54 protein-coding genes and 3 pseudogenes (2 of these 57 cut by a window edge) are annotated in these 57671 nt (G+C 31.1%); 23 read left to right on the top strand and 34 right to left on the bottom strand.

The window, feature by feature from the left end; translation table 11 throughout:
• The 13 genes from MOV50_RS10450 to MOV50_RS10390 form a co-directional block, all read right to left on the bottom strand.
• Nucleotides 1-80: the start of an Hpt domain-containing protein gene (locus MOV50_RS10450; RefSeq protein ID WP_321777851.1), read on the bottom strand. It extends 1369 nt beyond the left edge of the window; only the first 80 of its 1449 coding nucleotides appear in the window; its start codon is at nt 78-80; its stop codon lies beyond the left edge, outside the window.
• Between the two features lie 13 nt (nt 81-93).
• Nucleotides 94-459 (bottom strand): response regulator, encoded by a 366-nt coding sequence (locus MOV50_RS10445; RefSeq protein WP_321777850.1) that lies wholly within the window; start codon nt 457-459, stop codon nt 94-96.
• Nucleotides 460-468: 9 nt separating this feature from the next.
• Complete coding sequence (locus MOV50_RS10440) at nt 469-861, bottom strand: hypothetical protein (protein WP_321777849.1); 393 nt, start codon at nt 859-861, stop codon at nt 469-471.
• 11 nt (nt 862-872) lie between these two features.
• Nucleotides 873-1244 (bottom strand): response regulator, encoded by a 372-nt coding sequence (locus MOV50_RS10435; protein ID WP_321777848.1) that lies wholly within the window; start codon nt 1242-1244, stop codon nt 873-875.
• Between the two features lie 95 nt (nt 1245-1339).
• Nucleotides 1340-1567, bottom strand: a complete 228-nt coding sequence (locus MOV50_RS10430; protein ID WP_321779662.1) for a CheR family methyltransferase — start codon at nt 1565-1567, stop codon at nt 1340-1342.
• A 41-nt stretch (nt 1568-1608) separates the two neighbouring features.
• A complete protein-coding gene (locus MOV50_RS10425) occupies nt 1609-2169 on the bottom strand; it encodes a CheR family methyltransferase (protein WP_321777847.1) in 561 nt (186 codons plus the stop codon).
• A 2-nt stretch (nt 2170-2171) separates the two neighbouring features.
• Nucleotides 2172-2798, bottom strand: a complete 627-nt coding sequence (locus tag MOV50_RS10420) for a HEAT repeat domain-containing protein (protein ID WP_321777846.1) — start codon at nt 2796-2798, stop codon at nt 2172-2174.
• A 16-nt stretch (nt 2799-2814) separates the two neighbouring features.
• Entirely contained in the window at nt 2815-3870 is a 1056-nt protein-coding gene (gene cheB, locus MOV50_RS10415) for a chemotaxis-specific protein-glutamate methyltransferase CheB (protein WP_321777845.1), read from the bottom strand.
• Entirely contained in the window at nt 3870-5234 is a 1365-nt protein-coding gene (locus tag MOV50_RS10410) for a chemotaxis protein CheW (protein ID WP_321777844.1), read from the bottom strand. Before MOV50_RS10410 ends, cheB begins: the two co-directional genes overlap by 1 nt.
• Before the next feature lie 5 nt (nt 5235-5239).
• A complete protein-coding gene (locus MOV50_RS10405; RefSeq protein WP_321777843.1) occupies nt 5240-7132 on the bottom strand; it encodes a methyl-accepting chemotaxis protein in 1893 nt (630 codons plus the stop codon).
• A gap of 18 nt (nt 7133-7150) precedes the next feature.
• Entirely contained in the window at nt 7151-7579 is a 429-nt protein-coding gene (locus MOV50_RS10400) for a PAS domain-containing protein (RefSeq protein ID WP_321777842.1), read from the bottom strand.
• 149 nt (nt 7580-7728) lie between these two features.
• On the bottom strand, nt 7729-8004 hold the full coding sequence (gene rpsO, locus MOV50_RS10395; RefSeq protein WP_321777841.1) for a 30S ribosomal protein S15: 276 nt from the start codon (nt 8002-8004) through the stop codon (nt 7729-7731).
• A gap of 75 nt (nt 8005-8079) precedes the next feature.
• Nucleotides 8080-10035 (bottom strand): EAL domain-containing protein, encoded by a 1956-nt coding sequence (locus tag MOV50_RS10390; RefSeq protein WP_321777840.1) that lies wholly within the window; start codon nt 10033-10035, stop codon nt 8080-8082.
• Nucleotides 10036-10117: 82 nt separating this feature from the next.
• Here MOV50_RS10390 and MOV50_RS10385 point away from each other — a divergent pair, with 82 nt between their 5' ends.
• The 4 genes from MOV50_RS10385 (at nt 10118) to MOV50_RS10370 (ending at nt 15148) form a co-directional block, all read left to right on the top strand.
• Nucleotides 10118-11368, top strand: a complete 1251-nt coding sequence (locus MOV50_RS10385; RefSeq protein WP_321777839.1) for a diguanylate cyclase — start codon at nt 10118-10120, stop codon at nt 11366-11368.
• A 51-nt stretch (nt 11369-11419) separates the two neighbouring features.
• The gene (locus MOV50_RS10380) at nt 11420-11821 is read left to right on the top strand and encodes an Rrf2 family transcriptional regulator (protein ID WP_321777838.1); all 402 of its coding nucleotides are present in this window, start codon (nt 11420-11422) and stop codon (nt 11819-11821) included.
• 2 nt (nt 11822-11823) lie between these two features.
• Complete coding sequence (flhA, locus tag MOV50_RS10375) at nt 11824-13995, top strand: flagellar biosynthesis protein FlhA (RefSeq protein WP_321777837.1); 2172 nt, start codon at nt 11824-11826, stop codon at nt 13993-13995.
• A gap of 70 nt (nt 13996-14065) precedes the next feature.
• Nucleotides 14066-15148, top strand: a complete 1083-nt coding sequence (locus MOV50_RS10370) for a phosphoesterase (protein WP_321777836.1) — start codon at nt 14066-14068, stop codon at nt 15146-15148.
• Here MOV50_RS10370 and MOV50_RS13525 read toward each other — a convergent pair.
• From MOV50_RS13525 to pyrH, 6 genes and pseudogenes are all read right to left on the bottom strand, one after another.
• A pseudogene (locus tag MOV50_RS13525) lies at nt 15145-15929 on the bottom strand (N-acetylmuramoyl-L-alanine amidase family protein). The gene MOV50_RS10370 and the pseudogene MOV50_RS13525 sit on opposite strands and share 4 nt — an antisense overlap.
• A gap of 592 nt (nt 15930-16521) precedes the next feature.
• The gene (locus MOV50_RS10360) at nt 16522-17613 is read right to left on the bottom strand and encodes a nitronate monooxygenase family protein (protein ID WP_321777835.1); all 1092 of its coding nucleotides are present in this window, start codon (nt 17611-17613) and stop codon (nt 16522-16524) included.
• Nucleotides 17614-18812 (bottom strand): annotated as a pseudogene (gene tyrS / locus MOV50_RS10355) (tyrosine--tRNA ligase). It abuts the gene before it with no gap.
• A gap of 21 nt (nt 18813-18833) precedes the next feature.
• Nucleotides 18834-20987: a RelA/SpoT family protein gene (locus MOV50_RS10350; protein ID WP_321777834.1), complete on the bottom strand. Its 2154-nt coding sequence runs from the start codon at nt 20985-20987 to the stop codon at nt 18834-18836.
• 12 nt (nt 20988-20999) lie between these two features.
• Complete coding sequence (locus tag MOV50_RS10345) at nt 21000-21221, bottom strand: DNA-directed RNA polymerase subunit omega (protein ID WP_321777833.1); 222 nt, start codon at nt 21219-21221, stop codon at nt 21000-21002.
• Nucleotide 21222: 1 nt separating this feature from the next.
• The gene (gene pyrH, locus MOV50_RS10340) at nt 21223-21948 is read right to left on the bottom strand and encodes a UMP kinase (protein ID WP_321777832.1); all 726 of its coding nucleotides are present in this window, start codon (nt 21946-21948) and stop codon (nt 21223-21225) included.
• A 322-nt stretch (nt 21949-22270) separates the two neighbouring features.
• Between pyrH and MOV50_RS10335 the strand changes: the two are divergent.
• The 3 genes and pseudogenes from MOV50_RS10335 to MOV50_RS10325 all read left to right on the top strand — a co-directional run.
• A pseudogene (locus tag MOV50_RS10335) lies at nt 22271-23983 on the top strand (methyl-accepting chemotaxis protein); the annotation flags it as partial.
• Between the two features lie 161 nt (nt 23984-24144).
• Complete coding sequence (locus tag MOV50_RS10330) at nt 24145-24381, top strand: chemotaxis protein CheB (RefSeq protein WP_321777830.1); 237 nt, start codon at nt 24145-24147, stop codon at nt 24379-24381.
• Nucleotides 24382-25221, top strand: coding sequence for a CheR family methyltransferase (locus tag MOV50_RS10325; RefSeq protein WP_321777829.1), 840 nt, complete (start codon nt 24382-24384; stop codon nt 25219-25221). It begins immediately after the preceding gene.
• On the opposite strand, the gene MOV50_RS10320 is transcribed toward MOV50_RS10325, so the two are convergent.
• From MOV50_RS10320 to MOV50_RS10295, 6 genes are all read right to left on the bottom strand, one after another.
• Nucleotides 25216-27120 carry a ferredoxin--nitrite reductase gene (locus tag MOV50_RS10320; RefSeq protein ID WP_321777828.1) on the bottom strand — a complete coding sequence of 635 codons (1905 nt, stop codon included), beginning with the start codon at nt 27118-27120 and terminating at the stop codon, nt 25216-25218. The two genes, MOV50_RS10325 and MOV50_RS10320, sit on opposite strands and share 6 nt — an antisense overlap.
• Nucleotides 27121-27197: 77 nt before the next feature.
• Nucleotides 27198-29486, bottom strand: a complete 2289-nt coding sequence (locus MOV50_RS10315; RefSeq protein WP_321777827.1) for a nitrate reductase — start codon at nt 29484-29486, stop codon at nt 27198-27200.
• 89 nt (nt 29487-29575) lie between these two features.
• Nucleotides 29576-30193: a 3'-5' exonuclease gene (locus MOV50_RS10310; protein WP_321777826.1), complete on the bottom strand. Its 618-nt coding sequence runs from the start codon at nt 30191-30193 to the stop codon at nt 29576-29578.
• Nucleotides 30186-32021, bottom strand: coding sequence for a putative nucleotidyltransferase substrate binding domain-containing protein (locus tag MOV50_RS10305; protein ID WP_321777825.1), 1836 nt, complete (start codon nt 32019-32021; stop codon nt 30186-30188). Before MOV50_RS10305 ends, MOV50_RS10310 begins: the two co-directional genes overlap by 8 nt.
• Before the next feature lie 89 nt (nt 32022-32110).
• Nucleotides 32111-33748, bottom strand: a complete 1638-nt coding sequence (locus MOV50_RS10300) for a cation acetate symporter (protein ID WP_415846383.1) — start codon at nt 33746-33748, stop codon at nt 32111-32113.
• A 23-nt stretch (nt 33749-33771) separates the two neighbouring features.
• Nucleotides 33772-34089: a DUF485 domain-containing protein gene (locus tag MOV50_RS10295; RefSeq protein WP_321777823.1), complete on the bottom strand. Its 318-nt coding sequence runs from the start codon at nt 34087-34089 to the stop codon at nt 33772-33774.
• 373 nt (nt 34090-34462) lie between these two features.
• Between MOV50_RS10295 and MOV50_RS10290 the strand changes: the two genes are divergently transcribed.
• The 4 genes from MOV50_RS10290 (at nt 34463) to MOV50_RS10275 (ending at nt 39184) form a co-directional block, all read left to right on the top strand.
• The gene (locus MOV50_RS10290; protein WP_321777822.1) at nt 34463-34717 is read left to right on the top strand and encodes a DUF4212 domain-containing protein; all 255 of its coding nucleotides are present in this window, start codon (nt 34463-34465) and stop codon (nt 34715-34717) included.
• A gap of 13 nt (nt 34718-34730) precedes the next feature.
• A complete protein-coding gene (locus MOV50_RS10285; RefSeq protein WP_321777821.1) occupies nt 34731-36629 on the top strand; it encodes a sodium:solute symporter family protein in 1899 nt (632 codons plus the stop codon).
• Between the two features lie 129 nt (nt 36630-36758).
• On the top strand, nt 36759-38573 hold the full coding sequence (locus tag MOV50_RS10280) for a putative nucleotidyltransferase substrate binding domain-containing protein (RefSeq protein WP_321777820.1): 1815 nt from the start codon (nt 36759-36761) through the stop codon (nt 38571-38573).
• The gene (locus tag MOV50_RS10275; protein ID WP_321777819.1) at nt 38573-39184 is read left to right on the top strand and encodes a 3'-5' exonuclease; all 612 of its coding nucleotides are present in this window, start codon (nt 38573-38575) and stop codon (nt 39182-39184) included. The genes MOV50_RS10280 and MOV50_RS10275 overlap by 1 nt, the downstream gene beginning before the upstream one ends.
• Before the next feature lie 7 nt (nt 39185-39191).
• Here MOV50_RS10275 and MOV50_RS10270 read toward each other — a convergent pair whose 3' ends face one another.
• The 3 genes from MOV50_RS10270 to MOV50_RS10260 form a co-directional block, all read right to left on the bottom strand.
• Nucleotides 39192-40757: a DmsC/YnfH family molybdoenzyme membrane anchor subunit gene (locus MOV50_RS10270; RefSeq protein WP_321777818.1), complete on the bottom strand. Its 1566-nt coding sequence runs from the start codon at nt 40755-40757 to the stop codon at nt 39192-39194.
• Between the two features lie 79 nt (nt 40758-40836).
• The gene (locus MOV50_RS10265; protein WP_321777817.1) at nt 40837-41610 is read right to left on the bottom strand and encodes a CheR family methyltransferase; all 774 of its coding nucleotides are present in this window, start codon (nt 41608-41610) and stop codon (nt 40837-40839) included.
• Nucleotides 41610-42185: a chemotaxis protein CheB gene (locus MOV50_RS10260; RefSeq protein WP_321777816.1), complete on the bottom strand. Its 576-nt coding sequence runs from the start codon at nt 42183-42185 to the stop codon at nt 41610-41612. Before MOV50_RS10260 ends, MOV50_RS10265 begins: the two co-directional genes overlap by 1 nt.
• 153 nt (nt 42186-42338) lie before the next feature.
• Here MOV50_RS10260 and MOV50_RS10255 point away from each other — a divergent pair, with 153 nt between their 5' ends.
• A complete protein-coding gene (locus MOV50_RS10255; protein WP_321777815.1) occupies nt 42339-43619 on the top strand; it encodes an MFS transporter in 1281 nt (426 codons plus the stop codon).
• A gap of 64 nt (nt 43620-43683) precedes the next feature.
• Nucleotides 43684-44397: an FKBP-type peptidyl-prolyl cis-trans isomerase gene (locus tag MOV50_RS10250; RefSeq protein WP_321777814.1), complete on the top strand. Its 714-nt coding sequence runs from the start codon at nt 43684-43686 to the stop codon at nt 44395-44397.
• Here the strand turns inward: MOV50_RS10250 and MOV50_RS10245 are convergent.
• Nucleotides 44390-45589: a class I SAM-dependent rRNA methyltransferase gene (locus MOV50_RS10245; RefSeq protein WP_321777813.1), complete on the bottom strand. Its 1200-nt coding sequence runs from the start codon at nt 45587-45589 to the stop codon at nt 44390-44392. The genes MOV50_RS10250 and MOV50_RS10245 overlap by 8 nt on opposite strands.
• Before the next feature lie 72 nt (nt 45590-45661).
• On the opposite strand from MOV50_RS10245, the gene MOV50_RS10240 reads away from it, so the two are divergent.
• The 5 genes from MOV50_RS10240 to MOV50_RS10220 are packed head-to-tail and all read left to right on the top strand — an operon-like array spanning nt 45662 to nt 52647.
• Nucleotides 45662-47299 (top strand): protein kinase domain-containing protein, encoded by a 1638-nt coding sequence (locus tag MOV50_RS10240; protein WP_321777812.1) that lies wholly within the window; start codon nt 45662-45664, stop codon nt 47297-47299.
• Nucleotides 47284-48621, top strand: a complete 1338-nt coding sequence (locus MOV50_RS10235) for a hypothetical protein (RefSeq protein WP_321777811.1) — start codon at nt 47284-47286, stop codon at nt 48619-48621. The genes MOV50_RS10240 and MOV50_RS10235 overlap by 16 nt, the downstream gene beginning before the upstream one ends.
• A 2-nt stretch (nt 48622-48623) precedes the next feature.
• Nucleotides 48624-49715, top strand: a complete 1092-nt coding sequence (locus MOV50_RS10230) for a trypsin-like peptidase domain-containing protein (protein WP_321777810.1) — start codon at nt 48624-48626, stop codon at nt 49713-49715.
• Complete coding sequence (locus tag MOV50_RS10225; RefSeq protein WP_321777809.1) at nt 49712-51664, top strand: M3 family metallopeptidase; 1953 nt, start codon at nt 49712-49714, stop codon at nt 51662-51664. Before MOV50_RS10230 ends, MOV50_RS10225 begins: the two co-directional genes overlap by 4 nt.
• 56 nt (nt 51665-51720) lie before the next feature.
• Nucleotides 51721-52647 carry an endonuclease/exonuclease/phosphatase family protein gene (locus MOV50_RS10220; protein ID WP_321777808.1) on the top strand — a complete coding sequence of 309 codons (927 nt, stop codon included), beginning with the start codon at nt 51721-51723 and terminating at the stop codon, nt 52645-52647.
• Here the strand turns inward: MOV50_RS10220 and MOV50_RS10215 are convergent.
• The 5 genes from MOV50_RS10215 to MOV50_RS10195 all read right to left on the bottom strand — a co-directional run bounded on the left by MOV50_RS10215 (nt 52628) and on the right by MOV50_RS10195 (nt 55650).
• Nucleotides 52628-53290 (bottom strand): uracil-DNA glycosylase, encoded by a 663-nt coding sequence (locus tag MOV50_RS10215; RefSeq protein WP_321777807.1) that lies wholly within the window; start codon nt 53288-53290, stop codon nt 52628-52630. The two genes, MOV50_RS10220 and MOV50_RS10215, sit on opposite strands and share 20 nt — an antisense overlap.
• A complete protein-coding gene (locus tag MOV50_RS10210) occupies nt 53290-53688 on the bottom strand; it encodes a hypothetical protein (RefSeq protein WP_321777806.1) in 399 nt (132 codons plus the stop codon). Before MOV50_RS10210 ends, MOV50_RS10215 begins: the two co-directional genes overlap by 1 nt.
• A gap of 356 nt (nt 53689-54044) precedes the next feature.
• Nucleotides 54045-54785 carry a TonB family protein gene (locus tag MOV50_RS10205; RefSeq protein ID WP_321777805.1) on the bottom strand — a complete coding sequence of 247 codons (741 nt, stop codon included), beginning with the start codon at nt 54783-54785 and terminating at the stop codon, nt 54045-54047.
• Between the two features lie 21 nt (nt 54786-54806).
• Complete coding sequence (locus MOV50_RS10200) at nt 54807-55388, bottom strand: restriction endonuclease (protein WP_321777804.1); 582 nt, start codon at nt 55386-55388, stop codon at nt 54807-54809.
• Between the two features lies 1 nt (nt 55389).
• Nucleotides 55390-55650, bottom strand: coding sequence for a hypothetical protein (locus MOV50_RS10195; protein WP_321777803.1), 261 nt, complete (start codon nt 55648-55650; stop codon nt 55390-55392).
• A 120-nt stretch (nt 55651-55770) separates the two neighbouring features.
• Here MOV50_RS10195 and MOV50_RS10190 point away from each other — a divergent pair, with 120 nt between their 5' ends.
• The 5 genes from MOV50_RS10190 to MOV50_RS10170 all read left to right on the top strand — a co-directional run.
• On the top strand, nt 55771-56010 hold the full coding sequence (locus tag MOV50_RS10190; protein WP_321777802.1) for a hypothetical protein: 240 nt from the start codon (nt 55771-55773) through the stop codon (nt 56008-56010).
• Nucleotides 56007-56138, top strand: a complete 132-nt coding sequence (locus MOV50_RS10185; protein ID WP_321777801.1) for a hypothetical protein — start codon at nt 56007-56009, stop codon at nt 56136-56138. The genes MOV50_RS10190 and MOV50_RS10185 overlap by 4 nt, the downstream gene beginning before the upstream one ends.
• Nucleotides 56139-56483: 345 nt before the next feature.
• Entirely contained in the window at nt 56484-56828 is a 345-nt protein-coding gene (locus tag MOV50_RS10180) for a hypothetical protein (RefSeq protein WP_321777800.1), read from the top strand.
• Between the two features lie 3 nt (nt 56829-56831).
• Entirely contained in the window at nt 56832-57062 is a 231-nt protein-coding gene (locus MOV50_RS10175) for a hypothetical protein (protein ID WP_321777799.1), read from the top strand.
• Nucleotides 57059-57671: the 5' portion of a hypothetical protein gene (locus tag MOV50_RS10170; protein WP_321777798.1), read on the top strand. It continues 23 nt past the right edge of the window; 613 of the gene's 636 nt are visible here — the first part of the coding sequence; the start codon lies at nt 57059-57061; its stop codon lies beyond the right edge, outside the window. Before MOV50_RS10175 ends, MOV50_RS10170 begins: the two co-directional genes overlap by 4 nt.

Here is a 57671-nt window from a genome sequence, read left to right as displayed (position 1 = left end):
CCAATATCTTCAATATTTTGGTCAATAAATGCTAGATTTTCTCTTGCTTCACTTAAAAATTGTTCTAATAATTGATCCATAATTAACTGCCTCCTAACTTTTAACTAAAATATCTACATATGCTTGAAGCACATCAGGTTTTATAGGTTTAGTTTCAAAAATATTTGCTCCAACTTTAAAAGCATTTATCTTGTCTTCTTCTTTGGCTTGAGTTGTAACCATAATAACTGGCACAGTTTTATGAGCATCTTGTTTTCTCAAATCACTTATAAAAGAGTAACCGTCCATTATTGGCATATTTACATCCACTAAGTACAAATCAACAGATGCACCAAGAGATTTTTCCAATGCTTCCATACCATTTTCTGCTTCTAAAATCTCAAAACCTTGAGATTTTAATATCGATCCATGATAATTCCTAACTGTTTTTGAATCGTCTACTACCATTATAATTGCCATAATATCTCCCTAAAAAAACTCTATCTCATCAGATGCATTTTCATTTTTAAGTTTACCTGAAAATGAATCTTTTCTATCTTTTGCTGTTTGAAGTGTTTTTGCTAACTTTTTGTGAAGTTTTTCTATACTATCACTAGCTATTTGTTCATCTGAATTTTGAGCATTTTCAAAAATATTTATACTTTTTTGAACACTCTCTATCGCCTCTATTGTCGCACTTAATTGTTGAGAAATAATATCTTGATATTGTAAACCTTTTATAGCATTATCATCTAATTCTATCGAGTTTTTTTCAAAAAACTTACTTATCATTAACATTGATTCTTTGGACATTTCAATAACATTTTGCTCTACTTCTGTTATATGAGAAAGCAAATCATTAATCGAGGACAACATATTCATTTTATTCACCATTACGCTAGTCTTAGCACTCTTGAAATTGCTTGTTTTAACTGTGCTGGATTAAATGGTTTGACAATCCAACCAGTAAGTCCTAATGCCTTACCTTTTTGTTTTAGTTCTGGTTTAGTTTCTGTTGTTAACATCAAACATGGTGTTCTGCCAGTTGCTGGTACTTTTCTTAAAGCTTCTAAAAATTCAAAACCATTCATTACAGGCATATTGAGGTCTGTAATGATTAAATCAGGTGTCATACCAGCTTTAATCTCTGCTAAAGCGGTTTGTGCTTGGGTGTATTGTTTTACTTCTATTGGCATTGAGTTTGTTACCATTCTAGTTGACGCTAAAGCTGTTTCACTATCATCCACAAATATTACTAATGGCATATTATAATTCCTTAAATTTATTTAGTTCTATTAATTTTGAACTTGAGTGAAAATTCACTTTAAATTATCACTCAAGTTCACAACAAATAGTTAATCTACTTTTGATAAATCAATGTAGAGTCAATCTTTTTTGCTTTAAAAACAGAAACTATACGACTCATATACTCAGCATGTCCTAAAAGAACATAACCCCCTGGATTTAGCATGTCATAAAATGTCATAGCTACCTCTTTCCTAGATGCGTCATCAAAGTAGATAAGCATATTTCTGGAAAAAATAACATCAAATTTACCAAGATTACGCATCTGTGTTTTATCAAATATATTTGCTACTTGAAAATCAACACTTCCTAGTAAATCATCTCCTAGTTGATACCAAGAGCTTTTTTCTTAAACCATTTTGCTAATATACCCTTTGGTATGGCATGAACTGAACGGTCTGTATATTTTGCTTTTTTTGCCTTTTCTATTACTGTTGAGTCTATATCTATACCCACAACTTCTATATCTCTTTGTTCTACAACAGTTCCCTCTTCAACAATATGCAGTATCATAGAATATGGTTCTTCTCCTGTTGAACATGGAGAAGATAGTATCCTTAAAGTTTTTGAAGCAGGTAACTTTTCATGTAACTCTGGCAAAATTTTATTTACCAAAACTTCAAACTGATCTTTTTCTCTAAAAAAGTATGTTTCATTTACGGTTACACCATTCATAAGTGCTTGAAACTCTTCGCCAGATTTATCTTCAAAACGAAGCTTATAAAAATATTTTCTAAAGTTATCTACTTCAAGTTCAGCAGCTCTGGCATCTACATACTTTGCTAACTTATCAAAATGCTTATCTTCTTCTAAAAAAATACCACTTTTTCTATAAACATATTCGCTCATTTTTGCAAAGTTTTCTTTTGATAACAGGTATGCCATCACTACCCCTTAATCATCTTGATTGCACCATCTACTGCAAATTCTACATAAAATTCACCATCAAATCGTGCTTTTAAAGATTCAAGAAGTTCTATATCTTGCTCTTCTCCAATTTCACCCATATAATCAACTGCAGTCATTGCTACATTTATATCTTGTTCATCTTCTAAAAGTTCAACAAGCATATCTCTTGATTCAGCAAAATCAACATCACCTAAAACATTTATAGCAAAGATTCTTAAATCTCTATCATCACCTATAAGAAATTTAACTATATAGTACCTAATAGCATTACCAAAATCTCTTAATATCGAGATACCTAGGTTTCTTATGTAAGCATTATTTAGCTTAAGTAAATCCATAATATCTTCAATAGGTGCAACTTCAGGGTCCATATTTGAGATTACTGCGGCTATTTTTGTTAAAGAACTTTTTTCAATATGATCTTCTTTTGTTATACTAGTAACAAGATACTTACCACCACCATCAAACTTTACAATCTCTTCAATAGCGTAGTCTTTATTATCGTTGTTATTTTCTGATTCAAAATAGCTTATAGCATCTTCAAGTGTTTTAAATCTTGGTAATTCTTCAACTTCTTGCTTAACATGTTTTTTTATTAAAGCCATTTTATCTCCTATTTTTTTATTTTAATGTCACTATTTTTTTCAAAATATCTGAAAAATTTAACTGTTCACAAACACCACCTCTATCAAAGGCAACTTTTGGCATTCCATAAACTGTTGCACTCTCTTCACTCTCACCAAGAGTATATGCACCAGCTTTTTTAAGCTCCACCATAGCATCTGCACCATCATCACCAATACCTGTCAAAAGAACGCCTATAAGGTTTTCTCCCTTAAAAATATTAAGCGAACTCTTCATCATATCATTTACGCTTGGTTGAAAAAAATTATCACCTTTTTCTTTATCTTCTTTTATTACAATTTTTCCAGATGTTTTTTTAGCAAAATTCATATGAACTCCACCTCTTGCAACATAAATATTTCCAGGAAGTAGCTCCATTCCATTAGTTGTTTCGTGCACATTTAACATACTTGAACGATTAAGTCTTTGTGCAAAAGCCTCTGTAAACTGTTCTGGCATATGCTGAACTATACAAACTGGATATTTATAAGCAGAAGGTAAACTCGCACAAATCTGCTCTATCAACCCAGGTCCACCAGTAGAAGAACCAATAAGAATAACTTTTTGGATATCTCTTGAATCTCCTACTTGCTCTACTTTTTGCGTAACTACTTTTCTCTCTTTTTGAGGTGCTTTTTGAACTCTTCTTTGAAGTCTTCTTTTTGGAATTCTACTAAGAGATTTTACTAAATCTACTATATTTTGAGCATTTTGAACTTTTCCAACATTCATAGTCCCTGGTTTAGTTATATAGTCAATTGCACCAGCGTCTAGTGCATCCATTGTAACTTCAGCATCATTAAAAGTCAGTGAACTAACCATAAGTATGGCAGTTGGTTGAGCCTTCATTATTCTTTTGACAGCTTCTACGCCGTCCATGACAGGCATATTTATATCCATAGTGATTACATCGTATTGAAGAGAAGTTGCTTTGTCAACTGCTTCTTTACCATTTTTTGCAACATCTATCTCAAAATCAAGTGTTTGTATAATCTCTGTTAATTGTTTTCTAACTAAGGCGGAATCATCAACTATAAGTACTTTTTTTGCCACTATTTCGCTCCACTTGTGATAATTTTTTCTATATCCATACTCAAGACTAATCTTTTTCCATTTTCTAGATGCAAGACATGAGCAAACAATTCATCATCTTGAGTTTTTTGTTCATCAATTTTTATATCTAAAATATCACTGATACTATCTACGACAAAGCCTATCTTATTTTCGTCTATATCACATATTATGATTTTTGAATCTTCATCTATTTTTGTAGATATTCCTAACTTTTTAAAGAGTGATACTATTGTAACTATTTGACCTCTTATATTGATGATACCATCTACATTCTCATCACTATAAGCTACCTTTGTAAAATCAACTATATCTATTATCTCTGCAACATGTTCTACATCAAAAGCATACTCTTTACCAAGAAGCTTAAATATAATAACTTCTTGAATTACTTCAGAATCATTTTTATGCAAAACTTTTTGAGATTTAGAGTCTATATAAGAACTATTCTTAGAAAAAATAACCTTTAAAACATCTTCATCAAAAAAAGATATTAAAGAGTCATTATCATGAATTACACCAGATATTTTATTATCTTGGAAACTATCTCTCATATACTCAATATCGCTATTTAAAATATTTTTTATATCTATAATATCATCAACTAAAAGACCTACTATTTCATCATTATATGAAGTAATTAATATACGATTTGAATCATCTCGTTTATTTGAAAAGCCATAATAAGAGCGCAAATCAATAACAGCAATCAAGTCATCTCTTAAAGTTATAAGACCAAGTAAATCTTCGCTACTACCGGCTATATCTGTAAAGTTCAAATCTGCTAATATTATCTCTCTTAAATAGTCTATACTTAAAGCAAATTTTTCATTTGACATCGCAAATATTAAAAACTTACTAACATCTTCTTCTTTAGTTTCAATCTCTTTTATCTTACCGTTTTTAATCTCTTTGGATTTTATATCAACCCTTGATATACTTTGAATTAAAATCTCAAGAGATAAAATCTGAATTAGAGAATCTTCATGTTTATAAATAGCTATAACAGGGTCATCTTCTTTATCTATATATTCTATATTTGATTCATCTATATTTAAAGTATTGTAAACCTTACTTACTAAAAGTGCATTTGATGATAGTTCTTCATTTAAACTCAAAAGTCTGCTATCTTCACTAGTTAAATCAACCTCTGGCATACCTAGTAAAAGGTTTAGGTCAAGTAAACTCACAATATTCCCACCAACTGCACAAAGTCCTCTACTACCTTTTGGTTTTAAAGGAAGAGCCGTAACCGAAGGAACTCTTGAAATTTGATTTATACACTCAGTAGAGATACCATAACTCTCAGAGGCATTTTTAATGATTAAAATCTCTTGGATTATCATCTGTTTTACCCTTGTTGAAGCTCATCTGCCATAACTGCCAACTCTTCAACACCATCACTTATATGAGAAATGGTTTCTATAATAAGTTCACTTGCTTTACGAGATTCCATAGCATTTCTTGCACTTAGTTCAACTGCTTTTTGAATTTCACTTATTCCTATAACAACTTGATTCATACCTTCAAGATTTTGATCATTAACAGCTTTAAGACCTGTATATCTATCTAATAAATCAACAAGCATGTCAGTTATTTTTACTATGTCATTTATTAAAGCATCTATAAGTGATTGCTCATTCCCTTGAGATGCTAGAAGATTATTCCAATCTGTTCTAACTATATCAATCTCAGAGTTCATAGACTCTACGATATCATTTATTTTATCAGTATTTGATTCTGAATCTTTTGCTAAGTTTCTAATATCTGAACTTACAACTGCAAAACCTTTACCAAAGTCACCAGCACGAGCAGCTTCAATAGAACCACTTATTGCAAGCATATTTAACTGAACGATGGAGTTTGAAATACTTCCAACTGTTTTATCAACATTTCTAGTTTCTTTTACGATAACATTAAGTTCACTTGCTGCACTATTTCCTTCCCTTATAGAATCACTAAAAGCTCCTCTAATCTCACTTACAGTGTTTTTAACAGAATTAAAGGAAACTTTTAAAAGATCAAAATTTCTTCTTGCTATTTCTATAAGTTTATCTATATCTTTCGCTGCTTCTATACCCGATTCTATAAGTTCTTTGTTATTAAGAGCACTTTTGTTTGTTGTATGAGAAGAAGATTCTATTTGATTTAGTGCATTTGTAACATCTTCAAGAGCATTTTGGATATCTTCCATAGAACTACCTATGGTATCTGCTGAGAGAGCTATATCTTCTGCTGACTTCATCGTGTCTGTTGAAAATTTTAACTCTTCTGCAAGGTTTGATAGTTCTTTAATGTCATCTTCTGTTTGAGCCAGAGCATCTGACTGTATGTCTATACCATTTAAAGTTTTTTCAACTGAAAGTGCTATCTCACTAGATGCATTTGCTATATCTTGAGAACCATCATTTATCTTAGAAACAAAATCACTAAGTCTTTGAGTATAAGTATCTACACTTCTAGCCGCTTCAACCGAATATACAGCTATCTTAGTGAGTTCTTCCATTTTAGCACTTAATGCATTACCCTTAACACCATTACCAGAAATTGTAGTTGTAGTTTCACCAATACTAGAGATGATTTGGTCTATACTTCCTTGGATTTTTGTAACAAGTTCAGATATAAACTCAGCATTTTTTTCACTCTCTCCAGCTAAAGCTCGAGTTTCATCAGCAACAACTGCAAAGCCCTTTCCATGCTCTTTTGCTCGGCTTGCTTCTATGGCAGCATTTAAGGCAAGAAGATTAGTTTGATCTGCAATCTTAGCAATAAAACCAACAGCATCTCCAATATTTTGTGAAGATACTTTTAACTCTTCACTTTTTGTTGATGATTCCTCTGCAACTTTAACAGCAGTAGCCATTCGCCCAACAGAATCATTAATCTTTTCAACAGATGCCATAATATTTTCACCAGTTGAAAGAGTAGAAGATATAACTGTACTTATCGTAGTATTCATTCTACTTATATTACTATTGATACCTTTTACATTTGAGAGAGCTTGTTCACTTGCACCACTGTTTTCTTCAGCAGCCGTTGCAATCTGCTCCATAGAAGACTTAAGTTGCTCTATCGCGCTTACACTCTCTTGTGCATTCTCAAGGATTGTCATAGAAACACCAGCAATACTCTCAGAGATTTGTTGTTGTTTTGCCAAAGTTCTTTGTCTTCTTTTATCGCCACCGCCACTACTATGTGAAACAACTGCTGATGAGTTTGAAGTATTTTTTTTCATTAGTGCCATTTTAAATTCCTTTGGATTCTAATCTAGAGTTGCATAAAGCGCTTCGGCTTTTTTGATTTCTTCACGAGATGGTTTAACGCGGATAGAGACATATTTTGTTTTACCATTTTTATCAACTGAACGAAGAACTGTTGCATATACCCAGTAATGCCCTCCACCTTTTCGTGCATTTTTAACATAACCTGTCCAAAAACCTTTAGACTCTACATCGTTCCAAAGAGATTTGAAAGCTGCACGAGGCATATCTGGATGACGAACCACATTGTGGGGTTGACCAATCATATCTTCTGCATGCATATTTGCTATTTTTAAAAAAGAGTCACTTGCATACTCAACAATTCCCTTTTCATCAGTTTCACTTAAAAGATATAAATCATTATATAAAACTTCGCCATCTTCTAAAAATGTCAAGCCTTCTGTACTTACTTTGCTGTTATTATCAGACACAACAAACCTCCAATTAAATAATTAATTGTATAGCTTACTATTTAAAAACTAAATTTTAATTTAAAGAAATGAAATTTTGTTAATTTGTATATGTAAATTAAGGTTTAAAACCTCTCGGGAGAGAGATTTAGAGTAGATAGTGATTTGGACTAGATGTTATCTCTAATGCCTAAATCTTCTACAAGCTTAAGATAAGCAACTTTATCTTTTCTTTTGAAGTATTTCATTAAACGACGACGCTGTCCAACTAGTTTAAGTAGTCCTAGTCTAGATGCATGATCTTTTTTAAATATTTTAAGATGCTCTGTTAGTTCAGAAATTCTTTCTGTTATAAGTGCAATTTGAACTTCACTTGAGCCTGTGTCACTCTCTGAGCGACCATATTTTGTTACAATTTCTTGTTTTTTAGCCGAATCTAAAGCCATAATAGCCTCCTGATGGGTATAATAATCTAACTAATATACTATTAGCATAAAAGTTGAAGTGCGATTATAGCTAAACTAATTTAAACTAGGTTTAGGTTCACTAAAATAGTAACCTTGAGATTTATCGACTCCAAGTTCTTTTACTTTATCAAATATTTCTTTACTCTCAACATACTCAGCTATAACTTTCACACCAGCTCTTTTTGCAAAATCAACAATAACAGATACGATGATTTCTGAATTTTTTTCAACTAATATTTCTTTTATTATAGAGCCATCTATTTTTATAAAGTCCGCTTCAAGTCGCATTAGATACTCAAAGTTAGAGTAACCTGTTCCAAAGTCATCTATGGCTATTTTGCATCCTTGTGCTTTTACACTTTTTATAAATTTTTGTATTTCGCTAAAATTTTCAATACTCTCAGACTCAACTATTTCAAATATAACTCTATTTGATACGCTATAAATCTCAAGCATTTCTAAGATGTAATTGTTTATCTCTTTATCCATAATATCTTCAATACTAAGATTTATTGAGAATTCAAAATCATTTTCTCTAAACATTTCAAAACTTTTTTGAATTACGATTTTTGTAAGTTGTTTGTAAAGTTTTGCTTTTTTTGATATCTCTAAAAAGAAATATGGAGATATAACTTTACCTTCTTCATCTATAAGTCTGATTAAGGATTCATACCTTTTTATTGAGCCATCATTATTATTTATTATTGGCTGGTAAAAAAGTATAATTTTATCATTTTTAATAGCTTCTTTAATCTTCTTTGTCCAAAGCATATTATTTTTATATTCTCTATCTAATGCCATTGTTTTATCATAAATAATAATATTTTTTGCATTTTTTCTTGCTGTTTTAAGAGCCATATCAGCCGTAATTAATAGTTGTTCTTTTTCCTCTAAAGAAACACAAACTGTCGTATTTAGCTCAATACTTTCACCCTTTGTTTCATATGTTTGTCTATTTATCTCTTTAGATAGTAGTTTTGCTTTTTGAACAACTATATGTTCGGGTTTGTTTATAACGAGATAAGCAAACTCATCTCCACTTAGTCTAAATAATTTACAATTTTCTTCTTCAACACAAATAGATTTAAGTTTTTTACTAAACTCAATTAAAATCGCATCACCAAACTCATGTCCATAAAAATCATTTATTTGAGAAAAACTGTCTATATTTATAAGAATCAATGCAAGATTATCAAATTTATCAATATTTTCTTTAAACATTGTCCTATTTTCTAAGTTTGTTAAAGCATCTCTACTTGCGGTCACCTTAAGTTCGGAAGTTCTTGCGTTAAGTTCTTCTTCTATTTTTTCTTGTTGTTTTGAGAAAAACTTCATGAGTAAAAAAGCTATAATTGAAACTATACTTATAAGTAAAAAGTCATAAACTAATGAAGCAAAAAATTGTTTTGAAAAAATCTTATTTATATAAAAAGTTGGTACTTTTATACTTAAAATTCCTCTAATATCTCCTATTTTATAGTTATAGGCTTTGTCATATTTTTTTGATATAAATAAAGGAGCATTTTCTTTTTTACCATGACATTTCAAACATTTTTTCTCTATCTTAAGTGGTGTTGCATATTGGTAAAAATCATCTTCTCGGGCGAAGTATTCTTTTTTATTTTTATTATTTTTAAAAAAATCTATTGCCTGAAGTTCATATTTATCTGCTTGATTTTTTGGATTTCTTGCTCTATCACTAACTGTTTGCATAGTTATGTGAAGTTTGTTGTTATCAGAAAAAATTTTTGATATTTTAGCTGCAGAGTAAGCAGGCAAACCTTGTAAAGTTTGTTCATCTAACTTTATAACTTTATTTATATAAAGATTTTGATAGTAGTTTCTATGTGTTATATAAAGAGAGTCTATTAATCGCGCCTGCTCAGATATAAAATTTTGAATATTTTTTTTATTTTCATTATGGTTTATATATATACGCATACAAGCAATAATAAAAAATAATAAAGGAGCAACTAGTATTAATTTTCTTGATATTACTTTATAGGACATAAAACATTATACTCCTATCTTTCTTTTATGTAGTTTAGTCATATTTTATCTACTTTTCAGCTTACCTTACTTATAATATTTAATGAAAAAAATACTCATTGTTGATGATAGTCAGACAATTTTACTAATGTTAGAATCTGTTCTTAATGAACACCCAAAGATAGAGCCATTCTTTTGTAAGTCATACAAAGATACACAAAAACTTTTAAAAGAGCATAAAGGTGAGTTTCATGCTGCTCTTCTTGACTTAAACCTTCCAGACGCTCCAGATGGTGAGGTTGTTGATTTGGTAAATACCTACAACATCCCTTCTATTGTTTTAACGGGAACTTTAAACAAAAGACTACTAGAAACTATACAAAAAAAAGATGTTGTAGATGTCATACTTAAAAATGATAAAGCAAGTATAAAATTTGCCATAGCTGCGATACAAAGAACTTTAAAAAACTATGATACAACTGCTTTAGTAGTAGATGATGTAGAGTTATATAGAAATATTATTAAAAAAAGTTTAAAAAAAATAAATCTAAATGTTTTAGAAGCAAAAGATGGTCAAGAAGCACTTGATATTTTACAAAAAAGAGAAGATATTACTCTAGTTATAACTGATTATGATATGCCTATTATAGATGGACTAGACCTCACTTTTAAAATAAGAGAAAAGTACAATAAAGACCAAGTTAGTATCATCGCAGTAAGTGGATTAGAATCTAAAGATATAGTAAGTAAATTTTTAAAGTTTGGTGCTAATGACTTTATACATAAACCTTTTACTCATAGCGAAATAGTAACTAGAGTAAACTCTAACCTCGAACTCTTAGACCTTTTTTCTCGCATAAAAGAGTTAGGAAATACTGACTACTTAACAGGTGCGTATAACAGACGATATTTTTTCCAAAGTGGAAACGCAATTTTTTCAAAAGCTAAAAGAAAAAATAAAAATCTTTCAGTTGCAACAATAGATATAGATAAATTTAAAAATATAAATGACATTTATGGTCACGATGTAGGTGATGACGCCCTAAAAGAAGTTAAAACTATACTAGATGAGAACCTTAGAGAGTCAGACTTGATGGCTCGTTTTGGTGGAGAAGAGTTTTGTATACTTCTTGAAGATATCAGCCTAGAGCATACTAACATACTTTTTGAAAAGATAAGAAAATGTTTTGAAGCAAATATGATTGAAACTCATGGAATAATAGTCTCTTACACAGTTTCTATTGGTATATACTTTGGAATGGCTAACTCGCTAGAAGAGATAATAAAAATTTCAGATAAAGCTCTTTTTGAAGCTAAAGAAAATGGTAGAAATAAAGTCATAATTTATACATAACTCAATATTCAATTTTTTTTGATATAATCCCTATAAAAAAAAGTATATATTATGTTAATAACTCGTGCAAGTGAATACGCAATACTATCTCTTATAGTTTTATCTAAGACCTCATCCCCTGTGGATAGCGAAACTTTATCACATCAACTATCTATCTCAAAAAGTTTTTTAGCAAAAATCTTACAAGCTTTGGCAAAAAATGGCATCTTAAAATCTTTTAAAGGTGTAAACGGTGGTTTTGCTCTTTTAAAAAAACCTAAAGATATAAGTATGCTAAGTATTATGAGTGCTGTTGAAGGCAAAGCACCAGCAGTTTTTGACTGTTCTCCATCTGAGAAAGATTGTCCTAGTGAAAAAGCTAGCATCTGTTCTATATGGCCTTTTTTAAATAAACTTCAAGGTAAAATAGATACCTTTTTAGATGAACTTACCCTACAAGATGTGATAGAATAAAAATGGCGAGAAAACGCACCTTTAAACAAAAACTAGGCGTAACTTTAAACTTTTTACTTGGACAAAAAGATTTAAGTGTTGTAATTTTTGTAATGGCAATTCTTGCTATTATTATAGTTCCTCTTCCATCTGCTGTATTAGATGTACTTTTAACTGTTTCTATGTCTATCGCTGTTTTAGTTTTACTTATCTCTTTATATGTTCCAAAACCAACAGACCTTACAACTTTTCCAACTCTCATACTCATCATAACCCTATTTAGACTCTCCCTAAATGTTGCAACAACAAGAATGATTTTAAGTCATGGGCATGAAGGTGGTGAAAATGTCAGTAGCATCATTACAAGTTTTGGAGATTTTGTTGTTGGTGGTAATTTTGTTATTGGTATCATAGTTTTTTCTATCTTAGTTTTAATTAACTTTATGGTTATTACAAAAGGTTCAACAAGAGTTGCAGAAGTTGCAGCGAGATTTACACTAGACTCGATGCCAGGTAAGCAGATGGCAGTAGATGCAGATTTAAGTGCTGGGCTTATTGACGATGCAGAGGCAAAACAACGCCGTGCAGAAATCCTTCAAGATGCAAACTTTTATGGAGCGATGGATGGTTCTTCTAAGTTTGTAAAAGGTGACGCAGTTGCTGGTATTATCATTACACTTATCAACATTATTGGTGGATTTCTTATAGGTGTTTTTCAACATGGTATGAGTGTTGGCGATAGTGCTTCTACTTTTACACTTTTAACTATTGGTGATGGTTTAGTTGGTCAGATTCCTGCTCTTATCATCTCTACTGCAACAGGTATTATGATTACTCGTTCTTCTGGAGATGGCGACAACTTTGCAGAAGGTACTATAAACCAAATGATGGGTAATGCAAAAATCATGATGATTGTTGGTTTTATCATGATTTTATTTGCTTTAGTTCCAGGGCTTCCAACAGCATCTATGGGTTTTGTTGGAAGCGTTTTTGCCCTTCTTGGTTGGTCTATTTACAAATATGACAAGGGTGAGCTTTCATTTTTAGATGACACCGATATTTTATCTCCAAAAGAACAAGAAAAACAAGAAAAAGAGAGAACCCAAGCCAAACCACAAAAAACAAATGAAGAGATAGCAAAAGAGGAAGAGAGTGCTTTAGAAGATATACTAAAAGTTGAGATGCTAGAACTTACTCTTGGTTATCAACTCATACGATTAGCCGACAAATCTCAAGGTGGAGATTTACTAGAACGAATCCGTTCTATGAGAAGAAAAATCGCATCTGATTTTGGTTTTTTAATGCCTCAAGTTCGCATAAGAGATAACTTGCATCTAGAACCTGAACAGTATCAGATACTTTTAAAGGGTATCTCTATTGGCGAAGGTTCTATAAAACCAGAAAAGTTTTTAGCAATGGACAGTGGAATGGCAACAGGAGAGATAGAAGGAGAAGCAACAAAAGAACCTGCTTTTGGTCTAGATGCTATCTGGATTTTACCTGATCAAAAAGAAGATGCTATCATAAATGGTTATACAGTTGTTGACCCTGCGACTGTTATCTCAACACACATGAGTGAACTTGTTAAACGAAACGCAGAAGATTTACTAACTCGCCAAGAAGTACAAACTCTTATAGATAAAATTAAAATAGATTTTCCTGTTATTGTTGATGATGTATTAAAAGTTGCTCCTATTGGTCTTGTACAACGCATCTTAAAATCTCTTTTACATGAAAAAATTCCTCTTAAAGATATGCTCACTATCTTAGAAACCATAGCTGATATAGCTGAATACACTAAAAATGTAGATTTTATAACCGAACAAGTAAGAGCAAAATTATCTCGCGTTATAACGCAGATGTACTCTGGGGAAGATGGAGTTATACGACTCCTTACTTTTGATACAGCGAGTGAGCAAATGATGCTAGAAAAGTCACAAGAACAAGATGGAGTGAGAAACCTTTTACTAAGTGTAACGGAGATAAATCAGCTCATTCAAGCTACTAGTACAAAAGCTCATGAATTACTACAAAAAGGAGTTTCTCCTGTTGTTATCATAGTAGACCCAGGTCTTCGTCGTGGTATAACAGAGATATTTGAAAGATTTTCTCTTGATGTTGTTACTTTATCTCACGCAGAGATTGATTCAAGTGCAACATTTGAAGTAATGGGCTCAATTTCAATAGAACCATAAATCAAAGGAATATACCCCACTTAGGCTTTAGCCACGGGGGTATCGGCATTTAGTGCCAGAAAGGAAAACAATGAAAAATAAGATAATACATCATCTCTCTCACATCGACTTAGATGGTTACAGCTGTCAACTTGTAATGAGATACACTCCCTACAAAACATTTAACTACAATGCAAATTATGGAGCAGAAGTAAGACAAAAACTAGAAATGATTTTGGAAAATATAACTAAAGATAAAAAAGCTGCCATTATTTTAATAACTGACTTAAATCTAACAAGTGAAGAGTCAAGATGGTTAAATGGTGAAGTTTACAAGATGAATGATAAAAAAATGGATATAACTATAACTCTACTTGACCATCATGGAAGTGGCGAAGCTAGCGCAAACAAATACAAATGGTACTTCTTAGATACTCAAAGATGTGCAACTAAAATAACTTATGATTATGCAAAAGAAAACTTCGACCTTGATGAACCTGAGTGGATGAATAAGTTTGTAAATGTTGTAAATGCCGTTGATTTATGGAAACAAGAAGAAGTAGAAAATTTTGAGTATGGAAAAGTTTGCATGAGGCTTGTAACTGAAACGAGAGAATTAAACAAAATTATGTTCGCAGAGATAGATAACAACTATAAACTATCACTACTACTTGAAGCAACAAAATACATAAATGAAGAAAATGCTGCAATCTTATTAGATGAAAAAATTCATTCAATAAAAAAAGACTTTTTTAAAGAAGATAAAAATGATACTCTTGATAATTTATCAACAAAATTTATAGTAAAACTACTAGGAGATGCTAGAGCCGAGAAAACTATTTACTATAAAGGTTATAGAGGTTATCTGAGTTACGGTGTTGGAAATACTTCAATCGTTGGAAATGGTTTTTTACTAGCTTACCCTGAGTATGATTTCATAGTAGATGTTAGCTATAGAGGTGCTATGAGCCTTAGAGCAAACAATAAAGTGAGCGTTGCTCAAATATCAAAAGAGTGGTCAAATGGTGGAGGACATCCAAATGCTGCTGGTGGAAGAATAATTGGTTTTAAAGAGCAGTATCGTTATGACAGAGTTAAAAAACAGATAGAACAAGTCATAAATGACAAAGAAGCAGTTGCTGGAGATTTAGAGTATAAAAAAGAAGAAGTCTAATTTATAGAGTTATAAAAATATCTCTCGATTCCATTAGCTAAGCCTAAAGCCATAGTTTTTCTATACTTAGGATCAACTAAGCGTTTAGCTTCTTTTGGATGAGTAATAAAACCAACTTCTACTAAAACAGCTGGCATCTGAGCACCAACAAGAACCCAAAAAGGACCTTCACGAACTCCACCATCTTTTACTTTATACTTTCTCAAACTACCCAACATTCCTCTTTGTAAATCTATCGCAAGTTTATTAGAAGCTAAAATTTTATGATGATTTAAAAATTTTAAAAAGGTGTTTTTACCATATCTATTCATCTCACTTAAATCTGCTGAATTCTCTTTTGCTGCAATACTTTCAGCCCTTGAGGACCTAGAGGGAGATAAAAAATAACACTCGATACCATGAACTTTATGAGCATTTTTTTTGCCAACAGCATTAGCGTGAATACTTATAAAAATATCTGCTTTTTTTCTATTTGCATACTGTGTTCTTTTACTTAACTTTACAAACTTATCACGATTCCTTGTCATGTAAACTTTATAACCACGAGATGTTAAAATCCTTTTAACTCTTGAGATATTTTAAAAACTACTACTTTTTCTCTATATCTTCTATACCCAACTGCCCCAGGGTCCTTACCACCATGTCCAGCATCTATAACTATTGTTTTTTGTCTATCTACTCTTTTTGGAACACTTACTTTTTGAGATGATGTTTTTATGCGTATTAGTAATTTTTTACTTTCTTTTTTAAAACTTATTTTTAATTTTTTAGAATTTTCCATCACAAGACGAAGTGTACTAGGATTGTATTGAGCTATTTTTATTCTATTTATACCATTTCTTCTAAGATTTTGTGATTTTATGAGCATAGATGCATGTATGTCAAAAACATATCTATATTTTTGTTTTGCTTTATCATAAAGTGTAAAATAGTTAAGTTGATTAGACCTTAGCCTCTTATCAAAACTTAAAACTAGTCTATCATCTCTCCATCTAATAGACTTTAATTTATGAGTTGATTTTAACTTTATTTTTTTAGATCTTTTAGATTTTCTTATACTCTTTGATTTTGGAGCTTTGTAGGAAGTTTTTGGTTTTAAAGTTGAAAGTTCTTGGGAATACTGAGATATATCTATATGTAGCTTTGTTCCACTTTTAACAATACCCCTAAGGGCATTTAAACGAAGCCTTTTATCATCACTCATTATTGCACGAAGATAGAGGTTTTTATAATCATTATACGCACGAAACTGATTTGACTTTGTGCCACTTTTCATAAAGCCGTTTGCGCGTTTTAAAGTATCACTATTGCTTAACGCTTGAAGTGAAATTACTACCAGTAAAAGTAGAGAGAGTAAGCGAAACATTAAGTGTTTATTCGCCTTGTATTAGTTTGTTCATCAACTCTTTAACTGAGATAATTTCATTTAGTTTATAACCATTTGTTCCTGAGAAAAATAGTCCCGTTTCAGTATTCCCCATAAAAGCATCACTAAGTCTGTCTGCTATACAAAAACCAACTTCTTTTGCTTCTACTCCACGGTTACAAGGAGCAACACAGTTAGAAATACACTTTATCGCTGGACCTTCTCTTTTTTCAACCAAATGAGTTAAGTTCGTAACTATGCCTTGAGCAGGATAGCCAACAGGTGAACCCATAAGTTTTATATCATCTTTTTTAGCATTTAAAAGTACCGTTTTAAAGTTATCATGAGCATCACATTCATGTGTTCCTATAAAACGAGTTCCCATTTGAACACCAGATGCACCAAGAGCCAACATCTCTTCTATGTCATTCTTATCCCAAACACCACCAGCAGCAATAACAGGAATATTTCCCCATTTAGAAGCTTCTTCTACAACAGGTTCTACAAGATTTTCTAGCTGATTTTGGGGCAATTTACATTGCTCATAAGTAAAACCTTGATGTCCACCACTTTTTGGACCCTCTAAAACAACAGCATCTGGAAGTCTGTTATATCTTTTTTGCCATCTTTTACAGATGATTTTAAGTGCTTTTGCAGATGACACGATAGGCACAAGTGCTACATCTGGATAACCCTCTGTAAACTCTGGCATATTTGTAGGAAGTCCTGCTCCTGTGATAATTATGTCTATTCCAGATTCACAAGCATTTCTAACAACATCACCATAACCATTGATAGCATATAAAATATTAGCAGCTAATGGTTTATCTCCACATATTTTTCGTGCATTTTGGATAATCTTATCAAAACCCTCTTTTGAATAAAAATTTGCCTCACTCAGCGGTCTGTTTGAAACTAATTTTTGAGCATAAGCTTTATCTTCATAGTAACCTGTTCCAACCGAGCTTACAACACCAAGTCCACCCTCTTTTGAAACATTACCAGCTAAACCATCCCAGCTAATGCCAACGCCCATTCCACCTTGAACAATTGGCTTCTCTATAAGATACTTTCCAATTTTTAATGACTTAAAACTCATCTAAATAACCTTTAATTTTGCAAACTTTCTTTTTCCAACTTGCAGTATATAATCACCACTTGATAGTTGTAAGTTTATGTCAGATATTTTTTCTTTGTTTATTTTAACAGCACCTTGCTTAATATCTCGCCTTGCTTGAGAAGTTGATGGCTCAATGTTACAATCTACTAAGGCTTTTGCTATCCAAACCTCTCCTTGGCAACTAAATTTTTCAATATCTGTTGGAATTTGACTTTTGGCATGAACTCTATCAAACTCTACTTTTGCTTCTAATGCTTCTTCTTTTGAGTGAAATCTTGTAGTTATTTCAATCGCCAAATCTTCTTTTACCTTTTTTGGATGCAAAGAACCATTAGTTACACCATCTTTTATATTTGAAATTTCATCTAATGTTTTTGTGCTTAGTAATTCGTAAAATCTCCACATAAGTTCATCACTAATACTAAGAACTTTTCCAAACATATCATTTGGTACATCTGTTACACCTATGTAGTTGTTTAAAGATTTACTCATCTTTTGTACGCCGTCTAAACCTTCTAAAATAGGCATCATTAAAACAGCTTGTTGTTTTTTTATGTCATAAGTTTTTTGAAGCTGTCTTCCCATTAAAAGATTAAATTTTTGGTCTGTTCCACCTATCTCTATATCACTCTTTAGATGTACACTATCATAACCTTGAAGAAGTGGATACATAAACTCACTTACTGCTATGGGAGCATTACTAGCGTATCTTTTTGAAAAGTCATCTCGTTCTAACATTCTAGCTACTGTAAGTGTAGATGCTAACTCTAACATTCCTTTGCACCAAGAGGCTCTAGCCAGTCGTTGTTATAAACTATATCTGTTTTACTCGCATCTAATATTTTAAAAGCTTGAGTTGTATAGCTTTTTATATTTTTTGTTATATCATCTTTGCTTAATACTTTTCTAGTTGCACTTTTTCCAGTTGGGTCGCCAATGGCTGCAGTAAAGTCGCCTATTAAAAACTGAACTCTTCCACCATACTTTTGAAATGTTGCTAGTTTTTGTAAAAGTACAGTGTGTCCAAGATGCAAATCAGGTGCAGTTGGATCAAAACCAGCTTTTACTGTATATGTTTGCCCACTTTGGAAATACTTAGTCAATAATTTCTCAATTCCCTCTATATCAATAATCTCAGCACTACCTCTATTTATCTCTCTTAAAGCTTCTTCTAACATATATATTCCTAATTATTTATTTTATTTGTACGCATCATCTGTTCGTATGAGATATATAACTTTTACCTTTTGCTCCATCTTTAAACGAAGGGCAGCTATACTTGACTCTTTTGACTCAAAACCAAGCTCACAATAACGAGTTGATTCACTATTATTTTTTCCTAATTCAATCGAATTTATATCTATATTTAACCTAACTAAAAAGTTTAAAAAATCTGCTAAAGTTCCCTTTCCACTATGTAGGGAAATAATAAGATTATAATTATAAATATTTTGTTGTTCCCATTTCACAAGAATCATAGGCTCATTTGCTTCAAGCTTTTTTGTAGCAGATTTACACATCTTATGATGAACATGAACTTTTAGTTTTTCGCTAAAACCTATTATCTCATCACCAGATTTTGGGTGACAACAATAATCAAAAACAACACCATTTATATATGAAGCACTAAAAAGCTCTATGGAACGAAAACTATAAGCTCTTAGTTTAAATCTATGACGAGATAAAAATCTTTTAAACCTAGAAGTTTTTCCTATCTCTAAAATATACTTATGAATAATGTCACGAAAAAAATCAACCTCAAAAGATAAACCAATTTTCTTTTCATAAGTATTTTTATTAAACCATTCTTGAACTCTATTATATTTCAAGTTCATAGCAGTTGCTACAATATTTATACTAGCCTTTATATTTATATCTTTGATTCTTGCGTTACAGTTAAATTGCATATTTGTCTTTGCTTTTGAAGTTTTAACAGCATCTATCCAACTACATCTTGTGATAATTTCATCTGCTGTGATTATCTGAATAATATCACCATTTTTAAGCTTACTTAAAAGTGGTTGTTTTTCTTTGTTTATCAAAGCAGAAACGGCCTTGTTTCCAACTGCTGTATGAACAGCATAAGCATAGTCAAGGGCAACAGCGGCTCTAGGAAGGGTAAAAGGCTCTCCTTTTGGAGAAAAAACACCTATATCTTCAGAGTATAAATCATTTTTCATTAAAGCATAAATATCTTCAGCTGAGTTATTTGACTCATTTTGAAAGTCTAGATTTTGTAACCAGTCAAGTTTAACATTGTTGCCACCGCTTTTATATTTCCAATGTGCAGCCACTCCAAGTTCAGCAGTTTGATGCATATCAAAGGTTCTTATTTGAACTTCAAAAATTGCTGTATTAAAAAAAACTGTGGTATGGATAGTTTGATAACCATTGTCTTTAGCAACGGCTATGTAATCTTTAAACCTTGAAGATAGTGGTTGAAACTCTAAGTGAATAAGTCCTAAAATACTATAACATTTAACAGGGTCAGAAGTTAATATTCTAATGGCTAACAGGTCAAGAACCTCATCTATACTTACACCTTTTCTTTGCATTTTTAAGTAAATAGAGTAAGAATGTTTTACACGAGAGAGTATTTCAAAATCATCTTCACAAAAACCATTTTTAGATAAAAGTTTATGAATTTTTTCTTTAAAATCATTTAATTTCATCTCTAAGGCATGATAGTTTGTGTCAAGATAATTATCAATATGATGCTTGTCTTCTTTAAAAAGGTATGAAAAACTCATATCTTCAAGCATATTTTTTAAAAAACTAATCCCCAAACGATGGGCAATAGGAGCATAAACAACAAGTGTTTCTTCTGCAATTCTCATCTGTTTATGTTCTGGTAAGGCATCTAGAGTAAGCATATTGTGAAGTCTATCACATAATTTTACTACTAAAACTCTAACATCTTCTATACTTGCTATGAGCATTTTACGAAATGACAAAGCAGAAACCACAAGTCTTTCATTTGAGTTTGATGGGATTAATTCAGAATCACGAATAGTATCTATCTTAGTCAAACCTTCAACTAAATGAGCAACATCACTACCAAATACTTCAACAATTTTCTCAATACTAATATCTGTATCTTCAACAACATCATGAAGTAAAGCAGCAATCGCCATCGCTTCATCATTTGTTATGGAAGAAACGATAGATGCTACTAAGATAGGGTGGATTATATAAGGTTCTCCACTCTTTCTTATTTGATGTTCATGTGCGATTTTTGCGTATTTTAATGCTTCGTGTAGTTTTTCACTTTCATCTATTTGAGTAAATAGAAACTCTTGCGCTGAGTCAACATCATGTAGATGCCTGATTTTTGCAATATTTAGTTGACTCATCTGTTAGTAGGCTTATTTTTCGATATCAATAAAGCCTTTAACTCGTACAAGGCCTTGTGCTATTTCCATTATTGCCAAATCTGCGGCTTTTATGCTTTTTGTATCAATATTTAACTTACTTATTGCACCATTTAAAAGTTCATCTGTTCTTTTTGCTACCGCTATTGCTAGTTGATAATTATCCATGTTTGGGTTCTCATCTAAAATTTTTGCTGTTAGTTTTTCTATTTTCATTCTATTTCTTTCCTTTATTTTTTACTATTGAGCAGTTTTCTAAATTGCCGTTTATTATCTCTAAAATATTGCCTTTTTTATTCATATCACAAACTATGATTGGTAGATTATTGTCTTTTGCTAAAGCTATTGAAGTATCATCCATAACTTTTATATGCTCTGAAAGTGCTTCTTCATAAGTAATTTCTGGAAGTTTTACAGCGTCGCTAAATTTTACTGGATCTCTGTCATAAACTCCATCTACTTTTGTCGCTTTAATAATAACTTCTGCACCAATTTCAATCGCTCTTAGGGTTGCTGCTGTATCAGTTGTAAAAAATGGATTACCAGTTCCTGCACCAAAGATAACAACGCGACCTTTTTCTAAGTGACGAACTGCTCTACGGTTTATGTAAGGCTCTGCGATTTGTTCCATTTTTATAGCAGTTTGAAGTCTTGCATCTAGACCTGCATGCTCACAAGCTTCTTGCATAGCAACAGCATTTATGACCGTTGCTAACATTCCCATATAATCTGCACTTGTTCTTTTGATGATTCCATCTTTTGCAGCAGTAACACCACGAATAATATTACCACCACCAATAACTATGCCGACTTCAATATCAGCATCTACAAGTGATTTTATTTCTTGAGAAATATAATTTAAAATTTGTGTATCAATTCCATGACCTGCTTCACCCGCTAAAGCTTCACCTGAAAACTTAACCAATACTCGTTTTTTAGCCATGCTCTAAACCTTTTTATCTCTTTTAAAATTCGTGAATTATACTTAAAAATCTCTTTTGTTTTGCTTTAAAAATAAAATAAAAGGTATTTAACAAAAATTAAGTAAGTAAAGAGTAAATTACGATTGTTAAAAATCATTTTTAAGGAAGGTTATGTCTAATATTACAGATGTTACAATAAAAACAAAAAACCTAGGGCTTCTTTTTGGTTCTATTTTGTTAATGGCAGTTGTTACAACATATATTGTTTCAACAGATAGTAGAAAAGTTTTACTAAAAGAGAGTTACGATAAATTAGTTTCAATAAGAGAATCAAAAACTACACAAATAGAGGTCTTTTTTAAAGAATGCGCTAGCGATATAGCTATTTTAGCAAAAAATGCTAATGTTCTTGGGCTTACTCAAGAGTTACTCAATATAGAGAATGTAAAAGCAACAGGCAATTACCCTATTTCAAGTGAGGTGGTTCAAAAGCACTCTGCAAATGAAGATGAATTTTTTCAGTTTTATGCAAAAGAGTCTGGATACTATGATATTTTTATCATCTGCGCAGAACATGGTCATGTTATGTACAGCCAAGCTAAAGAGTCTGATTATGGAGCAAATCTTGGAAGTGGAAGTTTAAAAGATTCTGGACTAGCAGAAGTTTGGAAAAAAGTAAAAGAGCTTAAACGACCTGTCTTTGTAGATATGGCTCCTTATGCTCCAAGTGCAAATGCTCCAGAAATGTTTTTAGGTACTCCTATCTACATAAATGGAGAGTTGAAATCTATTTTAGTTTTACAAATCTCAGATGCGTCTATAGACAGAATCATGCAGTTTCGTACAGGTTATGGGAAATCTCAAGAAGATTATTTAGTTGGTCCAGATAAACTTATGAGAAGTGATAGTTTCTTAAGCCCAAAAGCTCACTCTATAAAAGCTTCTTTTGCAAATCCATCTACGGGTACAGTTGATACAGAACTTTCAAACAAAGCGCTTCAAGGTTTAACAGGGATTGATTTAGCCATAGACTATAATGGTAACTCTGTTTTATCTGCTTATGCCCCACTAAAAATTGGTCAAGATTTAAAATGGGCAATTTTAAGCGAAATAGATGAGGTAGAAGTTATGATTTCTCCAAATGATTTTAGAAATAAAATGGCAATATCTTCAGCAATCATACTTGTTATAGTTATAGCAATCTCATCTTTTTTACTCAAAATAACACTTGTTCGACCTTTAAAAGAGTTAGAAGATAGAGCGAAAGATTTGGCTGAAGGTGAAGGTGACTTAACTCAAAGACTTCATATAACAGGAAACAATGAGATAGCTAAAGTAAGTCAATATATAAATGGCTTCATAAAGAAAGTTCAAAGTACCATAATCCAAGCAAAAACAACAAGTACAGAAAACTCATCTGTAAGTGAAGAGTTAGCAAGAACTTCTCTTCAAATCGGTCAAAAAGCTGAAGAAGAATCCAAAATCGTAAATGAAGTAAGCACCCAAGGTAAAGAGCTTCAAGAAGTTCTTCATGCTTCTATTAATAGTGCAAAAGAAACAAAAAATGAGCTTGATGGAGCAGAAATAACTCTTTCAAATTCTAACAAACTCATCATATCTCTATCTGAAGAAATTGGTGTTCGCAGTGACGCTGAAGCAGAACTAGCAGATAAACTTCAACACCTAAGTTCAGATGCTGGACAGGTTAAAGTTGTTTTAGAAGTTATAGGCGATATTGCTGACCAAACTAATCTTCTAGCATTAAATGCTGCCATAGAAGCGGCTCGTGCGGGTGAACATGGTCGCGGGTTTGCTGTTGTTGCTGATGAAGTAAGAAAACTAGCAGAAAGAACTCAAAAATCACTTTCTGAAATCAATGCTACAATTAGCGTGATTGTTCAGTCCATTACAGATGCTAGTGACGCTATTTCATCTAATGCGATTGAGATAGAAAAGTTATCCGTGAATGCAAACACAGTTCAAAGTGAAATAGCTAGTAGTGTTAAAGTAATGGATGTAGCAGTTAGAAAAGTTGACAAAATGGTTATAGGTTATGAAGAAAATGGTATTACGGTTCAACACATGATAGATAAAGTTGAAGTAGTAAATGAGCTTTCTGTTTCAAATGCAAGAAGTGTTGAAGAGATAGCATCTGCTTCTGATCATCTATCTTCTATGACAGCAAAACTTAGCAGTCTTTTATCTTCATACAAAACTTGAAAAAAAAGATAGTCTTAATCGGGGCCTCAACAGGAGGTCCTTCACAAATCAAAAAAATTCTAGCAAATATAATTTCGCTCTCTAGTATAGTTGTCATAGTTCAACATATGAAAGAAGAAATTTTACCATTTTTTATAAAAGATTTACAAAATTCCATAGATGCTAAAGAGAGTGGCATCGTTGATGAAGTAAAAACACTTTCACAAATCCAAACATGCTTTAAAGAGTTATAAATGGGTCTTTTTAATTGGTTGTCTATTAATAATACAAATCAAAATATACACGAAGAAGTAACTCCTATTGTAAATGATTTTTCTCATTTTAAGCAAGTAACTAACTATATTTATGAAAAAAGTGGCATCGCAGATTTGGATACAAGAGCCTTATCATCTTCTATACTTCAAAAATTTGCAGATGAGCAAAACATTCATATAACTGCTCATTTTTTACAAATGATGAAAAGCAATGATAAGTTTTATCAAGATGTTATGAATATAGTAACCGTAAATGAAACATACTTTTTAAGAGAAGAAAAAGAGTTGAAGTGGCTAGTATCTTACATAAAAAGATCATCTCATAACTTAAAAATTCTTTCTATACCAAGTTCAAGTGGGGAAGAAGTTTATTCTATTCTTATCCTGTTAAATGAAGCTGGAGTGGATTTAAAAAAGATACAAATCACTGGTTATGATATAAATTCTTCTGCAATTAAAAAGGCCCGAAATGCTAGTTATAAAAAAAGACCTCTACATAAGCTTAATGCAAATCTAAAAGCAAAATATTTTAATATAGATGAAAATAACTCTTACAAAATATCTCCATTTATAAAAAATCAAGCAAATTTTAAACAAAATAATATCTTTGATTTACACAATGAAATAAATAAGTTTGATATCGTTTTATCGAGAAATATGTTCATTTATTTTGATAATGAAAAACGCTTAGAAGCTCTAAATATCATCATAAATCTTTTAAAACCTGATGGAATCTATATAAAAGGTCATGCAGACCACATTCATCCTCACAAGCATCTACAAAGTCTTAAATTTGGAATCTATAAAAAAGTCTTATAAACTTATTAAAGACTCTATTTCAGAAAAAACAACTGCCCTATTTTGCTCTTTTGAATCTAAAATCTTCTCTAGCATCTGAGCTAAGTTTTCATCTATACCCTCAACTAAAGCTCGTATATCCTGAAGTTTTTCTTTTTTTAATACATTTGTAAACCTGTCATAAACAGAATAAGCCTCTTTTTTACTAAGAGCATAATAAAGTCTTCGACCTATCTCAAAGAGTTCAAATTCTTCATTTTTTCCAGTATTTGTTTTTGCATTAAAACCAAAATCTACTTCTATATTATTTTTTCTCAAATAAGCTCCGAGTTTCATCATAAAACCTATAAAAGCAGAGGTATATTGTTCTAAAATTCTAGAGTGAAAATCTTCAAAATTATCACTATCTTTTTTATGCTTTTTATACTCTAACATCAAACTCTCCACAAATAGATGCGCATATCTAAGAGGTGCTGATTTTAAAACTGTATAACCCTCAACACCCTCACTTATAAGCCTACCACCAAGAGAAATATTTACACCTCCCTCAGTTTGTCCATTTACTTTGCTTTTACAACCTTCAAAACCAATATCACCTAAACCGTGAATGCCACAACCTTTAACACAAGCCGACCAATACATTCTAACTCGCCCTTTTTCTAAAGGCACTTTTTTATCTAAATACTCTGCCATATTTATAGCATCTTGCTTATTTTCAATAACTCCAAAAGGACAATGAGTAGTTCCTGCACAAGCTATAAGATGGTTAAAATATGGGGTATTTACACTTTTGTATTTTTTAAATAACTCTTCCTCAAGTAAAGATATAACATCTTTTACTCCTAAAATATATAGACTTTGTTCCATATCAAAACGAAGTTCTTGATTTCCATACTTCTGTCCTAAAGTTGCAACTTCTATCATAGAACTACCACTAAATACTCCAGAGGGAACAACTACATGCACACCAAAACTTCCATCTCTTAGCTGAACTTTTCCATGGTCTGGGTCATTGTAATCCATCTTTGTCATAGTTTCTCCAGCACTAGCAAAGTCAACTCCAGCATACTTTCGCACAGCTTTTGAAATCTCACTCATGTTAACAGCATCTACTAAAAAATAAAGTCTATTTTTATTTCTATTATCTCTAAAACCAAACTTTTTAAATATTTGTGTTATTGACTCAAAAGCTTTTACAACCTCATCGTCATTTGCTAAAAATATATCAGCACTTTTAGCAATTTTACCAACCTTTCCACCAAGATAAAGGTTATAGCCAAATGAGCCATCTTTTTGAGCCAAGACAAAGCAACAATCATGTCCAAAGACATTACATCTATTTGTAAAAGAACCACTTATTGAAGTGTTGAATTTTCTTGGTAATGTTGAAATCCACTCAGGATTGTAAAGAAAAGTTTTTTGTAGTTTTAAAAGTAGTTCATAAGAAGGTAAAACATTATCAAAACCGCTAGCGTCTAATGGATCTGTCATAATATTTCTAAAATTATCTACCCCCGTTTGGTAAGAATCAACACCAACTTCTTTTAGTCTTTTTAAAATTGTAGGAATATTTTTTATATCTAAGTATCTAAGTTCACACTGCGCTCTTGTTGTTAAGTCTATATAGTCCTCTCCAAACTCTTTAGCACATTCGCCAATAACTCTAGCCTGAGTTGAGTTTAGATAACCACCAGGTATTCGAAGTTTTATCATAAATTTTTGTGGAGTTGCTACTCTATCATAGATGCCAAAACATTTTAAAAAGTATTTTTTATCTTCATCTGCAATAGAGTCATAACCATTTTTAGCATATTCATCTAGTTTGTCAAAAGCAACTTGTGGATTTTTAAGCTCTTTAACTTTTTCAATTTTGTTTATTTTTTTACTTCTAGCTTCATAGGCTTTTTCTAATATTTCCATCTTAAAGCTCCAATATTATTTATATATATAATATTAGCTATTTTTTAGGCATAAAATATCAAAAAACTGCTTATTTTTTAAACACTAAACTCTTTTTCTTTAAATGCTATACCTTCAAAGGCAGTTTTTATATGCTCAATCTCTCCACTGACTTCTTGCTTTTTAAATTTCAAACCATCAGGAGTTTCTTTTGAGTGAAGTTGAATTGCTGTTTGCTTAAAATTTGGCTCTCCAGATTTTGGACAAAAACTATCATTTGTTAAATTATTTACAAGTTGAGTATTAAAATGAAAAGGAACAAAAACAGTGCTAGGTGCAACACTCTGTGTAACTCTAACTATTATATCTTCCACCCTGCCTCTTATACTAGAAATAGACAATCTATCTCCACTTTTAACCTTTAATTTTGTAGCATCTAAGGGATTTATATCTATCCATGCTTCGGGGGCTAAATCATTAAGTATCTTTATGCTTCTTGTTTTTGTACGAGTATGCCATTGTTCAACCGTTCTTCCTGTATTTAAAATAGCTGGAAATTCTTCACAAATAGGCTCTGCCATAGGAAACCAATCTAAACAAAGAAGGTTTGCTTTTTCATCTTTAGTTTTAAAAGGCATATCAGGAGTATAAAGTCTTAGTGTTCCAAATGGATTTTTCTCATTACATGGCCATTGGATTCCAGCTAACTCTTCTATAAGTTCATAGCTCATACCTGAGTAGTCACAAAGTTGCCCACGACTTACCTCTTTAAACTCATTAAATGCATCAAGTGGAGTTTTCCAATTTTTAAATAACAACTCTTTTACATCTTGAAAATAAGAAGAAAAATCAACAATGATATCAAAGTCACTTTTAGTATTACCAAGTGGTTCAACTGCTTTGTTTGCTTTGTTACATCGTCGCTCTGAGTTAGTGTATGTTCCCTCTTTTTCTCCCCAAGTAGCAGCTGAAAAAATAACATCAGCTATCTCGGCGGTATCACTCATAAAAGCATCTTGGACAACAAGCAAGTCAAGTTTTGCTAAAGTGGCTCTGAGTTTTTTCTGATTAACAAAACTTACAAGTGGATTTGTAGCCACTATCCAAAGTGCTTTTATTTCTCCTCTGTCTATCGCATCTATAATCTCAGCATATTTATATCCACGCTCACGAGGGATAATTTCACTTGGTACATTTATGATGTTTGCATACTCAGCTAAAGCTTTTTCATCTCCAAAGTTTCTATATGCTGGTAAAGAAGAGGTGAAACCACACTCTCTTGTTCCCATAGCATTACATTGTCCTGTTATAGAAAAAGGTCCAGCACCTTCTTTTCCAATTTGTCCTGTTAAAAGATGAAGATTTATAATAGCACTTACCGTATCTGTTCCCATAAAAGATTGATTTACACCCATTGTCCAAGCACTTAAAACTGCATCTTTAGCTATAAACTCTTTTGCTATTTCATAAAGTGTCTTAACATCGATGCCCGTAATATTTGCTACTTCTTGTGGTGGATAATTTTGAAGATGTTTTTTAAGTTCTTTGTAACCATTTGTATTTGCTTTTATATAACCTTCATTTTCCCAACCCTGCTCCATGACAATGTACGCTAGACCATTAAAAAGGGCTAAGTCTGTTCTTGGTTTAAGAGGAACAAAAAGGTCTGCCATTTGAGAAGTTTTTGAAGCTCTTGGATCTATTACTATAATGCGCGGCTTATTTTTATTTTTTTTGATGTGAAGTTTTAAGATAGGATGATTATCTGCTATATTTGCACCAATGAGTATTATAGTATTAGCTTTCTCAAAATCTTCATAACTTCCAACAGGTCCATCTGAACCTAACGATTGCTTATATCCCATTACAGCAGATGCCATACATAGAGTTGTATTTCCATCAAAGTTATTTGTTTTAAGTCCAAGTTGAACAAACTTACCTAAAGTATAAAACTCTTCTGTTAATAATTGTCCTGTTCCTATAACACCAACAGCTTTAGCTCCATACTCACTAGAAATTCTTTTAAATTCATCTGAAACTTTTCTATAAGCTTCATCCCAAGATGCATAAACTAACTCTCCATCTTTTTTTATAAGCGGTGTCGTAACTCTATTTACTGAGTTTATAAGTTGATGTTCACTTAAACCCTTTGGACAAAGTGTTCCCATATTTACAGCATGCTTAGGGTTTCCTTTTGTATAAACGGCTCGACCATCTTTAACGCCGATGTATAATCCACACCCTACTCCACAATAACCACAAGTAGAAAAAACCCACTTATCAGGCTTTTTCTCATCACTTATCATTCCAAATGTTGAATCATTTGAGAGTTTATACTTTTGTGCTTTAATATCAAAGCCTAAAAAATCTTTTAATTTTTCTATCATTATATACTCACTTATATAGATAACAAACTATAGCATAAGATAAAAATTTATAATCACTCGTAAAGATTAAAAATTAAACACTTGTTAGATTATATTTTAACTTTAGGTTGATTTTTTAGTTTAACAAACATCATGGATGTCATTAGAGCGTCATTAAAGGCATCATGTTTTGAAAGTTTTGGTAGTTTTAACTCTTTTAGTATTGTATCAAAGCGTAAATCTATATTTGCCTGTGGAATAGTTTCAATCTTATAATCATAATATATTTCTGACACTTCATGTGTTTTATTTGGTAACTTTACACCTATCATATTTTTAATATATTTATTTACCATAGCAATATCAAATTCCAAAAAATATCCTACTAAGGTTCTGTTTCCTATAAACTCTAAAAAATCATAAATTACTTCATCTATATTTTCAGCATCCTCTAGGTCACACTCTCTTATATGATGAATTTTGATAGCATCACTTTGAAGTTTAGTTTTTGGTTTTACAAACTTTACAAACTTCTTACTAGCAATAATTGTATTCTTTTTAATTATTACAGCACCTATTGAGATAATATCATCATTTACTCTATCTAAACCTGTTGTTTCACAATCAAAACATACATATTCATCTGGATGTGGTTTATCAAAAAGATACAAATATTTATCATCGCTTAAATTTTTTTTATTAAAATAATTTTGTATTGTTTTAAGCATAATTCAACTTATATCTGTACTCTAATTTTTTCTTTAACTTATTTATAATTTTAAAAGAATCTTTTAATAAATCTTTATCCATTCGAGATAAATTCTTTGGTGATATAAAATTATCTACCTCATGCCCTGAGTCAAGTTGCTCTAGGTGAGAGTTTAGTTTTATAGTATTTAAAAAGTTAAAGGCTTCACTCAATTCCGCTGCAAATTCAGAATCCAATACTCCTTTTTCTTCTAAATCTATAATTCTTCTTAAAGTATTAGAGCGATATAACTTATGCTCCAAACTTAAACTTCTAATACTTTGTACTAAGATGAATATACCACCTTTTTTAATATCTATCTCATCTTTATGATTTTTGTCATATACGAAACCATCAAATATACCTAATGGTATATCAAAACTCATAATTACCTTTGCAAAGTTTGTATAAAACATTTGAGAATCTGAACATACTTTAAATATATAAGCTTTTAACTCTTTTATAAGTTCAACATCTCCTGAAGCACAAAGAGCATCATAAAAAATTGCAAGGTTCATAAAATCATCGCCTGATTTTTTAGTAATCCATGAGTAAATTAAATCTTTAAACTCACTTACAGTTCTAGTCCAATATGGATTTGACACCATAATATTACCTTCGCATCTAGGAAAGCCAAAATCAACAATAATTTCTGTCAATTCTTTTGTGTACTTGTCTAAGACATCTTTTGAAATACTACAGTCATCTCTAATAATTAAAGCATTATCTTGGTCAGTTTTAATCACTTGCTCACTTCTACCTTCACTTCCCATAACTAAAAAGCAGTAGTTTCCAAGCAGTTCTTTTGGAGCAGTAAGAAGGATAGCTTTATCAATTATTTTTCTATTTAGCTGATTGATTAGCTTACTTATAAAACCGATTCTTACACCTTTTGCATTAAGAGATCTTACAATTTTTATGATGGAAAAAGATGCATGTTTTAACTCTTCAAGTGTCTCTGCATTTGCGATTTCATTTGAGACAGAAAAAGTATGTGTCGCAAAAAAACTAGAAAGTGACATTTGGTCTAGTATTCCAACTATAACATCATTATCATCTTTTACTACAACTCTTTTTATACCATGTTTTGTCATGGTTAATTGCGCGTTAAACAAAAAGTCATTTTCATTTACACAGATTAAGTTTCCTGTACTTATCTTAGAAACTTTATCATCATAATCCATCCTATTTAAAATAACTTTTTGTCTAAAGTCAGAGTCAGTTATAATAAATACTTCTCCCTTAGAATCTTTTAACAAAAGAGTTGGAACCTTTTCCTTTTTTATTATAGTTGCAGCATCAAAAATTGTTGTATCAAAAGGAGCAAAAATAGCTCTGTGTACTTTTGCATCTTTAACTTTTGCAATCATTATATTTGCAAGGTCTCTATTTTTTTTATTTGCTATATATGAATTTAATTTTTGTGATATTGATTGAAAAAAATAACCCTCCAATTGTTTATTTTTGTATAGAGTATCTTTAAATAAATCTTTAGGAAGTGCGTAACATATCGTTTCTTCTATAGCTACAAAACAATTTTCTGATTGATTTTTAATAATAGAAATTGGGTCAAAAAACTCATTAATAGAATAAAGTGAGACAACTTCCTCACTTTTTGTTTTTTCCTGAACTAAGCCTTTAATTATAAAATAAAGAAAAGATGGATTTTCACCTTCTTTTTGAATAATTTCATCTTTTTTATAATAAATTACATCTAAATTTTGTGAAAAGTCATTAAGCTCAATTTGGGATAGATTGTCAAAAGGGTGAATATTTTCTAAAAAAGTTGTTAACTCGTGTGCACTCATATATTTTGCTCCAATAAATATTTAAAATATTATATCAAAAGCAAGATGTAAATCTACCAAAGAAGTCAAACTTCTTTGGTAGAAAAAAATTAATGGTCAACAGCGCCTTCAGCACCAAAACCAGTTTCAGATCTAACACTTTGAGCGATAAAAGCTTTTTCTTCATCTTTAGCTCTTTGAGACTTATCTGTAATAGAGAAGAACCAAATACCAACAAATGCAGCAGTTACAGAGAAAAGTGCAGGATATGCGTATGGGAAAATTGGGTCTTTATTACCTAAAACACCAACCCAAACAACAGGACCAAGGATAACTAGTGTTACTGCAGTAGTTAAACCGATAAAGCCACCTATTAAAGCACCTCTTGTTGTCAATTTAGACCAGTAAATTGATAAGAAAAGAATAGGGAAGTTTGCAGATGCAGCGATTGCAAAAGCAAGACCAACCATAAAGGCAATATTTTGATGTTCAAAAGCGATACCTAAAATAACACCAATTACACCAATAATAATTACAGAAATTTTAGAAACTTTCATCTCTTTAGCTTCATCAGCATTACCTTTACAAATAACATTTGCATAAATATCATGTGATATAGATGAAGCACCTGCTAATGTAAGCCCAGATACAACTGCTAAAATAGTAGCAAAAGCAACAGCTGAAATAAATCCTAAGAAAATATCTCCACCAACAACTTTAGACAAGTGAATAGCAGCCATATTGTTTCCACCGAATAATTTTCCATCAACAAAAAATTCTTTCGCAATTGCAATATTATCAGGAGTTAAATAAACGATAGCACCTAAACCGATAACAGCAATTACAAGATAGAAGTAACCAATAAAACCAGTAGCATATACAACTGATTTTCTAGCCTCTTTTGCATTACCAACAGTAAAGAATCTCATAAGAACATGTGGAAGACCTGCCGTACCTAGCATCAATGCTAGTCCTAAAGAAATAGCAGAAATTGGATCTGTTATCTTACCTTTATCTGATGGAGCCATAATATCTTGTCCCCAACTATGAGTTTCAACAGCTTTTGCAGCTAAGGCTTCAAACGAAAAGTTAAAATTACTTAAAATCATTAATGCCATAAAAGTTACACCAGATAGTAAAAGAATCGCTTTAATAATTTGTACCCATGTTGTAGCAAGCATACCACCAAAAGTTACATATACAATCATCATTACACCAACTAAAACAACTGCCCACTCATAAGGAAGACCAAATAAAACTTGAATAAGTTTACCAGAACCAACCATTTGTGCGATTAAGTAAAGAGTAACAACTGACAATGAACCAAAAGCGGCAAGAGTTCTTATCTCTTTTTGCCCAAGTCTATATGCAGCAATATCTGCAAATGTATATTTTCCTAAGTTTCTTAATTTTTCTGCCATTAAAAATAAAATTACAGGCCAACCAACTAAAAATCCAACAGCATAAACTAGACCATCATAACCTTGCAAATATACAAGACCTGAAAGACCAAGAAAAGATGCAGCAGACATATAATCTCCCGCAATTGCCATACCATTTTGAAATCCTGAGATTCCACCACCAGCAGTATAAAAGTCACTAGCTGATTTAGTTTTTTTAGCTGCCCAGTAAGTAATACCTAGCGTAGCACCTACAAAAATAAAGAACATTATAATTGCAGGAATATTTATATCTCTTTGAACTGCTTCAAATGTAGCATCTCCACCAGCAAACGCTGCAACAGCCATTAATGCTAAAACAAATATCAATCTCACAGAGAATCCTTTATATCTTCATGAAGTGAGTTTGTTAAATCTTCAAACTCACCATTTGCTCTTCTTACATATATAAGTGTTGTAATAAAACTTATAATAATAATACCAGCCGCTACAGGAAATGCCCATGTCATAACACCTGTTTCACCTATCTTTACAGCTAATAACTCTTTATCAAATGCAATAACTAATATATAACTATAAAACATTGTTAAAACAAATATAGCTAGTTTTAATGCAAAACTACTTCTTTTTGAAACTAATTCTTTATACTTAGGATTAGCTTGAATTTTTTCTGCCAACTCTTGGTTCATTTTTTCCTCCATAATTTATTGATTGTTTTAAATATACCCTTAAAAACAAAAAATCGATACGATTATATAACTTCAACTTTAACCTAATATACTATATATAGGATTCAAAGTAATTTATATGTAAATATATAAATTTGGTAACTTTTCGCTACATAAAAAGAGACAGAAAGATAAAGATATAAAAAATATGAAAAACATAGAATAAATAAATATCATTTTTTATTTATGTTTCTTTTCTACACATAAATATAAAATTTCCTAACTTTTTTAATAAAACTCCACTTTGCTATGTTCATGCTATTTTGCACCTCTATGATTAAACTTGAAAAATATCGAGTAACCTTGATATTTAAATTTACCACTAGGAGACCCTATGAACAAGGAAGCTGCAGAAGCTTATTGGAAAGAAAATATATCATTAATTCTTAAATTACTGGTTGTTTGGTTTGTCGTTTCGTATGGCTGCGGAATCATCTTTATAGATGAACTCAATGCTATTACATTTGCAGGATTCAAGCTTGGATTTTGGTTTGCACAACAGGGTGCTATATATGTATTTTTAATTCTTATTTTTGTTTACGCAAAAAGTATGGAAAGACTTGAAGAAAAATACGACATTCACGAATAATTAAGGGGAAACAATGGAATTACAAAGTTTAATTTATTTATTTGTTGGCGTAACATTTGCTCTTTATATAGCTATTGCTATTTGGGCAAGAGCTGGTTCAACTAAAGAGTTTTATGTTGCAGGCGGTGGAGTTCACCCCGTACTAAATGGTATGGCAACTGGTGCAGACTGGATGAGTGCTGCTTCTTTTATCTCACTTGCAGGTATCGTTTCACTAAAGGGTAGTGACGGTGGTGCTTACTTGATGGGTTGGACAGGTGGTTATGTACTACTTGCAATGCTTTTAGCGCCTTACTTAAGAAAATTCGGTAAGTTTACTGTTCCTGACTTCGTTGGTGACAGATACTATTCTGATGTAGCTCGTACTGTTGCAGTTGTTTGTGTAATCTTTATTTCGTTTACATATGTTGCTGGACAAATGAGGGGTGTTGGTATCGTTTTCTCTAGATTCTTACAAGTTGATGTAAATATGGGTATTTATATTGGTATGGGTATCGTTTTCATATATGCTGTTCTTGGTGGTATGAAAGGTGTTACATATACTCAAGTTGCTCAGTATTGTGTTATGATTTTTGCATTTACAGTTCCTGCAATCTTCCTTTCACTTCAAGTTACAGAAACATTCTTACCACAAATCGGTTTTGGTGGAACTATTCCATTCCAGTTCGATGATGGTATTAAGATGATTGATTCTGGTACTTACTTACTACATGCACTTGATACATCTATGACTGATCTTGGTTTTGGTATGTATACTGAAAGTCATGCTGGTACTTGGAATGTATTTATGCTTACTACAGCACTTATGCTTGGTACTGCTGGGCTTCCACATGTTATTGTTAGATTTTTTACTACACCAACTGTTGCTGGTGCTCGTATCTCAGCTGGTTGGGCTTTAGTGTTTATTGCTATTCTTTATACACAAATTCCAGCGGTTGCAGGTTTTGCTCGTCTTAACTTGATTAAAAACTTACAAAATGTTGAGTATGCTGCATTTGTTAAAGGTGAAGTAAAACACTTAGATGGCACGGTCAACAATGGTTACTGGTTTAAAAACTGGGAAGAGTCTGGTCTTATAGCTTGGACAGATAGAAATGGCGATGGTAAAATTCAATTCTCTGCTGGTAAAGCATTTGAAGGGAAAAAAGGTAAACCTGTGTTTACAGAAGGAAGAGGTGCAAGCGGTGAGCGTTTAACTTCTAACTCAATGCCTTCTCATACTGCGACTGCAGAAGAAATGAGAGCTAATGGTAAAATCATTAATGAGCTTTACCTAGATAGAGATATTATCGTTCTTGCGAATCCAGAAATTGCTGGTCTTCCAAATTGGGTAATCGCTATTATCGCAGCGGGTGGTTTGGCAGCAGCTCTTTCAACAGCAGCTGGTTTATTACTTGTTATTTCAACTTCAATTTCACATGACCTTTTAGGTAATGTAATTATGAAAGATCCAAAAACTGGTAAATCAACATTAAGTGAAAAAGCAGAGTTAATGAGTGCTCGTCTTGCAGCAGTTGCTGCCATTTTAGTTGCTGGTTACTTAGGAATTCACCCTCCAGGGTTTGTTGCACAAGTTGTTGCGTTTGCATTTGGTCTTGCAGCTGCTTCATTCTTCCCAGCAATTATCTTAGGTATTTTCTATAAAAGAATGAATAAAGAAGGTGCAATTGCAGGTATGTCCGCTGGACTTATCTTTACTTTTGGATATATTATATACTTCGTATTCATGGGCGGAGACAAAGCTGACTATCTATGGGACATCGCTCCTACAGGTATCGGTACTATTGGTATGCTATTACACTTCGTTGTTGCGTTGATTGTAAGTAGTATGACACCTCCACCACCACAAGAGATTCAAGATCTTGTTGAAAGAATTAGAATCCCAAGAGGAGCTGGCGGAGCAACTCACTAGAGTTACTCTCCAACTAAACGAAACAAGCCGAAACACTCGGCTTGTTTTCCTTTTCTTATAACCTTTTCTTAATATATCTCTTACGGCGTTTGTGATATCTTAATAAAAGATTACTTTTAAAGGCACTAAATGAGTTTACATGACCAAGAAGCATTTTTAAAATCTATTCACCCTTTTGAACTACTTACACACAAAGAACTTACTAAAGCAGTTAATTCTATGGATATCGCTTATTATAAAAAAGATGAAGTTCTTATCTCTCCAGATAATATTTCAGAATTTTTATATTTGATAATAAAGGGTGAAGTTGGGGAGTATCATAAAGATGAACTGATTAAAGTTTATCACAACTCAAATACCTTTGATGCTGATTCGCTTATTTATGACAAAACCGAAGATACTTTCACTGTACTAGAAGAACTCATCTGTTTTGAAATGAAAAAAGAAGATTTTAAATCTTTACTTGATTCAAACAATGCTTTTAAAGAATTTTACATCAGTGATTTAGCAAATAAAATCCAATCTGCAAAACAAAAAGAATACACAACTCAAATGTCAGGTTTTATGATAGCTCGTATTGTAGATTCTTACCTTCATGCTCCATGTATCGTAAAAACAGATGTGTCCATTATGGATGCCTTGCACAAAATGGAAAAATTAAAAACAAACTGTATCTTAGTTCAAGATGGAGATGAATGTGGTATCGTAACAGACAGTATTTTAAGAAAACATATTTTATATAATGATTACGATAAAAATGGACCTATTGGACCGATTGCTTTAAAACCCATTATAACTATGGAACATGATGACTTTTTGTTTAATGCTCTACTCTCTTTTACTAAAAACTCTATAAAAAGAATTATTATTACAAAAGATGGAGAAATACTTGGCGTATTAGAACAACTTGATTTACTAAGTTATTTTGCAAACCATACTTACCTTGTTGCAGTTCAAATTAAAAAAGCAACTTCTATTGATGAGTTAAAACTTGCAAGTCATGATTTTATAAATATCATCAAAAAACTTCATGCAAAAGGCACTAAAGTAGAATATATTTCAAAGCTAATAGCTGAACTAAATGAAAAAATATATGAAAAACTATATGAAATGATAGTACCAAAAGAACTTGCAAAAGATGCTTGTCTAATTGTTATGGGTAGTGAAGGTAGAAAAGAACAGATGCTAAAAACTGACCAAGATAATGCACTAATCATAAGAAATGGCGTTGATGTAGCTTTATATGAAGAATATATGAAAGAATTTACAAAAATTCTAATTGAGTTTGGTTTTCCAGAGTGTGAAGGGAACATTATGGTTTCAAATGAATACTGGAGAAAAAGTTCTCATGATTTTGAGCATGAAATACTAAGATGGTTAGAAGCACCTAATAAAGATGACTATATGAAGTTAGCTATCTTTTTTGACTCTATTGCAGTTGCAGGTGATGAAAAATTAATTGACGAGCTTAAAGATATTATATATGAAAATATAAAAGATAAAGATGTATTTTTAGCTAACTTTGCAAAAGCGGCACTTATATTTGAAACACCTATCGGTATGTTTACAAAACTCATCTCTACAAATGATCAAATCGATATGAAAAAAGGTGGTATTTTTCCAATTGTTCAAGGCATAAGAAGTTTAGCCTTAGAAGCGGGAATAAGAGAAACAAACACAAACAACAGAATAAGGCTACTAGCTAAAGCAAATATCTTAGATAAAAAATTTGCTGATGTTATAGAAGAAGCCTTTGATACTCTTTTAAACCTTAGACTTAAAGAAAGACTTAGAGCTATTGGACATGAAGAAGATGCCAACAATTTTATCTATGTACAAAATCTAAATCAATTAGAAGCGGATTTATTAAAAGATAGTTTTAAAATTGTAAATAAATTTAAAAACTTTTTATCTCATCACTTTAAAATAAGTATGGTTGGATAATGTTTGCAAAAATAAAACAACATTTCAATAGAAAGAATTTAACAAATGAAGATTACTCATTTTTATTTGATGAGGCACCAGAAGATGAATATGTTGTATATGATACTGAAACAACAGGCTTAAACCCAAAAGTTGATGAAATATTATCTATTGGAGCTTTGAAAATTCGTGGGGATAAAATTATTACTTCTGAGAAGTTTGAATTATTTGTTCAACCAACAAATCTTATTAGTGAAGAGAGTATTAAAATTCATCAAATCAGAAATATAGATTTGCAAAATGGAAGTAAACCTGATGAAGCTTTAGATAAATTTTTACACTTTGTTGGCTCTCGCCCTCTAATTGGGTACTATCTTGAGTTTGATGTTGCAATGATAAATAAATATTTAAAACCATACCTTGGGATAACACTGCCACAAAAACAGATAGAAGTTTCTAGTATGTACTATGATTTAAAAACAAAATTTATACCAAATGCAAACATAGATCTCAGATTTGATACAATTATGAAAGATTTAGGATTACCTATATTTGGAAAACATGACGCAACCAACGATGCTATCATGACGGCTATGATTTACCTGAAATTAAAAAACATAGATAGAATTTAAAACTTTATTACCTCTGTTTTCCTACAAAAAATCCTCCAGCCATTCCTAATGGAACAACAGTTACATAAAATAAAAATCTATCACTAAGTTCGCTTAGTGTCATCATAATGATACTTATTCCTAACACAACACTAGCCCCTAAAAATATTGACGAACTTAAAAGTACATTTATTATTAAAGGAAGAAAAAATCCTGAAATAAATAAACAAACAAAGCGAAAGTTCATAATCTTTTTAAAATTTTCATCATACAATCTTGCTGTTCTTAAAAGCTGATACTTATTTTCTTTGATACTTTTTAATGTTCTTAAATCTTCATAAGTAAAAAATATTTGAGCAACAGCCCCCATCATTCCTAAAGACATTAAAGGAAGAGCAACAGAACTAAAGTCAAGTATTAAAGCAACAAATGCAAGTAAAAATGCCCCTATATAACTAACTCCAAAAAACTTCAGGTTTGTTGTTATTCTATCCCATGACGGTCGAGCTTTTATGCGGTAAATCATACTTTGAGAATAGATACCAAAAACTCCAACGATTAAAGTTAAAAACTCTACAAAAAGTCGCATAGTTTGTGAAATATCTAAAAAATAAAGGATTACTATAAGGTTCATCAACGCTGTAAAGATGCCAAGAGCAAGTGCTTCACGAGAGAGCCATGATGTTTTAATATTTTTCATAGCAGTTAATGCTAAAAATGGGCGACCAAGGTGTAATGCAGATAAAGGAAGTCCAATAGCTGCTGGAAGCATAACTACAATAGCCATAATAAAGGTAGGCTCTGCAAAACCAAAAAGACTCAAAATATCCCCTAAAAACAAAGCAAAAAATCCACCAATCGAGATTTGAGTAAGTACCGTCATAAAAACTAAAGGAAGCTCAGAGTGAGCAGGCTTGAGTATATGCTCGTCTATCTCTTTTAAAGTTGGTAAATTCTCAGGTAGAGTATATCTTGTTGTGGATTTTGTAATATTTGCATCTGGTAAAAATGGCATATTAGCCTCTTTTGCCATATCTTCATCTAACCATTTTTGTACATTTACAACTTCTATCTCAATCGCTCCAGATGGACAGGCTTGAACACAAGCAGGAGTCTGTCCAACATCTAATCGTTCATGACACATATGACATTTAGTAACGATTTTTCTCTCTTCATGGAAGGTTGGAACACCATAAGGACAATTCCATGTACAGTATTGGCAACCTATACAAGTATCATCTTCATGGACAACTATTCCTGTTTCTTCTATCTTTATATATGAAGAAGTTGGACAGCCTTTTAAACACTCTGGATCTATACAATGGTTACAACTCATAGAATTAAAAAGCTGCGTAAAAGCAGGGAACTCTCCACCTTCCATCTCTCCAACTCTTCTCCATTTAGTATCTGCTGGATTATTGTTTTGCTCATTACAAGCCACTTCACAACAACGACAACCTATACAAGCAGTTGCATCAAAGTGAAATCTATACTGCTCACCCTCTTGGAGTTTAGGAATATCAATACTATAATTTCCACACTGCATACCTGTGTCAGCTTTGTGGTCTATAAAGCTCTCTAATGGTGTTTGCATCTAATCTCCATTTTATTTATAGGTAAATTATACACCATATAACACATCAATATATACAGTTTATTGATTAATATTTAAGCTAAAATAGATCGGCATGACCGAAAAATATCTCTTGATTATCATTTTTTCTCATACTTTCTAAAATATTTTTTGCTTTTGCTTTTGTCTGTTTATCAAAATATATCAACATGTTTCTTGATAAAATATAGTCAAATTTTCCTATTTTTACAAAAGATGTATCAAATAAATTTGCTAATCTAAAAGACACAAGCTGTTTTATAGTAGGTCTTAAACTATATAAACCATTATCTACATCAAAATATTTATTTATGATACTTGAAGAAAGATTTTTAGTATTTCTTTGTTTATAAACAGCTTTTTTTGCTTTTTGTAAAGCATCATCATTTATATCTATACCAAGTATTTTAAATCTTGTTGAACTTACTCCTGCTTCAAGTAAAGCTATGGCTATACTGTATGGCTCTTCTCCTGTTGCAGATGGTGCGCAAAGTATCTCTACATTTTCTACACTATTTTTTACTAAATTAACCAATTTTTCAATTTGTGAAAATTCACGATAAAAAAATGTTTCATTTGTTGTTAAGCAATCCACTAATTCTTGTTTTATCTTTTTATCTACCCCGATTAAAGTAAAAAGTTTAGTAAAAGAACTTATCTCTCTTTGTTGACAAAATATCATTACTCTATTTCTAAGTATTGAGAGTTGCTTATCAAAGTCAACACCTGTTTCATCTTTAAAATATGCTGCTATTTTACTTATATCTACATAATCTGTTGGCTCTTTAAACTCTACAATTCTTTGCTCTTTTTCTTTTTTAAAAAAACCAAACATTAACTACAAAATCCCGTTATCTCTTTTACTATAGCATCTATACTCATAACTTTTATATCTTTTACTTCTGCTCTTGCATTGCCAGTCATTCCATCAACAATAGCACTTTGCTCATCTTCTGTTATTGTTTTGCATCCAGATAAACTTAGTGCCTTACAAGCATCTACTCCATCTCTTCCAATACCTGTTAAAATAACACAAAGTATTTCAACATTTTTACATATTGGCAAAAAAGAGTTAAATACCTTGTTTATATCTGGATTAAAATTCGTTTTATCTACGAGCTCTTTTTTTATAAAGTATATACCTGCGTTGTCTTGTTTTAGTTTAATATCTCCACAACAAGTATAAACCTTTGCTACTTCTACATACTCTTTATCTTGTGCAACTAAAATAGTATTATCATTATGCGCTTGTAACTGTTTAGAAAAACTATACATAAAACCAGCAGACATATGTTGTGCAATAATAATAGCACTGTCTTTTAGTAATGGTAATTTTTTGATTATTTTTTCAATTTGTCCAGGTCCACCAGTTGATGCACCGATAAGAACTATTTTACTTGGAGTTTTCATATTATTATTCTATCATTTTAATCTAATTATTTCATGTGATTATATTTTAATCATTTTATATTTATTATCCTGTATAATTTTTAATCATCGAAAATGACTTATTTTAAAAATAAGCTATTATAATTACGATATCAAACAATTTTAGGAGATTAAATGGCAGGTTTTAAAGATTTAAAAGGACAAGGACACGCTCCAACTCTATTTATGGCATTTTTATATTTTGATATGAGTTTTATGGTTTGGACAATGTTAGGTCCACTTAGTACAGAAATAACAGAAGCTCTTGCTCTTGGTGGTCATATAATGACAGCAGGAGAAAAAGCAACTCTACTTTCACTTCCTATACTCTCTGGTGCGATTTTAAGAATAGTTCTTGGATTTGGAGTTGATAAACTAGGTGCAAAAATGACAGCTTTAATCTCTCAAAGCATAGTTATTGTTTCTCTTTTAACAGCTTTTTTCATGGGTGATAATATAACTTATAATGCACTTCTTATAGTAGCACTTGGTCTTGGTTTTGCTGGAGCTTCATTTGCAGTTGCCCTTCCACAAGCAGGGCAATGGTATCCACCAAAACTACAAGGTGTAGTTTTAGGAATTGCTGGAGCTGGGAATATTGGTGTAGTAATTGATTTTCTTTTTGCCCCAAAAATTGCAGAAATATGGGGTTGGTCATCTGTTTTTGGTGTAGGTGCGGCAATGTCAATTATTGTTATTATCGCTTATGCTTTTATGGCAAAAGATGCCCCTTCAGATATTTATACTGCTCGTCCTAAAAAAGTAAAAGATTACATAAAACTTTTAGGTGATAAAGACACTTGGTGGTTTTCACTGTTTTATGCGATTAGTTTTGGTGGGTTTGTAGGATTTGCTGGATATATGAAAGTTTATCTTATGAATACATACAGTGCAGATATGTCTTCTTTTGGTTTAGAGATGCTAGATGAAACAAATGTAAAAGTAATCGCGGGTTACTTTGGAGCTTTATGTATCTTTGCAGGTGCAATTCTTCGTCCTGTTGGTGGGAACATTGCAGATAAGATAGGTGGTGTTAAATCACTTTACTTTTTTTATAGTGCAGTAGCAGTTTTAGTAACTATTAGCGCTTTAGTTGAGTTACCATTTACACTTGCTATATTAGTTTTGTTTTTAATCATGGCTAACTTAGGAATGGCAAATGGTGCAGTATTTCAACTAGTTCCACAAAGATTTGGTAAAGACATCGGTATCATGACAGGTCTTGTTGGTTGTGCAGGTGGACTTGGTGGAACAGCACTCATAAAAACTCTAGGTTGGAGTAAAGGTGCTTTTGATGGCTATACAGCAGGATTTTTAATCTTTGCTTGTGTTGTTCTTGTTGCAATCATGGGACTTAGTTTGGTTAAAACTAGATGGAGGACTACTTGGGGTTTTAAAGCTGGAGGAAGAATTTAGCTTTAAAATTAGACACATTCATTATCTATCGCTATAATTACCATAATTAAATAAAAGGCGATAGATGAATTCTAAAATTCTAATACTTACAATATCTTCAGCACTGCTTTTAACTGCTTGTTTTGACACTAAAAAAGAAGTTAAAAAACCAGATGTAATTTCACTTAAAACACAAGAACAAAAAGCGGCTTATGTTATCGGAACTCAACTTGGAAAACAACTTATGATTTCTAAAGATGACATAAACTTAGATGCTATGAAACTTGGTATGAGTGATGTTTTCTCAGGCAAAAAACCAAGACTTAGCAACGATGAAATGCGTAAAACAATGGAAGCATTTTCTCAAGTTAAGAAAAAAAGAGAACTAGCAATGGTAGATAAATTTTCAAATCAAAACATAAAAGAAGGAAAAGCATTTCTTGAAGCAAATAAGAAAAAAGATGGTGTCATAACACTAAAAAGTGGACTTCAGTATAATGTGATTAAAGAAGGAAAAGGAAAATCTCCAAAACTTACAGACACAGTAGTAACTCACTATCATGGAACGCTGATAGACGGTACTGTTTTTGATAGCTCTTATGATAGAGGCGAAACTGTAAGTTTCCCTGTAAACGCTGTTATAAAAGGTTGGACAGAGGCTCTACAAAAGATGAAAGTTGGAAGTAAGTGGCATCTAGTTATTCCAGCAGAACTTGCTTATGGTAAAAGAGGTGCACCACCTAGTATAGGTCCAGATGCCACACTTGCTTTTGATGTTGAATTACTAGAGATTAAGTAAGTTTTTTTATAAAAACAACTTTTAAATAGTTACCTTCTTTAAACTTTGGATTTACTCTAAAGTCTTGCGGGAGAGAAAAACTCTCTTGCACTTTAAATCTTCCCTTTAACTCTTTAAACGCTTTATCTATGAAACCTCTAAAAGTCATCATAGAAAAATTTGAAGCATTTGTAGATGCTACTATTACTCCATTTTTTGAAGTTATTTGTATAGCCTCTTTTAAAAGTTTTACATAATCTTTTGAAGCTGAAAAAGTATGTTTTTTACTTCTAGCAAAGCTTGGTGGGTCAAGAACAACTAAATCAAAAAGAAGTTTTTTTCGCAGAGCATATTTAAAATAGTTAAACACATCTTCAACAATTATATCTTGCATAGATACATCTATATCATTTATGCTAAATTGTTCTTTTGTTTTTGGCAAACTTCTTTTTGCTAAGTCAACACTTATAGTTTTTTTTGCTCCACCAAGAGCGGCAAAAACTGAAAAAGCTCCAGTATAAGAAAAAGTATTTAAAACTGTTTTTCCTTTTGCATACTTATCTCTCAGAGTTTTTCTAACTTCTCTTTGGTCTAAAAAAACACCAACCATAGCCCCCTCATCTAAGTAAATGGCAAAATTAACATCATTTTCTTTTACTATTAAAGGCTCAGAGGCTTTAACTCCACAAACAAAATCATCTGCATCATCAAGATATGTACCTTTAGTATCAAATCTCTTTTTTTCATAGATGCCTTTGTAGTTAAGAGATAACTTTAGTGCTTTTAATATCTCACTTTTAAAAGTATATATGCCCTCAGAATACCAAGTTATAAGATAAAACCCATCAAAACAATCAATACTCAAACCTCCGATGCCATCACCTTCAGCATTGAACATTCTAAAAGCAGTTGTTGATTTATCGGCATAAAATTTCTCTCTATATTTTAATGCTTCATTAAATTTATATAAAAAAAAAGAACTATCTATTTTTTCATCTTCTCTCAAAGATAAAAGCCAACCATAGCCTTTGTTTTGTATGCCAAAATAGGCCTGTGCAATAAACTTTTTCTTAGCATCTACTAAGTTTAGTATTTGACCTTGAGTTTTTAGTTTATCAAGATTAAGGATTGATTCTTTTGATAAAAGTGGATAACCATCTTTATAACTATCAACAAATTCTGATTTTATAACTAAATCTATGTTTTGACTCATATTTATGCAACCTTCTAAGCAATTATAGTATAAATTTTGATAAAATATTTTATATAAAATAAAGAGGGACTTATGCCATCTTCAAACATTAAAACGACTGGTTTTTCACTTGCAAAAAGAAGAGAACTAAAAGGTGATGATTTTTACGATACAAAAACAATAGGTGATTTAACTATATCTATCGTTTGTGATGGAGTTGGAAGTGCTAGTGAAGGTGCTGCTGCTGCTATGCGAGTTACAACTTACTTGATGAATAACTTTAAAATTCGCCCTAAAACATGGAGCATAGAAAAATCTATCCATACTTTTATAAATTCTATAAACTCTATACTTTATCAAGAATCAATGCTAAACTATGAAAGAAGTGAGTTAGTAACGACTCTTTGTATTGTAGTTATTCAAGGTAACAAACTTTATGGCGCAAATGTTGGAGATTCTAGAGTTTATCTACATAGAAACAAAAAACTAAATCAATTATCTCATGACCATATAATGAATGAAGATGGTTACGAAAATGTACTCACTCAAGCAATCGGAATAGATAAAGATGTTGAGCCTTATTACTTTGAAAATATTATTCAAGATGACGATAAAATTTTATTATGTAGTGATGGGCTTTACAATGTACTCGGCCACGAAACACTCGAAGTAAATATATTTAATGGTGCCTCTTCTTTGGTTAAAAGTGCTTCTAAACTTTTAAAAGATGATTTACCTGACGATACTACTGCTGTTGTAATTAAAGTTTTAAAAGCTAATGATTTACAACTTTTAAAACATCAAAATTTACCTATTCCTAAAGGTTTAAAAAAAGGACAAGTTATTGATGAGTATAAACTCCAAAAGTCACTCATTGAAAATGATAGAACTTGGTTGTGTAGTAAAAACACAAAACAATATGTTATAAAATTTGCTCCTATTGAAGCTATTGATGATGAGATGGCGTTGGATGTTTTTGTTAAAGAAGCATGGAATGCAAAAAGACTAAAAGCAAACTTTTTCCCTAAGGCTGTAATACCAAAAAATAGAACTTACCGTTACTATGTTATGCAACTTTTTGCTGGAGAAGATTTAGATAATTATTTAGCTATTAAAAAACTCACAATAGATGACGCTATTGCTTTGTCTATTACACTTTTAAATATGTCACAATTTTTATTAAAATACGATTTAGTTCATGGCGATATAAAACCTCCAAATATTATGATAGCAAAAGATGAAAATGAAAATCTAGAATTTAAAATCATTGATTTTGGAAGTATAACTGAGATATTTTCAAATACTACAAAAGCAGGAACACCTAGTTTTTTATCTCCAGAACGCTTTGAAGATGCTGCCATCAATGAGTCAAGTGAGATTTTTGCGATTGGTATTAGCATCTATTTAGCCCTAACGGGCAAATATCCTTATGGCGAGATAGAACCTTTTCAATCTCCAACATTTAAAGAAGCAAAAAAACCAAGTTTATATAACAACAACATACCAAACTGGCTAGACAGCGTAATACTTCGCTCTATAGCGCTTGATAAAGGCAGAAGATATGAGCATTATTCAGAAATGGAGTATGAACTTAAAAATCCAACAAAAGTAAAACCATTTTTTGCTAAAAATGCAACTCTTATGGAACGCTCACCATTGGCTTTTTATAAGGCTGGTTTCATTATAATGACACTCTTAAATATTATCTTACTTATATGGATGGACTCTTAACAAATATGAACTGGCTAAACTTCTTTTATAACAAAACAACGCATCTGCGACACTCCTTTGGTAGAGGCATAAATGCTACAATTTCCCCAAAGGAAGAAGAGCTTTTTGACAAATCATATGAAGCATTTGAAAAAGGTGAAATGCTAAAAGCTTATGAATATTTTTTCAAATCTTTAGAAAATTTTTCACTTGATAGCTCAAATAAAAATATTATTACAAATCTTCAAGATGACTTCCTTGAGTTTGAAATATTTCAAGGAAGTGCAAAAATAACTGGCGTTGTAACTGCTGATAAACTATATGCGCAGGCGATAATAATTAAAAAAGAAGATGCTCAAGTTGCCCTCAAGCGTTACCTTTTACAAAGAAATTATCAACTTACTTATGCTTGTTACTTTTATGATGATGAGTTTATAAAACTAAAACTTATCCAAGATAACATAACTGCATCTCCACAAAAAATATTTTTTCCTTTAAGAGAAATCGCCTTAACTGCGGATTTTGATAAAGAGTTTATAAAAAGTGAGTTTTCAAGTATAACTCTTGAAGATACTCAGCATCTAGTCAAACTATCAGATAATGAACTTAAGATAAAGTATGACTTTTTGCATCTATGGATAGATGAACTTGAAGTAAAAATCTCAACTCTTCCTACAAATGACAACGCGGGGATGCAGTCATTTTTATATTTAAACTTTATTTTTAAAATGGACTATTTACTAGTTCCAAAATGTGAAATTTACCAAAAAGTAAGTAAAAAAGTTCAAAGCTACTTTAATGATGAAAGTATATCTCCAGAAGCAAAAAATGAAGAGTTAAAAAGATATATTCAAAAGCTAAAAGTGATGACTTATAAAGACTTTAGTAGTAAGTTTTACAATGCAAAGTACACTTTTAACCCCTTAGAAAAAAGCTCTCAAGAAGAAATAAATAACTTTATAAGTGAATCACAAATCAAAATTAGATGGTATAAAAATAACCGTTATAAGCAGATAATATCTAGCATCTACACCTATGTTCCTTTTAATATTTTATATAACTATGGTCTAAATCCTATTACAAAATCACTTTTACATACACTTGTAGAGATTCAAAATCCATCTTTTTTCAAAGCCCTAGATTATACTCCTTTATATGATGAAGAAAAAAATACATTTTTTAAAAAAGCAATTATTGCCAGAGTAGATGAAGCTATACTCCCAAATCAGAAGCAATTTAAATCTTTAGAAGTTTTTGGAGATAAACTAAATTTTTCTTCCATGAATGAACTTAGCAATAGCTATCTTTTGCAACTAAAACACCTAGATTTTGAGGAGGTATAAAGATGAATACACAAGATATACTAGACACTTATGTAGATAACATCATTCAGATTATGACTCCTTATGGTTCTGGGACAGGTTTTATTATCGATGATTTAATTATTACAAACTCTCATGTGGTAAGTGGGTTAAAAGAAGTAGTAATAAGTTCAAAACTCATCAAAAGAACAATAGCAAAAGTTATTTATGATGATAACGACTATGATTTAGCCTTTATATCTTTGGAGCATTTAGCATCTAAGAATCCCCTAACTCTCTCTTCAACGATCGTAAAAGATGGAGATACAACTATCGCTATTGGTCACCCTTATGGACTCAACTATACAGCAACTGAAGGAATTGTATCAAAAGCATCTAGACTTCAAGATGATTTAGAATATATCCAAATAGATGCAGCCATAAATCCGGGAAATAGTGGAGGACCTCTTTTAAATACACAGGGAGAAGTTATAGGAGTAAATACTTTTATAGTTCAAAATGCAAATAATTTGGGTTTTGCCCTTCCCTACTTTTATGTTGAAGAAACAATAAAAAATTTCAAAAACATACAGCAGATAAACATCATAAAATGTCCATCTTGCAAGAACCTCATACAAGAAAAAGAGATAAAAAATGATTACTGTTTTGAGTGTGGAACAAAACTAGCCGTTGCAAGACAAAGAAGAAAAGGGTATAAACCTTCTGGTGCAACAAAACTTATAGAAGAGATTTTATCTGCCTTAGAAATAAATGTAACTTTAGCTAGACGCTCTCAAGCTTCTTGGAGAGTTGAGAGTGGAAGTGCGAGAGTAGAGATAAACTACTATGAAAATGGCATCATTATAGGCGACTCAAAACTATGTGCTATTCCAAAAAATAAAATAGATGAGATATATGACTACCTTTTAAGTGAAAATAAAAAATTATCATATTTGCAGTTTTCTATAAATGAAAATAATATATATATATCTTATCTTATAGTAGATTCGTCGTTGACACTCGAAGAAGGTAAAATCGCTTTTAAACGCCTACTTACTCTGTCTAATGAGTATGATGATATTCTTATAAACAAATATAAAGCCATAAAATTAAAACGAGATGAGGAAGATGAATGATAAGTAAATTTTTAAAATTTAGTGTAGAGTTAGATAACTTTATAAGTGATTTAGAAACAATAATCAAAGCGAACAATGATAAAATACAAACAATGCTAAAGCAAAAGAGCAAAACTTATGCTTCTTTTGTAAAACCTATACAGATGCTAGAAGAGAACTTAGAACATTTTTTCACTCCCTTGTCGCATCTAAACTCTGTAAATAACTCAGATGAAACACAAAAAATTTATGCAGAGTCTTTACCAATTATAACTGAGTATTCTACAAAATTATCTCAAAATTTAGATATTTACAATGCTTATAAAGAGATACAAACAAATGAAAAAGACACTCTAAATTTTGAACAAAAAAGAGTAATAGAGCTAAACATACTAAACTTTGAACTTAGTGGTGCACACCTAGATGCAAAAGTAAAACAAAGACTTGGGGCGATAAATATAAAACTAAGCGAGTTGTCAAACAACTTCTCACAAAACCTTCTAGATGCTACAAATGATTATGAGTATATCATAGAAGATGAAGCAGATATTGAGGGAATACCTCAAAGTGATATACAAAGTGCAGAGTTCACAGAAAGAGGAAAAGTAAAGTATAAGTTTACCCTTCAGATGCCATCATATATCGCCTATATGACCTATGGTAAAAACGCAAAAATAAGAGAGGCTTTATATAAAGCTTATGTTACAAGAGCACCACAAAATGCCAAAATCATAGATGAACTACTAGCTTTAAAAGATGAGATGAGTAAAATTCTAGGCTTTGATAATTATGCACAATACTCTATTAAAAGTAAAATGGCAAAAGATGAAAATAGTGTTGTTGATTTTTTGCAAACACTTGTTTCACAGTCAATAAATCAAGCAAAAGAAGAACTGGGAGAAGTTCAAAAAATGTCCGATAAACCACTACAAAGTTTTGATAGTGCTTACTATAGTGAACTTCTTAAAAAAGAAAAATATGAGATAGATGAGGAAGTATATCGACCATACTTTGAGCAAAAAAGAGTTGTGTCTGGAATGTTTGAGTTTTTAAATAAACTTTTTGCTATTGAGTTTAAAAAAGTAAAAGAAAAACTTTGGGATAAAAAGGCTAGTTCTTATGACTTATATCTTGATGGAAAACTAAAAGCAAGACTCTATCTTGACTTAGAAGCTAGAAAAACAAAAAGAGGTGGAGCGTGGATGCATAACTGGCAATCACACTGCTTAGATAATGAAAATAAAGAGCAATTAGCATCTGCGTTTATAGTTTGTAATTTTCCGCCTTCTACTTCAAAATCTCCCTCTTTACTTCGCCATGATGATGTTGTAACTCTTTTTCATGAGATGGGACATGCAATCCATCATATGTTAAGTGATGTCAATGAGAATGAGGTTAGTGGGGTAAATGGGGTAGAATGGGATGCTGTTGAATTTCCATCACAATTTTTAGAAAATTTTGCTTATGAACCAAGCGTTTTAAAACTTTTTGCTTCTCACTATGAAAGTGGGAAAATTATCTCAGATGAGATGATTCAAAAACTTGTAAAAAGTAAAAACTTCTTATCAGCGTCTGGAATGTTAAGACAGTTAGAATTTTCTATATTTGACTTTAAACTACATACAAAAGCCTACAAAGGTGATGAAGTTCAAAACCTCTTAGATGCCATAAGAGAAAAAACTGCTCTTATAAAAACTCCAACTTATAATAAGTTTCAAAATGGTTTTGCTCATATTTTTGCTGGTGGATATGCTGCTGGATATTATAGTTATAAATGGGCAGAAGTTTTAAGTGCAGATGCTTTTTTTAGTGTTATCGATGAGGGGATATTTAACTCCAAAACTGCTAAAAAATATATCGATATCATCTTAAGTGGTGGTGGAGCGAAAAGTATGGAAGTTTATTTTAAAGAGTTGATGGGCAGAGAGCCTGAGCCTCAAAACCTTTTAAGATTAAATGGCATTAATTAGTGAGATTTTTCTTTGTCATTCTTGTTTTTATCAGTTCATTATATGGAGATAAAATTTTGAAAATTGCAACTTACAATGTAGAAAATCTTTTTGATTTAAATAAAAATGGCTATAAATACAAAGAGTACAAACCTTTTTCAAAATCTCTTTGGAACAAAAAAAACTATAAAATAAAACTACAAAACATAACAAAAGTCATAATAGATATAGATGCTGACATTATAGCACTTCAAGAAGTTCACTCTATAGACGCACTAAAAGATTTACGACTTATGCTTAAAAAAAATGGTTTGTATTACCAATATTATAAAATTACAGATAAAAAACCTACTGCTATACATGTTGCATTTTTGAGTAAATTTCCCTTTATTTATACAAAAGAATTACAAGTGACTTCATCTTACAAATATAGAAATATTTTAGAAATTAAACTAAATATAGATGGGGAAAACTTATACTTATTTGCAAATCATTGGAAAGCAAAATCAGGTCCTGAGAGTATGAGGATAACATCTGCTAAAATATTAAGAAAAAGAGTCCAAGAAGTTGGTAATGAGAAAAATATAATCTTACTAGGTGATTTTAACTCAGACTATGAAGAGTACATAAAATTTAAACGCAAGAGAAGACATAACGATACAGGTGGAAAGACTGGGATAAACCATGTTTTAAGGACAATAAAACAAGAAAAAAACAGTTTCTATAACCTTTGGTATGATGCAAAAGAAAAAGATAGATACTCTTACATTTTTAGAGGTAAAAAAGAAGCCTTAGATAATATTTTGATTTCACAGTCCCTTCTTAAAAAAGGTGGTATCTCTTATGTAAAGGCTTCTATAAGAAACTTAGATAAAAAATATCTTTTTAAAAAGAAAAATATATACAGATGGCAAGTCTCACGAGCTAGAGTTCCTAAACATAAAGGCAAGGGTTACTCTGATCATCTACCCGTTATAGCAAAGTTTAAGATAAACACCAATTAATCTCTTCTTTTGAGTGTTGCTTTAAATATTCATTTGTTTTTGAAAACGGCTTAGAACCAAAAAAACCACGGTAAGAAGATAGTGGCGATGGATGTGGTGATTTTAAGACTAGATGCTTACTCTCATCTATAAATGAAGCTTTTTTTATAGATGGATTACCCCACAAAATAAAAACAATATTTTCATGTTTTAGAGACAACTCTTTGATGATAAAATCGGTAAACAGTTCCCAGCCTTTAGCTTTATGAGAATTTGCTTTTGAACTTTGTACTGTTAAAACAGTGTTTATAAGCAAAACTCCATCTTTAGCCCATGATGTTAAGTTTCCTGACTTTGGATACTCACACCCTATGTCATCTACTAACTCTTTAAATATATTTTTTAGTGAAGGTGGTATTTTACATTCATCCCAAACTGAGAATGCCAAGCCATTTGCTTGATTTTCACCATGATAAGGGTCTTGACCAATTATAACAACTTTTACTTTCTCTACTTCTATCAAATCAAAAGCTCGAAATATATCTTCTCGTTTTGGATAAATTATTTGTTCTTTGTACTCTTTATCTATAAAGCATTGAAGTTTTTTATAGTAATTTTCTTGCATCTGTGCGTATAAAAATTTTGACCAAGATTTACTTAACATTAAAAACTCTCTAAAGATAGATATATTAAAGGAAGATAAATCACTAAACCCATATACAATACAAATTTGTTAAGTGGTGCTAAAAGTGCTAAAGTCAACTCATCAGATAAATTTTCTTCAATAAAAACTTGTTTTATAAGCAACATCTTTGTAACCATATCAAATGTTTTAATAAGTAATAATGTTACAGCATATATATTATAATCATTCAAAACCATAAAACCAATAGCAAAATAAAATGTAGGATGCATAATCAAAAATAAAAATATACTTTTATAATAATACTGATACATTCGAGCCAACATTCCCATAACAGTCTGAGCTTTTTGCCACTGTAACTCATATATTTCTAAAAATATAAATAGTAATATATAATTTAGTACAACTTCATTTATCATAAATTATTGTTCCAATTTTATTTTTTGTAAGTATAGCAAAATCATTTGTGAAGTGGTGGACAAGGAGAGATTCGAAAAAACCTTACCCCTTTTAGTGCTTTTTTAGCCACTTTCTAACTCTCTTTTACTTTGTGTTATACTTCCGCTGTTACAAGCATTGTCTCTTCTTTTGGCTTATGGGTGTTAAAGGGATATTTGGATTTAGAGGGTATCTCCAAAGAAAGGAGACACGATGTGAAGTTATTTCTTATACTTGTGGTTTTAATGGTTTTAGCCGAACCGTTATATTAAAATAGGGAGCTTACGCTCTCTTCCACTTGTGTAATTGTAGCATATTTTCATTTATCTACAAAATATTATTGATAATCTAAATTTATTTTACAATCTTTTTTAGTTTGTATTAATATTTTATATTTTCCTTTTTCTGCTTCTTTATTAATACTATTAAATATACCTCCAGTAGCTTCTGCTATCTTTTCTCCATTGTCTTTTAAAATCGTTACTCTTTTTATGCAACCGTGTGGTTCTTGTGTCATATTTATAAATCCATCTTTAGTCGTTTCAAATACTCTTGTATATTCTTCACTTTGATAATTGAATTTTGTAGTACCTCTTTCTATTGTCATATAGTATGGTTTTTTAATGTTTGTTGACACATCTTGTCTTGATTGATTATTATAATTATTTCTTTTACTTTCCCCTACTCTATAAGATATTATAAATCTTATCTGTGTCGGTTCTTTTGGTTTTACAAATACTTTAGAAGCTTTCTTTATAGCTTTTTTTGTTATTGAGTCTAGTTTTCTATCATTACTAGTTTTTAAAAATTTAATCTTAGTTATCTCTCCAGCTGGTGTAAGTGTAAAACTAACTACATTTTTTTCATTTAAATATTTAATATTCTTTTTTCTAATTTCTATCATTAGTATTTTTTGAATAATATCAATATTATTATCTTGATTATCCAGTATATAATCTTCTTGAACTTCTGTTAGTTCTACATCTTTATAAAGTGCTTTCATATTTTGTGTAGCTATAACACTTGCATTTAAGATTGATGTTAATAGTAAAAATATTATCGTTAACTTTATTTTCATTTATTTCTCTCTTCTTATTTATTATATTATAGGTATAACCCTATGCTCTATCTCACTAGAATATTCTCTAATCTTATATTCTCCACTATCATCTAAGATATCATCTGATGTAACATATAATATTTTCCAATCATACATTTCAAATATTTTATTTTTTTCTATATAGTCCCTTACATTCATTCTTGTATATTGTATTTCTTTACTATCAATTCTATGTTTATTTTTTATATTCCAATCTTTACATTGTATAAATAATATTTTTTTATCTCTTTTGAGAATAATATCTATACCATCATCTTTTTTACCATGATTTTTTCCATGTGGTACTGTTAAATAACCTTCTTTTTCAAAGTGTTTACATATATATGTTTCGTATTTATTTCCTTTTTCTTTTTTTTGTTCATTTGTTAGTTTATTTTCTTTAAAAGAATATTTTTCTTCATTTATTTTGTCATATATTTTTTGTTCTTTTCTTATTTTCTGTTCTAAATCCATATTACCCATTTTTATTTTTATATAAATTCCTAATATTAAAAGAGGATAAGCCCACCATGGTATGTTTGACAATACGCCTAATAATATGCTTGTCATATCTAGATTCATTTTAATGTCCTAATTCTGCAAGTTTAGTTTTTATTGTGTAATATAATATTTTAATTTGTCCTAGTGGTAATTTTTTTAAGTCATTAGTGATTTCATTAACCATATATTCTGAACTTTCAAAGTCTGGACATTTTTTATCATTTTCTAAAAATCCCATAATAATTTCATGTAGTTCAGGATTTGTTTTCTTCCAATTATGTACAGTTGCTTCTGATTTACCAATATATTCCGCTAAAGCTTTAATAGTTTTAATTTCTTTCAAATTTACTCCAATAATTAGTGTTTTATCTTGACATACTATATCTATTATAGTATAATGGTTACAGTTAAAATAATTAAAGCTTTTTTAACCTTAGGCTTTAATAATTATAGGAGTAACAAAATGCAAGTAAATTTCTCAAAAATTCAAAGACCGACTCTGTTCCAAGAGTTCTTCGACAAATTGATTACATACTCTAATGAAGTAATAGAGTATATACATACATCTACTATAAATCTAGTCACTCCTACTTATCGCAAAACTGCAATAACTCTTATGAATATTATCAAAAACAACATTAAACATTCATATATATCAGTTAAAGCAGTTTTAACAAATCTATTTAAGAGGATTATAAAATGAAAAACAACAATATTCAAAAATCAGTTTTATTTGATGATTCAGTTGCAGATATTAAATGTTTTAACAAACAGACAAATATTGTTCATAATAAAAAACACATAAATAATAAGGAAGTGACAAAAAAATGAGAATATTATTAGTGATATTTCTTTATAAACTTGCTGATTTAATTTATTGGATTTTTATTATTTCGATAGGTGTTTTTATTGGCATGAGTGCACTACAAACCGCAGTCACATAATGGCATGTCAAGTTTGATATAAGTCGGGTCTGTACAGTTGGAGCATTAAGCTAGAACTCCATTAAAGTAACAAAGCTAGTCTTTCCTCTCTCGGTCACTCCTGAGAGGGTCAAAAAAAATAGAGTGACACAAATTATCTTTATGAAGTGCATTTTCTCCTAGTGGTGCGTTTCCTAAACTTAATTATTGATAGTGATTAAGTAAATTTAAAATTTCACTAAGGAGTGACATCATGACAACACATTTAATAGGACAACTACTAGAAGTTAAACCTTCAGAGTACACAAACAAGAAGACTGATAAAGTTTCATATAGTACAGATTTAACAGTTATGTTTGACGGTATAGATGAAGAAGGTTTTCGCAAAGTGTCGGTAGAAACTGTAAATACAGATGAAGAATACTATGAAGAACTAAAAGGCTCTATCGGTAAATTTATTGCTCTCGCCTACCATTCAAGTATCGACCAATGGGGGCAAAAGTTTTACGCCGACCGTTCAATGGCTGTTCTAACTTTAGATAAAAATCCTCTTGACTATTCAAAGTTTAAGAGAGTTGAGTCAAAAGACAAGAAATAAACAATGTCAATTAGTAGTCTAAGAAACCTAAATTATTCTATTGCGATACATTCATCAGATTTTAAAAAGTGTAAAGATGAAAAAACAAGAAAGAAAATTGAGGCACTCCTAGACATACTAAGAACAAAAAGAGGTAATAACCTTTCAAAATCCCGTCATAGCAAAGCGATAGGGACAACAAACGATAGTGCGTTAGAAACTCAAATAAAATTAATAAAGGATAGATTACTATGATTTTAAATGCAATTTTTGCCCCTCTTATGGATAATTTACTTCTTATAATTGGTGCAATGGTTTCTGTTTTATCATTGATTTGGGCATCTAAACAACTTTTAAACTTCCTAGGTTTAGAGACTTTGAATTTAAAAATAGAAGCTAAAAAACAGATAAGAAGAGAAGATAGACAGTCTAAAATAAGTCAACATAAGGCAACTTATCGTAAAGCTGAATCAGACAAAAAACAAGTAAAACAGATAAAGTCTGAAGAGAAAAAAGCACTCAAAAAATATGTTGAATCTCAAAAATTAAAAGCAAAAACAGAGAAAAAACAAAGAGCAGAAAATGGAAGAGTTATTCATGTTAAGAAAAGACTTGAGTACAAAACTTCAATAGCTCAAAGAATACCAAAAACTAAAACTTCTTCTAGTTCTTCTAATTCTAAAAGAACAACAAGAAGAGAATTTATGAGTAAAAAGTATAGAGATACTGACTTTACTAGTTCATTACAAGATAAAAGGGAATTAAAATATTGGAATATTAATCAAAAAATAAATGATAGATATATGTTGAATTCTCCTTTAACTAAAAACGAGTCTGGAGAAGTTCGTATGCAAAATAGAAATT

Origin of the sequence: Sulfurimonas sp., from assembly GCF_029027585.1 — a bacterium.
Classification (GTDB): domain Bacteria; phylum Campylobacterota; class Campylobacteria; order Campylobacterales; family Sulfurimonadaceae; genus Sulfurimonas.
This window is presented reverse-complemented; position numbering and strand designations above follow the sequence as displayed.

Excerpts from the sequence above, each read along its gene's own strand:
- MOV50_RS10290 (WP_321777822.1), top strand. The coding sequence starts at position 34,463 with ATGAACAAGGAAGCTGCAGAAGCTTATTGGAAAGAAAATATATCATTA.
- MOV50_RS10385 (WP_321777839.1), top strand. The coding sequence starts at position 10,118 with ATGAAAAAAATACTCATTGTTGATGATAGTCAGACAATTTTACTAATG.
- MOV50_RS10360 (WP_321777835.1), bottom strand. The coding sequence starts at position 17,613 with ATGAGTTTTAAGTCATTAAAAATTGGAAAGTATCTTATAGAGAAGCCA.
- rpsO (WP_321777841.1), bottom strand. The coding sequence starts at position 8,004 with ATGGCTTTAGATTCGGCTAAAAAACAAGAAATTGTAACAAAATATGGT.
- MOV50_RS10200 (WP_321777804.1), bottom strand. The coding sequence starts at position 55,388 with ATGAATCTAGATATGACAAGCATATTATTAGGCGTATTGTCAAACATA.
- MOV50_RS10325 (WP_321777829.1), top strand. The coding sequence starts at position 24,382 with ATGGGTCTTTTTAATTGGTTGTCTATTAATAATACAAATCAAAATATA.
- MOV50_RS10205 (WP_321777805.1), bottom strand. The coding sequence starts at position 54,785 with ATGAAAATAAAGTTAACGATAATATTTTTACTATTAACATCAATCTTA.
- MOV50_RS10300 (WP_415846383.1), bottom strand. The coding sequence starts at position 33,748 with ATGGCTGTTGCAGCGTTTGCTGGTGGAGATGCTACATTTGAAGCAGTT.
- MOV50_RS10210 (WP_321777806.1), bottom strand. The coding sequence starts at position 53,688 with ATGATAAATGAAGTTGTACTAAATTATATATTACTATTTATATTTTTA.
- MOV50_RS10235 (WP_321777811.1), top strand. The coding sequence starts at position 47,284 with ATGGATGGACTCTTAACAAATATGAACTGGCTAAACTTCTTTTATAAC.
- MOV50_RS10250 (WP_321777814.1), top strand. The coding sequence starts at position 43,684 with ATGAATTCTAAAATTCTAATACTTACAATATCTTCAGCACTGCTTTTA.
- MOV50_RS10405 (WP_321777843.1), bottom strand. The coding sequence starts at position 7,132 with ATGGCACTAATGAAAAAAAATACTTCAAACTCATCAGCAGTTGTTTCA.
- MOV50_RS10445 (WP_321777850.1), bottom strand. The coding sequence starts at position 459 with ATGGCAATTATAATGGTAGTAGACGATTCAAAAACAGTTAGGAATTAT.
- MOV50_RS10435 (WP_321777848.1), bottom strand. The coding sequence starts at position 1,244 with ATGCCATTAGTAATATTTGTGGATGATAGTGAAACAGCTTTAGCGTCA.
- MOV50_RS10295 (WP_321777823.1), bottom strand. The coding sequence starts at position 34,089 with ATGAACCAAGAGTTGGCAGAAAAAATTCAAGCTAATCCTAAGTATAAA.
- MOV50_RS10185 (WP_321777801.1), top strand. The coding sequence starts at position 56,007 with ATGAAAAACAACAATATTCAAAAATCAGTTTTATTTGATGATTCAGTT.
- MOV50_RS10440 (WP_321777849.1), bottom strand. The coding sequence starts at position 861 with ATGAATATGTTGTCCTCGATTAATGATTTGCTTTCTCATATAACAGAA.
- MOV50_RS10350 (WP_321777834.1), bottom strand. The coding sequence starts at position 20,987 with ATGAGTCAACTAAATATTGCAAAAATCAGGCATCTACATGATGTTGAC.
- MOV50_RS10310 (WP_321777826.1), bottom strand. The coding sequence starts at position 30,193 with ATGCTTAAAACAATACAAAATTATTTTAATAAAAAAAATTTAAGCGAT.
- flhA (WP_321777837.1), top strand. The coding sequence starts at position 11,824 with ATGGCGAGAAAACGCACCTTTAAACAAAAACTAGGCGTAACTTTAAAC.
- pyrH (WP_321777832.1), bottom strand. The coding sequence starts at position 21,948 with ATGGCTAAAAAACGAGTATTGGTTAAGTTTTCAGGTGAAGCTTTAGCG.
- MOV50_RS10425 (WP_321777847.1), bottom strand. The coding sequence starts at position 2,169 with ATGGCATACCTGTTATCAAAAGAAAACTTTGCAAAAATGAGCGAATAT.
- MOV50_RS10190 (WP_321777802.1), top strand. The coding sequence starts at position 55,771 with ATGCAAGTAAATTTCTCAAAAATTCAAAGACCGACTCTGTTCCAAGAG.
- MOV50_RS10245 (WP_321777813.1), bottom strand. The coding sequence starts at position 45,589 with ATGAGTCAAAACATAGATTTAGTTATAAAATCAGAATTTGTTGATAGT.
- MOV50_RS10180 (WP_321777800.1), top strand. The coding sequence starts at position 56,484 with ATGACAACACATTTAATAGGACAACTACTAGAAGTTAAACCTTCAGAG.
- MOV50_RS10175 (WP_321777799.1), top strand. The coding sequence starts at position 56,832 with ATGTCAATTAGTAGTCTAAGAAACCTAAATTATTCTATTGCGATACAT.
- MOV50_RS10390 (WP_321777840.1), bottom strand. The coding sequence starts at position 10,035 with ATGTCCTATAAAGTAATATCAAGAAAATTAATACTAGTTGCTCCTTTA.
- MOV50_RS10215 (WP_321777807.1), bottom strand. The coding sequence starts at position 53,290 with ATGTTAAGTAAATCTTGGTCAAAATTTTTATACGCACAGATGCAAGAA.
- MOV50_RS10230 (WP_321777810.1), top strand. The coding sequence starts at position 48,624 with ATGAATACACAAGATATACTAGACACTTATGTAGATAACATCATTCAG.
- MOV50_RS10225 (WP_321777809.1), top strand. The coding sequence starts at position 49,712 with ATGATAAGTAAATTTTTAAAATTTAGTGTAGAGTTAGATAACTTTATA.
- MOV50_RS10285 (WP_321777821.1), top strand. The coding sequence starts at position 34,731 with ATGGAATTACAAAGTTTAATTTATTTATTTGTTGGCGTAACATTTGCT.
- MOV50_RS10410 (WP_321777844.1), bottom strand. The coding sequence starts at position 5,234 with ATGATAATCCAAGAGATTTTAATCATTAAAAATGCCTCTGAGAGTTAT.
- MOV50_RS10420 (WP_321777846.1), bottom strand. The coding sequence starts at position 2,798 with ATGGCTTTAATAAAAAAACATGTTAAGCAAGAAGTTGAAGAATTACCA.
- MOV50_RS10320 (WP_321777828.1), bottom strand. The coding sequence starts at position 27,120 with ATGGAAATATTAGAAAAAGCCTATGAAGCTAGAAGTAAAAAAATAAAC.
- MOV50_RS10275 (WP_321777819.1), top strand. The coding sequence starts at position 38,573 with ATGTTTGCAAAAATAAAACAACATTTCAATAGAAAGAATTTAACAAAT.
- MOV50_RS10270 (WP_321777818.1), bottom strand. The coding sequence starts at position 40,757 with ATGCAAACACCATTAGAGAGCTTTATAGACCACAAAGCTGACACAGGT.
- MOV50_RS10255 (WP_321777815.1), top strand. The coding sequence starts at position 42,339 with ATGGCAGGTTTTAAAGATTTAAAAGGACAAGGACACGCTCCAACTCTA.
- MOV50_RS10370 (WP_321777836.1), top strand. The coding sequence starts at position 14,066 with ATGAAAAATAAGATAATACATCATCTCTCTCACATCGACTTAGATGGT.
- MOV50_RS10380 (WP_321777838.1), top strand. The coding sequence starts at position 11,420 with ATGTTAATAACTCGTGCAAGTGAATACGCAATACTATCTCTTATAGTT.
- MOV50_RS10345 (WP_321777833.1), bottom strand. The coding sequence starts at position 21,221 with ATGAAAATAGAAAAACTAACAGCAAAAATTTTAGATGAGAACCCAAAC.
- MOV50_RS10240 (WP_321777812.1), top strand. The coding sequence starts at position 45,662 with ATGCCATCTTCAAACATTAAAACGACTGGTTTTTCACTTGCAAAAAGA.
- MOV50_RS10265 (WP_321777817.1), bottom strand. The coding sequence starts at position 41,610 with ATGTTTGGTTTTTTTAAAAAAGAAAAAGAGCAAAGAATTGTAGAGTTT.
- MOV50_RS10280 (WP_321777820.1), top strand. The coding sequence starts at position 36,759 with ATGAGTTTACATGACCAAGAAGCATTTTTAAAATCTATTCACCCTTTT.
- MOV50_RS10305 (WP_321777825.1), bottom strand. The coding sequence starts at position 32,021 with ATGAGTGCACACGAGTTAACAACTTTTTTAGAAAATATTCACCCTTTT.
- MOV50_RS10260 (WP_321777816.1), bottom strand. The coding sequence starts at position 42,185 with ATGAAAACTCCAAGTAAAATAGTTCTTATCGGTGCATCAACTGGTGGA.
- MOV50_RS10315 (WP_321777827.1), bottom strand. The coding sequence starts at position 29,486 with ATGATAGAAAAATTAAAAGATTTTTTAGGCTTTGATATTAAAGCACAA.